Annotated in this window: 52 protein-coding genes and 10 pseudogenes (1 of these 62 only partly in view); 26 read left to right on the top strand and 36 right to left on the bottom strand. The window is 57.6% G+C overall.

Going from position 1 to position 56094, the window contains the following annotated elements:
• From tnpC to ACSQ9D_RS30065, 10 genes are all read right to left on the bottom strand, one after another.
• On the bottom strand, window positions 1–1109 hold the 5' portion of the coding sequence (tnpC, locus tag ACSQ9D_RS30110) for an IS66 family transposase (protein WP_436282212.1). The gene continues 511 nt to the left of window position 1, outside the view; the window shows 1109 of its 1620 coding nt (coding positions 1–1109); it begins with the start codon at window positions 1107–1109; the stop codon falls past the left edge of the window.
• 75 nt (window positions 1110–1184) lie between these two features.
• Window positions 1185–1529, bottom strand: coding sequence for an IS66 family insertion sequence element accessory protein TnpB (tnpB, locus tag ACSQ9D_RS30105; RefSeq protein ID WP_003495066.1), 345 nt, complete (start codon window positions 1527–1529; stop codon window positions 1185–1187).
• Window positions 1526–1912, bottom strand: coding sequence for a transposase (locus ACSQ9D_RS30100; protein WP_436282213.1), 387 nt, complete (start codon window positions 1910–1912; stop codon window positions 1526–1528). Before ACSQ9D_RS30100 ends, tnpB begins: the two co-directional genes overlap by 4 nt.
• A 522-nt stretch (window positions 1913–2434) precedes the next feature.
• Entirely contained in the window at window positions 2435–3211 is a 777-nt protein-coding gene (locus ACSQ9D_RS30095; RefSeq protein ID WP_436285474.1) for a hypothetical protein, read from the bottom strand.
• Window positions 3212–3362: 151 nt separating this feature from the next.
• Window positions 3363–3647, bottom strand: a complete 285-nt coding sequence (locus ACSQ9D_RS30090) for a DUF1330 domain-containing protein (RefSeq protein ID WP_436285473.1) — start codon at window positions 3645–3647, stop codon at window positions 3363–3365.
• A gap of 62 nt (window positions 3648–3709) precedes the next feature.
• Window positions 3710–4258 carry a flavin reductase family protein gene (locus tag ACSQ9D_RS30085; RefSeq protein ID WP_436285472.1) on the bottom strand — a complete coding sequence of 183 codons (549 nt, stop codon included), beginning with the start codon at window positions 4256–4258 and terminating at the stop codon, window positions 3710–3712.
• A gap of 67 nt (window positions 4259–4325) precedes the next feature.
• The gene (locus ACSQ9D_RS30080; RefSeq protein WP_436285471.1) at window positions 4326–5075 is read right to left on the bottom strand and encodes an SDR family oxidoreductase; all 750 of its coding nucleotides are present in this window, start codon (window positions 5073–5075) and stop codon (window positions 4326–4328) included.
• 151 nt (window positions 5076–5226) lie between these two features.
• Window positions 5227–6117 carry a helix-turn-helix domain-containing protein gene (locus ACSQ9D_RS30075; protein WP_436285950.1) on the bottom strand — a complete coding sequence of 297 codons (891 nt, stop codon included), beginning with the start codon at window positions 6115–6117 and terminating at the stop codon, window positions 5227–5229.
• A 215-nt stretch (window positions 6118–6332) separates the two neighbouring features.
• Window positions 6333–6587 (bottom strand): Atu4866 domain-containing protein, encoded by a 255-nt coding sequence (locus tag ACSQ9D_RS30070; protein ID WP_436285470.1) that lies wholly within the window; start codon window positions 6585–6587, stop codon window positions 6333–6335.
• Window positions 6584–7150 (bottom strand): hypothetical protein, encoded by a 567-nt coding sequence (locus ACSQ9D_RS30065; protein WP_436285469.1) that lies wholly within the window; start codon window positions 7148–7150, stop codon window positions 6584–6586. Before ACSQ9D_RS30065 ends, ACSQ9D_RS30070 begins: the two co-directional genes overlap by 4 nt.
• Before the next feature lie 126 nt (window positions 7151–7276).
• Here ACSQ9D_RS30065 and ACSQ9D_RS30060 point away from each other — a divergent pair, with 126 nt between their 5' ends.
• Complete coding sequence (locus ACSQ9D_RS30060; RefSeq protein WP_436285468.1) at window positions 7277–8197, top strand: LysR family transcriptional regulator; 921 nt, start codon at window positions 7277–7279, stop codon at window positions 8195–8197.
• A gap of 176 nt (window positions 8198–8373) precedes the next feature.
• Window positions 8374–9309, top strand: coding sequence for a HEPN domain-containing protein (locus tag ACSQ9D_RS30055; protein ID WP_436285467.1), 936 nt, complete (start codon window positions 8374–8376; stop codon window positions 9307–9309).
• 227 nt (window positions 9310–9536) lie between these two features.
• Here ACSQ9D_RS30055 and ACSQ9D_RS30050 read toward each other — a convergent pair whose 3' ends face one another.
• The gene (locus tag ACSQ9D_RS30050) at window positions 9537–10556 is read right to left on the bottom strand and encodes a LacI family DNA-binding transcriptional regulator (protein WP_436285466.1); all 1020 of its coding nucleotides are present in this window, start codon (window positions 10554–10556) and stop codon (window positions 9537–9539) included.
• Window positions 10557–10726: 170 nt separating this feature from the next.
• Here ACSQ9D_RS30050 and ACSQ9D_RS30045 point away from each other — a divergent pair, with 170 nt between their 5' ends.
• From ACSQ9D_RS30045 to ACSQ9D_RS30010, 8 genes and pseudogenes are all read left to right on the top strand, one after another.
• Entirely contained in the window at window positions 10727–11986 is a 1260-nt protein-coding gene (locus ACSQ9D_RS30045) for an ABC transporter substrate-binding protein (protein WP_436285465.1), read from the top strand.
• A 68-nt stretch (window positions 11987–12054) separates the two neighbouring features.
• Entirely contained in the window at window positions 12055–12936 is an 882-nt protein-coding gene (locus ACSQ9D_RS30040; protein ID WP_436285464.1) for a carbohydrate ABC transporter permease, read from the top strand.
• Window positions 12929–13765 (top strand): carbohydrate ABC transporter permease, encoded by an 837-nt coding sequence (locus tag ACSQ9D_RS30035; protein ID WP_436285463.1) that lies wholly within the window; start codon window positions 12929–12931, stop codon window positions 13763–13765. The genes ACSQ9D_RS30040 and ACSQ9D_RS30035 overlap by 8 nt, the downstream gene beginning before the upstream one ends.
• Before the next feature lie 13 nt (window positions 13766–13778).
• Complete coding sequence (locus tag ACSQ9D_RS30030) at window positions 13779–14921, top strand: ABC transporter ATP-binding protein (protein WP_436285462.1); 1143 nt, start codon at window positions 13779–13781, stop codon at window positions 14919–14921.
• A 210-nt stretch (window positions 14922–15131) separates the two neighbouring features.
• Window positions 15132–16487: a NosD domain-containing protein gene (locus ACSQ9D_RS30025; protein ID WP_436285949.1), complete on the top strand. Its 1356-nt coding sequence runs from the start codon at window positions 15132–15134 to the stop codon at window positions 16485–16487.
• Window positions 16488–16601: 114 nt separating this feature from the next.
• Window positions 16602–18269, top strand: coding sequence for a glycoside hydrolase family 32 protein (locus ACSQ9D_RS30020; protein WP_436285461.1), 1668 nt, complete (start codon window positions 16602–16604; stop codon window positions 18267–18269).
• Window positions 18266–18449, top strand: a pseudogene (locus ACSQ9D_RS30015) (PfkB family carbohydrate kinase); the annotation flags it as partial. The gene ACSQ9D_RS30020 and the pseudogene ACSQ9D_RS30015, both read left to right, overlap by 4 nt.
• Window positions 18450–18546: 97 nt before the next feature.
• Window positions 18547–18756 carry a hypothetical protein gene (locus ACSQ9D_RS30010; RefSeq protein WP_436285460.1) on the top strand — a complete coding sequence of 70 codons (210 nt, stop codon included), beginning with the start codon at window positions 18547–18549 and terminating at the stop codon, window positions 18754–18756.
• Window positions 18757–19175: 419 nt separating this feature from the next.
• On the opposite strand, the gene ACSQ9D_RS30005 is transcribed toward ACSQ9D_RS30010, so the two are convergent.
• The 7 genes from ACSQ9D_RS30005 to ACSQ9D_RS29975 all read right to left on the bottom strand — a co-directional run bounded on the left by ACSQ9D_RS30005 (window position 19176) and on the right by ACSQ9D_RS29975 (window position 26298).
• Window positions 19176–20069: a sugar phosphate isomerase/epimerase family protein gene (locus ACSQ9D_RS30005; protein WP_436285459.1), complete on the bottom strand. Its 894-nt coding sequence runs from the start codon at window positions 20067–20069 to the stop codon at window positions 19176–19178.
• A 99-nt stretch (window positions 20070–20168) separates the two neighbouring features.
• Entirely contained in the window at window positions 20169–20816 is a 648-nt protein-coding gene (locus ACSQ9D_RS30000; RefSeq protein ID WP_436285458.1) for a nucleoside triphosphate hydrolase, read from the bottom strand.
• Window positions 20817–20853: 37 nt separating this feature from the next.
• On the bottom strand, window positions 20854–21714 hold the full coding sequence (locus ACSQ9D_RS29995) for a sugar phosphate isomerase/epimerase family protein (RefSeq protein ID WP_436285457.1): 861 nt from the start codon (window positions 21712–21714) through the stop codon (window positions 20854–20856).
• Window positions 21715–21717: 3 nt separating this feature from the next.
• Window positions 21718–22713, bottom strand: a complete 996-nt coding sequence (locus ACSQ9D_RS29990) for an ABC transporter permease (protein ID WP_436285456.1) — start codon at window positions 22711–22713, stop codon at window positions 21718–21720.
• On the bottom strand, window positions 22710–23726 hold the full coding sequence (locus ACSQ9D_RS29985) for an ABC transporter permease (protein WP_436285455.1): 1017 nt from the start codon (window positions 23724–23726) through the stop codon (window positions 22710–22712). Before ACSQ9D_RS29985 ends, ACSQ9D_RS29990 begins: the two co-directional genes overlap by 4 nt.
• Window positions 23719–25209 (bottom strand): sugar ABC transporter ATP-binding protein, encoded by a 1491-nt coding sequence (locus tag ACSQ9D_RS29980; protein WP_436285454.1) that lies wholly within the window; start codon window positions 25207–25209, stop codon window positions 23719–23721. Before ACSQ9D_RS29980 ends, ACSQ9D_RS29985 begins: the two co-directional genes overlap by 8 nt.
• Before the next feature lie 114 nt (window positions 25210–25323).
• Window positions 25324–26298, bottom strand: a complete 975-nt coding sequence (locus tag ACSQ9D_RS29975; RefSeq protein ID WP_436285453.1) for an autoinducer 2 ABC transporter substrate-binding protein — start codon at window positions 26296–26298, stop codon at window positions 25324–25326.
• 246 nt (window positions 26299–26544) lie between these two features.
• Between ACSQ9D_RS29975 and ACSQ9D_RS29970 the strand changes: the two genes are divergently transcribed.
• A complete protein-coding gene (locus tag ACSQ9D_RS29970; protein WP_436285452.1) occupies window positions 26545–27624 on the top strand; it encodes a LacI family DNA-binding transcriptional regulator in 1080 nt (359 codons plus the stop codon).
• Window positions 27625–28187: 563 nt separating this feature from the next.
• Here ACSQ9D_RS29970 and ACSQ9D_RS29965 read toward each other — a convergent pair.
• Window positions 28188–28583, bottom strand: a pseudogene (locus tag ACSQ9D_RS29965) (integrase core domain-containing protein); the annotation flags it as partial.
• Between the two features lie 331 nt (window positions 28584–28914).
• Here ACSQ9D_RS29965 and ACSQ9D_RS29960 point away from each other — a divergent pair.
• The gene (locus ACSQ9D_RS29960; RefSeq protein ID WP_436285451.1) at window positions 28915–29856 is read left to right on the top strand and encodes an alpha/beta fold hydrolase; all 942 of its coding nucleotides are present in this window, start codon (window positions 28915–28917) and stop codon (window positions 29854–29856) included.
• Between the two features lie 21 nt (window positions 29857–29877).
• Here the strand turns inward: ACSQ9D_RS29960 and ACSQ9D_RS29955 are convergent, their stop codons facing one another.
• Window positions 29878–30336 (bottom strand): MarR family winged helix-turn-helix transcriptional regulator, encoded by a 459-nt coding sequence (locus tag ACSQ9D_RS29955; protein ID WP_436285450.1) that lies wholly within the window; start codon window positions 30334–30336, stop codon window positions 29878–29880.
• Between the two features lie 200 nt (window positions 30337–30536).
• Between ACSQ9D_RS29955 and ACSQ9D_RS29950 the strand changes: the two genes are divergently transcribed.
• Window positions 30537–30977 carry a VOC family protein gene (locus ACSQ9D_RS29950; protein WP_436285449.1) on the top strand — a complete coding sequence of 147 codons (441 nt, stop codon included), beginning with the start codon at window positions 30537–30539 and terminating at the stop codon, window positions 30975–30977.
• 115 nt (window positions 30978–31092) lie between these two features.
• Window positions 31093–32298 (top strand): NADH:flavin oxidoreductase/NADH oxidase family protein, encoded by a 1206-nt coding sequence (locus ACSQ9D_RS29945; RefSeq protein WP_436285448.1) that lies wholly within the window; start codon window positions 31093–31095, stop codon window positions 32296–32298.
• On the opposite strand, the pseudogene ACSQ9D_RS29940 reads toward ACSQ9D_RS29945, so the two are convergent.
• From ACSQ9D_RS29940 to ACSQ9D_RS29925, 4 genes and pseudogenes are all read right to left on the bottom strand, one after another.
• Window positions 32288–32470: pseudogene (locus tag ACSQ9D_RS29940) on the bottom strand (glycerol-3-phosphate acyltransferase); the annotation flags it as partial. The gene ACSQ9D_RS29945 and the pseudogene ACSQ9D_RS29940 sit on opposite strands and share 11 nt — an antisense overlap.
• A 132-nt stretch (window positions 32471–32602) precedes the next feature.
• Window positions 32603–32707 (bottom strand): annotated as a pseudogene (locus ACSQ9D_RS29935) (NUDIX hydrolase); the annotation flags it as partial.
• A gap of 365 nt (window positions 32708–33072) precedes the next feature.
• A complete protein-coding gene (locus ACSQ9D_RS29930) occupies window positions 33073–33747 on the bottom strand; it encodes a hypothetical protein (RefSeq protein WP_436285447.1) in 675 nt (224 codons plus the stop codon).
• A 714-nt stretch (window positions 33748–34461) separates the two neighbouring features.
• The gene (locus ACSQ9D_RS29925) at window positions 34462–35034 is read right to left on the bottom strand and encodes a TetR/AcrR family transcriptional regulator (RefSeq protein WP_436285446.1); all 573 of its coding nucleotides are present in this window, start codon (window positions 35032–35034) and stop codon (window positions 34462–34464) included.
• A 107-nt stretch (window positions 35035–35141) separates the two neighbouring features.
• On the opposite strand from ACSQ9D_RS29925, the gene ACSQ9D_RS29920 reads away from it, so the two are divergent.
• From ACSQ9D_RS29920 to ACSQ9D_RS29880, 9 genes and pseudogenes are all read left to right on the top strand, one after another.
• The gene (locus ACSQ9D_RS29920; protein WP_436285445.1) at window positions 35142–35828 is read left to right on the top strand and encodes a glutathione S-transferase family protein; all 687 of its coding nucleotides are present in this window, start codon (window positions 35142–35144) and stop codon (window positions 35826–35828) included.
• 91 nt (window positions 35829–35919) lie between these two features.
• Window positions 35920–36891 carry an alpha/beta fold hydrolase gene (locus ACSQ9D_RS29915; RefSeq protein ID WP_436285948.1) on the top strand — a complete coding sequence of 324 codons (972 nt, stop codon included), beginning with the start codon at window positions 35920–35922 and terminating at the stop codon, window positions 36889–36891.
• A 10-nt stretch (window positions 36892–36901) separates the two neighbouring features.
• Window positions 36902–37162: pseudogene (locus ACSQ9D_RS29910) on the top strand (helix-turn-helix domain-containing protein); the annotation flags it as partial.
• A 417-nt stretch (window positions 37163–37579) separates the two neighbouring features.
• Entirely contained in the window at window positions 37580–38377 is a 798-nt protein-coding gene (locus tag ACSQ9D_RS29905; RefSeq protein WP_436285444.1) for a DJ-1/PfpI family protein, read from the top strand.
• Window positions 38378–38547: 170 nt separating this feature from the next.
• On the top strand, window positions 38548–39303 hold the full coding sequence (locus ACSQ9D_RS29900) for an alpha/beta hydrolase (RefSeq protein ID WP_436285443.1): 756 nt from the start codon (window positions 38548–38550) through the stop codon (window positions 39301–39303).
• Window positions 39304–39438: 135 nt separating this feature from the next.
• A complete protein-coding gene (locus tag ACSQ9D_RS29895) occupies window positions 39439–40413 on the top strand; it encodes an alpha/beta fold hydrolase (RefSeq protein WP_436285442.1) in 975 nt (324 codons plus the stop codon).
• Between the two features lie 145 nt (window positions 40414–40558).
• Window positions 40559–40867, top strand: a complete 309-nt coding sequence (locus ACSQ9D_RS29890) for a putative quinol monooxygenase (RefSeq protein WP_436285441.1) — start codon at window positions 40559–40561, stop codon at window positions 40865–40867.
• A 126-nt stretch (window positions 40868–40993) separates the two neighbouring features.
• Entirely contained in the window at window positions 40994–41866 is an 873-nt protein-coding gene (locus tag ACSQ9D_RS29885; protein WP_436285440.1) for an alpha/beta fold hydrolase, read from the top strand.
• Window positions 41867–42101: 235 nt separating this feature from the next.
• A complete protein-coding gene (locus ACSQ9D_RS29880) occupies window positions 42102–42677 on the top strand; it encodes a cupin domain-containing protein (RefSeq protein ID WP_436285439.1) in 576 nt (191 codons plus the stop codon).
• Window positions 42678–42774: 97 nt separating this feature from the next.
• On the opposite strand, the gene ACSQ9D_RS29875 is transcribed toward ACSQ9D_RS29880, so the two are convergent.
• The 3 genes and pseudogenes from ACSQ9D_RS29875 to ACSQ9D_RS29865 form a co-directional block, all read right to left on the bottom strand.
• Window positions 42775–45663 (bottom strand): ATP-binding protein, encoded by a 2889-nt coding sequence (locus tag ACSQ9D_RS29875; protein WP_436285438.1) that lies wholly within the window; start codon window positions 45661–45663, stop codon window positions 42775–42777.
• A 420-nt stretch (window positions 45664–46083) separates the two neighbouring features.
• Window positions 46084–46518: a hypothetical protein gene (locus tag ACSQ9D_RS29870; protein WP_436285437.1), complete on the bottom strand. Its 435-nt coding sequence runs from the start codon at window positions 46516–46518 to the stop codon at window positions 46084–46086.
• Between the two features lie 52 nt (window positions 46519–46570).
• Window positions 46571–46909: pseudogene (locus ACSQ9D_RS29865) on the bottom strand (type III polyketide synthase); the annotation flags it as partial.
• Between the two features lie 84 nt (window positions 46910–46993).
• Between ACSQ9D_RS29865 and ACSQ9D_RS29860 the strand changes: the two are divergent.
• A complete protein-coding gene (locus ACSQ9D_RS29860) occupies window positions 46994–47362 on the top strand; it encodes a hypothetical protein (RefSeq protein WP_436285436.1) in 369 nt (122 codons plus the stop codon).
• Between the two features lie 806 nt (window positions 47363–48168).
• On the opposite strand, the gene ACSQ9D_RS29855 is transcribed toward ACSQ9D_RS29860, so the two are convergent.
• The 6 genes and pseudogenes from ACSQ9D_RS29855 to ACSQ9D_RS29830 form a co-directional block, all read right to left on the bottom strand.
• Window positions 48169–48561 carry a COG4315 family predicted lipoprotein gene (locus ACSQ9D_RS29855; RefSeq protein WP_436285435.1) on the bottom strand — a complete coding sequence of 131 codons (393 nt, stop codon included), beginning with the start codon at window positions 48559–48561 and terminating at the stop codon, window positions 48169–48171.
• A 483-nt stretch (window positions 48562–49044) separates the two neighbouring features.
• Window positions 49045–49317, bottom strand: a pseudogene (locus ACSQ9D_RS29850) (ABC transporter substrate-binding protein); the annotation flags it as partial.
• The gene (locus ACSQ9D_RS29845; protein WP_436285434.1) at window positions 49209–49604 is read right to left on the bottom strand and encodes a hypothetical protein; all 396 of its coding nucleotides are present in this window, start codon (window positions 49602–49604) and stop codon (window positions 49209–49211) included. The pseudogene ACSQ9D_RS29850 and the gene ACSQ9D_RS29845, both read right to left, overlap by 109 nt.
• A gap of 163 nt (window positions 49605–49767) precedes the next feature.
• A complete protein-coding gene (locus ACSQ9D_RS29840) occupies window positions 49768–50025 on the bottom strand; it encodes a GlsB/YeaQ/YmgE family stress response membrane protein (RefSeq protein WP_436285433.1) in 258 nt (85 codons plus the stop codon).
• Between the two features lie 370 nt (window positions 50026–50395).
• The gene (locus tag ACSQ9D_RS29835; protein ID WP_436285432.1) at window positions 50396–50659 is read right to left on the bottom strand and encodes a hypothetical protein; all 264 of its coding nucleotides are present in this window, start codon (window positions 50657–50659) and stop codon (window positions 50396–50398) included.
• Window positions 50660–51376: 717 nt separating this feature from the next.
• Window positions 51377–51532, bottom strand: a pseudogene (locus ACSQ9D_RS29830) (non-homologous end-joining DNA ligase); the annotation flags it as partial.
• 223 nt (window positions 51533–51755) lie between these two features.
• Here ACSQ9D_RS29830 and ACSQ9D_RS29825 point away from each other — a divergent pair.
• A pseudogene (locus ACSQ9D_RS29825) lies at window positions 51756–51911 on the top strand (IS110 family transposase); the annotation flags it as partial.
• On the opposite strand, the gene ACSQ9D_RS29820 reads toward ACSQ9D_RS29825, so the two are convergent.
• The 3 genes and pseudogenes from ACSQ9D_RS29820 to ACSQ9D_RS29810 form a co-directional block, all read right to left on the bottom strand.
• Window positions 51847–52188 (bottom strand): hypothetical protein, encoded by a 342-nt coding sequence (locus tag ACSQ9D_RS29820; RefSeq protein WP_436285978.1) that lies wholly within the window; start codon window positions 52186–52188, stop codon window positions 51847–51849. The pseudogene ACSQ9D_RS29825 and the gene ACSQ9D_RS29820 overlap by 65 nt on opposite strands.
• 1574 nt (window positions 52189–53762) lie before the next feature.
• Window positions 53763–54167: a response regulator gene (locus ACSQ9D_RS29815; RefSeq protein ID WP_436285431.1), complete on the bottom strand. Its 405-nt coding sequence runs from the start codon at window positions 54165–54167 to the stop codon at window positions 53763–53765.
• A gap of 218 nt (window positions 54168–54385) precedes the next feature.
• Window positions 54386–54580 (bottom strand): annotated as a pseudogene (locus ACSQ9D_RS29810) (low affinity iron permease family protein); the annotation flags it as partial.
• A 531-nt stretch (window positions 54581–55111) separates the two neighbouring features.
• Here ACSQ9D_RS29810 and ACSQ9D_RS29805 point away from each other — a divergent pair.
• Window positions 55112–56047: an adenylate/guanylate cyclase domain-containing protein gene (locus ACSQ9D_RS29805; protein ID WP_436285430.1), complete on the top strand. Its 936-nt coding sequence runs from the start codon at window positions 55112–55114 to the stop codon at window positions 56045–56047.
• The last annotated feature ends 47 nt before the right edge of the window (window positions 56048–56094 follow it).

The following is a 56094-nucleotide window of genomic DNA, read 5'->3' as shown; positions in this document are numbered from 1 at the left end:
CCGCTGATGTGAAGGTCGTAAAACTTGCGACGAAGATGCGCCCAGCACCCTGCGAGTTGGATCGTTTCATTGCTGCCGGCCTTGGCACGTGTCTTGGCAAGATTGGTATAGGCCGAGTAGCCGTCTACTTGCAGGATACCGCTGAATCCGGCGAGATGACGCGCCACGCAATCAGCGCCCCTGCTGTCCTCAAAACGATAGGCCACCATCGGCGGGCTGGTTCCGCCATAGGGGCGATCATCGCGAGCATAAGCCCATAGCCAGGCCTTCGTCGTTTTCCCCGAACCAGGCGCAAGAGTGGGTAAGGTGGTTTCGTCGGCGAAGATCCTTTCGCCCTCCTTGACGCGTTCAAGGATGTAATCGGCGCATATCTGCAGCTCAAAGCCCAGATGCCCCATCCACTGGGCCATCAACGATCGGCTGATCTCGACACCGTCGCGTAGATAGATTGCCTCCTGCCGGTAAAGCGGAAGGCCGTCGGCGTATTTGGAGACGGCGATATAGGCGAGCAGCCGCTCCGTCGGCAGGCCGCTTTCGATGATGTGTGCCGATGCCAAAGCCTGGAGCACGCCATCGTTGCCCCGGAAGGCATATTTGGGGCGACGCGTCACGATGACCCTGAACTTCGGCGGCACGACATCCAGTCGTTCGGAGCGATCCTCACCGATCAGGACCTTTTCCAGCCCCTCGCAGCCGGCCGGGATCTCTGGCTCGATCACTTCCTCTATGCGTTCGAGATGAGCGGCAAAACCCTTGCGCGGACGTGCTGCTCGTTTCGGCTTGTCTTTGGCCGCGTGATCAAGCTCGCTCTGGATTGCCGAAAGACCGGTCTCAACTTCCTCGAAGGCAAAGGACACCTGTTCGTCGTTGATGCCAAGACGCAGTCGTTCTGAACGGGTGCCATGTTGGGTGCGCTGCAGAACCTTCAGGATCGATGTGAGGTTGGCAATCCGCTCGTTGGCGCTCTTCTCCACCGCCTCCAGCCGGGCGATCTCAGCTTCAGCGGCCTTCAGTCGGGCTTCTTTCGCAGCCTGCTCGCGCGCCATCGCGAGGACCATCGCTTTCAGTGCGTCAACGTCGTCCGGCAGGTCGTGAGGGGGCAAATCCATGGCAATAAGTAGAGCACAAAAACAGCCGTTTTCCCAACCATTACAGCGGCATGATTCATCTTGCCGCAGGCGCTGTCAGCCCGTCAACAAGGGTCGCCTGACCTTGGTCGGGCGGATCTTTTTCCAATCCATTCCGGCCAGCAATGCCATGAGCTGAGAATGGTCCAGACGTATCCGTGCCGCCGATATGCCCGGCCAGCAGAAGCCTTGATCTTCCAGGGTTTTCGAATAGAGGCAGACACCACTGCCATCCCACCACACAATACGAATACGATCGGCCCGTTTCGACCGGAAGACGTAAAGCGCGCCATTGAAGGGATCGAGACCGCCATCCCGCACCAGCGCCATCAACGAGGCGGCCCCCTTGCGGAAGTCGACCGGCTGGCACGACACATAGACCACCACACCCGAAGCGATCATGCCTTGCGAACCGCCCGCAGAACCTTCACCAGGTGATCGGGGTCAAAATCGCCGCCGACGCGCACCACCATATCTGCAATGACAATATCCACCGAGCCGCTGCTTACCGTTTCAACGCGCGCGAACTTGATCTGCTTGCCCGTTCCCTCCGTCAGGGGCGCAACAACTCCCGATGCCAGTGCCTTGCGACGCCACCCATAAAGCTGCGAGGGATCCAAGCCTTCAGACCGGGCAACCGCCGAGACATTGGCCCCAGGCTGCAGCGTCGCGGCGACGATCCGCGCCTTTTCGTCATCCGACCAGTCCCGCGGCTTGCGTCGTCTTCGCACGGGCTCCGCGGTCAAAACCTCAAACGTTCGAGGGTGATTCACACTGTCGCTCATAGAATTCTCCGCATGACTCATGCAGAAAATCGCCCATCAGCAGCCCGAATGATACGTGGGGTGGCCTACGCGCTTACGCAACATCGAAGCAATCCAAGACATCAAAGTCGCTCTGTCGGACACGGTCTCCGAAGTCGATCAGGCAGCTCTCTGGATCACATTGGCGCGACGTCCAGAATAAGCTTTTGATATCGGGATACGCACTGTGAAGCCTGCGCGCCCACAAGGCCGTTTTCAGATAGGTCGACTTTGGTATCTCTGTCAAATTCGTGCGGGCGATACCCCAGGCTTTGAGGTCCGGGGACGCGGCTGCCTCCCGGCTTGTCGCCGCATAAAGCGATGGGACACAGGTGCCGGTCACGTCTGCGAATGGCGCAAATCTGGTCGGTTGCCCGAGGCACGGATTGAACTGACCCGGACGAGACACAGTTGCATGCGTCCGATGAAGTACTGATCCAGCGCTGATCGTCGCGATATTGACGGTCGCGAATGCAGCCGGTGGAGGCGGAACACTGTTCCCCCTCACCCAATACCGTCCTGATGTTCCTTCTTGGCCGCAGCCACCAGGGCGTCCGCATTATCGAGGAGATCGATAGGTACGGCATCTTCCAGCCAGCCGTTCGAAGACACGAACCACAACGCCTTCTGCCACGCTGTCATGGATTGAGGAAGCGCCGCCAGAACCTGCTTTATGGTTGAGTGCGGTCGGCCGTCCTGGAACTGAAACGCCGGGAAAAACTCAGAGCCTCGATGCTGAACGGAAATGATTTCGCCATTCTTCTTCCAGCGCGCTGCTGTTGCGTAACTGTTCTTTGCGCTGGAGCCAGACTGCTTTCCAACATCGATACTACTTAGTTGAGGCACCGCCTGGACAAAGCGATCACGTAACGCAAGATTGTCTGCCGCAAGCACGCCGCGCGCATCTGCGAGTTCGTCCGGCAAAAGCACTTCCGCTAGCTTGCCTATCGCTGCTTCCAGTCGATTCTCTTCGACCGAACCGCTTACCCGGACCAGTGCGTCAGCGAAAGTTTTCACCGACTCCTTGCCGGCCGCGGATAAATTCCGGTGGAGACGCAGAATGACGGAGTCGCCGAATGCGATTTCGGCCACTGCATTGGCGAACCGCCGTAGCTCGTGCTCAGTTCCTCCGACCCTCAAAGTCTTGCCTTTCCGAAAAGAACCGAGGGCCTCAAAAATCGCAGCCGATAGTTTCGCTTGGACGGCGCTTGAATCGTTGCTGGGGATCACCGGTGAAGCCACGCCATCTATCAGTATGGCGTGGTCGAAGAGTGGCTGCATTTTGAGCCTTGTGATTTTAGTGATAGGTTTTCCATATCACTTATGTCACGCCGCGTTGATATCAAGTGGTCGGCCAGGATGGAAGCCCACGGTCATGGCAAAGCTGCCGCACGCGATCGTGAAGGCCGCTGCCGTTCTCTTGCGGATGCAGTTACACGCCGCACAAGGCAACGATCCGCGAACCTGCAGCAGCCTGACGCTGGTGCGCGAGTGGCGCATATTCGGGGGATGCAAAGAGACCACGGATGGCATCCATGTCCGGAAATTCGATGATCAGCATGTTAGTTGATTGCCATTCTTCGAGCTCGAGTGGGGCGTCATCGAGAGCGATGAGGCGGCCGCCAGCTTTTGCCACCAAGGGCAGAGCCTTCGAGCGATAGTCTGCGATGGCTTCAGGGTCGTGAATGTCGAGGTCGACAACGAGATAGGCGGACATGACTGTCTCCATCTAATGAGTTTGAAGTTTAGAGGCGTGTCTTGCGGATGTGGTGACGCGGCTTATGGCAAGTGCCGCCACTTCACCATGCGCTCCCGAAGATCAAGCGTGCCGCCATCCACGGTGAAGCTGCCGTCACCGCGATGATGAAGGGTCCGTTGTTCCTTGCGGGTTTCGTCGATCCAGATCCGCTTCGCCTTGAAGACGAAAAGATTGTAGCGGTCGACGAGGCTCGGATCGACAACGCGGCATTCGATATTGGCGAGGCAGTCCACTAGCAGCGGCGCTGCGATATCCGTTGCCGGACAAGTCCTCAAGCCGAACCGCTCGAACTTATCCACTGTGCCACCGGAGCAGTTTCCGATATCCACCACGGTTTCGGCAAGATCGACAGCTGGAATCGCAATCACGCATTCGCCGGTCTTCTTCAGCGCCTGATAGCTGTGATCCCAAGGACCGATGACGCAACCGATCAGCGGCGGTGCATGCTGGATCATCATGTGAAAACCCATCGTCATCACATTGGGCGTCCGGTCGAGGCTCGTCGTCACAAGAACGATCGGGCCGGGTTCGAGCAGCCGATAGGCTTGAGAAGGGGAAATCTCCTTCACTGTGCTCTCCTTCGTGAGTTGCTTCCCCGCACACATGCAGGGAAGCCAAAAGATGTTTGGTGTGGAGTTACCAGCCCTGCTCGACCGGCAGAACGAAAAGTTCGGCGACGTCCACGTGGGCGGGCGCCTGTGCTGCGTAAACGATCGTGTCGGCGATGTCCGCGCCCTGGAGGAACGTCATCTGCTTGGCGAGATCGTCCATCTGCTGACGATAGCCGGGGTCGCTGATGTGATCGTAAAGTTCGGTTGCAACGGCACCTGGCTGGATGCACGTCACCCGAATGTTGTGCTTCTGGCCGACTTCCATGCGCAGACCGTCGGAGAACGCGGTTACCGCGTGCTTGGTGGCGCAATAGATCGACAGGCCCTTAAAGACCTTGCGGCCAGCGATCGACGACATGTTGAAGATATGGCCCGAATGCTGCTTGATCATCTGCGGCAAAACGGCAGCCGTGGTGTTCAGGAGGCCCTTCACATTGACATCGACCATCCGGTGCCATTCGTCGATCTTGAATTGATCAAGATCCGAAAGCGGCATCAGTCCGGCATTGTTGACGAGAATGTCGATCGCACCATAGGCCCCGACCAGCTGTTTGACGCCGGCTTCGACTGCGGCCGGATCAACCACGTCCATTTCGATCACGAGGGCTTCACCACCCTTCGAGGCGATCTTGCTCCTCAGATCTTCAAGCATGTCGGTGCGACGGGCAGCGATGCCGACCTTTGCGCCGGCCTCGGCAAGCTTCAAAGCGGTAGCGGCGCCGATGCCACTCGATGCACCTGTGACCAGCGCAATCTTTCCGTTGATATTCGTCATAGCTTATCTCCTAGTCTTGGCGCCCTTCCGGCTGAAAGGACGGTCGTGTTCGACAAGGAGAAACATAAAGGGGAGGGCTTGATCCCTCTCTCGGGACCTTGCGAGACCTGTCGGGATCTTGCTTTAAATCAACGAGAACTGGGCTGAAATCCTAGCTGCGGCGATAATCACTAGGCGAGACGCCTGCCTCCCGGCGGAAAATCTGAGCAAAATGGCTTGGACTCGAATATCCAACCGACATGCCGACCTCGATAATGCTGGTGTCGGTCTCCTGCAGAAGTTGCTGGGCCCTGGCTATGCGTTGGCGAATGAAGTGGCGCGATGGAGAGAGGCCGGTTGCCTTCTTGAAGAGACGGCTGAAATGGAACTCGCTCATGCCGGCCATTTGCGCCAAACGTGCGAGATTAAGAGGCTCCTCCAGGTGCGCCTCCATGAACGCAATGGTCCGCCGTAGCTTTGCGCCGGGAAGCGCATTCGATGGCCGCGTCTCTGCGTCATGTCTCGCGTATTGCCGGATAAGATGAACGGTGAGCGCTTGTGCCAATCCCTGAACGAAGAGGCGGCTTCCCTGCCCTTCTGCCGTCAGTTCAGCATGGATCAACTCGAGTATGTTAGAAAGCTGTTGATCGCGGCCGCCCGAAATGTCGCGCAAGCGCATCGCGCTGGCAGCCTTGCCGAGAATCTCTTCGGCCACCCGATCAAACAGCTGAACGGAGAGATAGAGATGCATTACCTGGAATGGCTCGTCTCCCTCGGCACGCCAGCGCATCTCATACGGAGTAGGCGACCGCGTCAGGAAAAAGTCCCCAACCTTAACGGTGTTAGCCTCCCACTCCCCACCCAGATCCCGTTCTTCCACACATGCCTGCCCGGATATCACCCAAACAATCAGGGGCTCGGCGACCGCCGGAACAAGAAAAGGCTGCTGCACCTTCAAACGGGAAAACACCTGCACGAATATATCCGTCCAGGCTGGTCCATCCCCACTGACGAGTGTTCTGCCGGCAATGTATGTTTCCAGCCCGGCCGGCGACGTTCGGATCGGGACTGACGATGTTTTTCCTCTCGACGATCAACTGCCATTGTGGCTCCAGGTGTGGCGACTTCCGTCCTCGAATAAGGGTATTCATCGTGCCGACCGACAAGGGTCGGTATAATCAATGGTCTGGACGCAATCGGAGATACGTCACGCGCAAAAGGCGGTGTCGCGTCAGATACCGCCTTCAGATCAGGGTAGATGGTGACTGCGTCTTTTGCCTACCCCCTGCGGTACAGAACCATCCCGGCATGGTGCAGAACGTCATCGACAAAATCGCCGTCGGCGGTAAAACCGGTATCGTCCCAATACTTGATGTGATTTCCGGACACTGCGTACCGCCCTTGATAGGCGCTTTCGCGTGAGCCGCGCGCCTCATCGTAACGTCCGTTTGGGAGCAACTCGTGCCGGATCCGGCCGTCCGCGGTCTCCCACATGCCAACATATGGGTGGTATGACGTGGCAACGGCGGTCATTGCGCGGTCCCCGCCTTGCCCAGGAACTGCTGGATGCTTTCGGGCTTAACGATCCATGCATAATTCAGCTCATGATGGATTTTCCATTTTCCGCCGGTGCATTCCCAGCCGAGCTGCGAGCGACCGTCGAACGCGATGACCTTGCCGTCAAGACGGTCGATACGACCGACGAAACCAAGCGTCGTTGAAGCGACGGTGTCGCCGACAATCGCATCGTGGCCACCGGTCAGGCCATGGTGAACCGATCGTGCGGCGTTTTGCAGCGCCTCCCAGTTTGCGCCATAGCGGGCCGAATCGCGAAAGAGCTGGGCGTCGCCGGGTGCGAAATTGTCGTAGAAAACGCCATTTGTGTCTCTCAAGTCGTAGTACCTGCTCAGCTTTTGAGAGAATACGAAACTGGGGTCGCCCTCATGACGCTCCCAGCCTTTCATGATCCAGTCTGCATGCAGTGCCAAGGGAGCATCGGCGCCCTTTCGGGGACATGAGTTATCCTGTGCAGCAACAGGTCCGGCGCAGGCGCCAATAGCGATAGCAGCGGCGAGTATGATTTTGACGTGTGTCATGGGGGCTACCTTCCTTTTGTCGTCGTGCCGCCAAGTCAGGTTCGTCGGCACGAGGAATAGGTAGACAAATTCGATTGTCGCTTGTATCTCCTGTTGGCTAACCTGATTGGTTAGTGAAATTCGACAATGACAATCGACCTGAACCTTCTGCCTGTCTTTCTCGCCGTCGCTGAAGAGGGGAATTTCAGGGCAGCCGCTGACCGCCTCGGCGTCACGCGTTCTGCCGTGAGCCAAGGATTTAGACGGCTGGAGGACATCTGCGGTATCGCGCTTGTCAGCCGCACTACGCGCAGCGTGCGTCTTACCGAGGCGGGCAACCGTTTTCGTGAAGCACTTTCCCAGCCAATGGCCGACGTAAAATCCGCATTCGATGAGGTGGCGGGTGACGTCAGGCCTCGCGGCTTGCTGCGGATTGCAGTCGCGTCGATTGCGGAACAGTTTCTCTCCGGCCCACTGATCGCTTCGTTTGCCGAGGCCCACCCGGGTGTTATGCTCGACGTAACGGTGACCGACGATATGTTCGACATCGTTGCCGCCGGCTTCGATGCGGGGGTGCGGCTGGGCGAAGTGATTGAGCAGGATATGGTGGCGGTCCCGCTGACGAGAGAAGAGAGAGGAGTGGTGGTTGCCTCGCCACAGTATTTCGAGCTCCACGGGACCCCGCGCCATCCACGGGAATTGGCGCATCATCGTTGCATCGGATGGCGCCCATCGCCTAGCGCAGCTCCCTACCGATGGGAATTCGAGCAGGACGGCATAGCCTTCGACGTGGCCGTCGAGCCGCAAATTACGACAAACGACCTGCGCCTGATGATCCGGACAGCGCTCGCCGGCGGCGGTATCACGTTTGCATTGGAAGAGACATTTCGTCCCTATATTGATCGCGGCGAGCTGATCACGGCACTCGACGATTACCTGCCACCCTTTCCCGGATTCTTTCTATACTTCCCGAACCGGCGGAACATGGCACCCAAGCTGCGCGCGCTCATTCACCATGTTCGCGAGTACAGACGGCCTGGAGCAGGCACCGCGCAAGGCGCCCGATGAGCCATGATGAGGGCGTCGTGCTTGCGGTATCCAGTTATAAAAATTGGCGCGTCGGAATGCTCGTGCATTGGCCTCAAGATTTCGAGTTGAGCGAGCGCTAACCCAGCTCTTGATTGTATTCGCGCTAGACTTCGCGTAAAAGCTTTAGGGTGTGCAATCACGATGGAACCGCTACGATGGATGCGATTCACACTGAAGGCTTCGACGCTGCTTTGACCCTGACTGATCACATTGAGCACCTGCCGGACAGGAAGCGGCGCGAGCTGGCGCGCATCATCGAGATCCTGTTTGCTGAGGTCGAACGCTTCCAGTCGACAAAGCTCTCCGAGAAGAAAGGCGCCGGCCGGATCCTGAAGGTCATCCTTTACGGATCGTTTGCCCGGGGTGACTGGGTCGAGGATCGCCTCAGCGGCTACCGCTCTGATTACGACCTGTTGATCGTCGCCAACACCAAGGCCTTTGCCGACGAGCATGACCTCTGGCAAGGCATCGACGAGCAGCTGTTGAAAGAGCAGATCGGCCATCGCATCGAAACCCCGGTCGTCCCGATCATCCACACGCTGGCGGATGTCAACGATCAGCTCGCCCGCGGTCGGCCCTTCTTCGTCGATATCGCCAGAGACGGCATCGTTTTGTACGAACAGCCTGGTCATCCCCTGGCAGAGCCGAAGCCGCTGACGGCGGAGGAGGAGCAGCGTGAGGCGAAGATTTACTTCGAACAGTGGTACAAGCTGTCTGCAGAAGCATCAAAATTCGCTGAATTCGGCATATCAAATGGCATGTGGCGCGACGGAGCATTCATGCTGCATCAAGCCACCGAACGCGCCTATCATTGCGCCCTGCTGACGCTCACCCTCTATAGCCCCAAATCACATCGAATTAAGGTGTTGCGCTCTCAGGCCGAGGGCGTAGACGGCCGACTAATCGCCGCGTGGCCGCGCGACAGCCGGTTTTCTCGCCGGTGTTTCGAATTGCTATCACGGGCTTATGTCGAGGCACGATATTCGTCGAAATACGCAATCACCACCGAGGAACTCGCTTGGCTTGCTGAGCGCGTTAAGGCCCTGCAGGATCTCGTAGAAGCTATTTGTCGCGAACGGCTTTCCTTGTAGGGCTTTGGGAGAAGGTCCGCCTTGAATGGGACAGAACGCGGAGTCCCGAATTCACCTTTCGCGGCATAATGCTCGCCAAGCAGTTTAGTGGTTCGCTTTTATCAGCCTGAAGACGTACCAAGTGCCACCAAATCCCCATAACCACCGCTTTCCCTTTGCCGCTTACGCGCTGAGAAATCAGGCCGAATTGCTCGCTCGACCAGACGTTCTCGGTTCTGGAAATCAGATTATAAGGAGCACACGGATGTTCGCTCGACCAGTTTACAGGGCATAACGCGACTGCTCGGACGAGCCTTGCTTCCCGCCACCACGCTATTCAACAATTCCGCCCCTTCCAGACCTAAATCGTAATAAGGCAAAGCCGCAGTGGTCAGTTCCGGCTTCAGCGCCAGGGAAACCGTCCGGAAATCGTCAAAGCCGACAATACTGACATCCTCGGGGATGCGGAGACCCAATGCCATTGCCGCGATGTAGATTTGGATCGTCATTTCGTCATTGCCGCTCATGATTGCAGTCGGTCGATCCTTTTGTTGGAGCATCTCTGTCGCAGCGGCAAAAACGTAGTTCTTCTCCGCTCCAACCGGTCCTTCCATGCCCAGACGGATACTCAGGTCGCTCTCTGCAAGGCCAAAGTCTCCAGCGGTTTTACGGAAGGCATCGAGGCGCAGTTGCGCACCCAACAAGATGGGATTGAGCCGGATGTAGCCGATCTTTCGATGACCCCTGTCAAGCAGATAGCGGGTAAGGTCTTGCGCGCCCTGGTAGTCATCAGGCTCGATAGACGGTAGCAGTTCGTTCGTCTGAGGCCTGCAGTTGATCATTACCGTCGGAATCCGGACATCGCCTGCCTCAGGATCCACGGTGCGACGGTACATTGTCACATAAAGAACGCCGTCAATCCGATGGGACTGGAACATTTTCCAAACTTCAGCCTCTCTCTCGGAAGAGCCGCCAGTATTTGCCATGAGGATGGTCTTCCCGTTCGCATTTGCCCAATCCTGTATTCCTCGCACAATGTCGACCGAATAAGGTGTGGTAGACACATAATCTGTGATGATGCCGAAGGTGTTGGAACGGCTCGAACGTATGAGGCGCGCCGCCATGTTTGGAATATAGCCGAGGTCCCGGATAGCCTTCTCCACTCTCTCCCGGGTCTCCTCAGTCACATAAGGTTCACCGTTGATAACCCGTGAAACTGTTTTGTTGGAAACCCCGGCCGCTTTCGCGACGCTGATAATGCTGACCATGTCCCGCCAATCTCCTTGCTGGGCACCGTTCTAAACCAGTTATATGACAACGTCGACATATTTTTCTGACAACGTCGACAATACGCGTTGACAACGTCGTCATAAGGCGACTATGTTCCTGCCAAGCAAGGGCGCCAACGCAAGCGCCCTGGCAAGCAAGGGAGGAATCGATGAAGAAACTGGTTGGTGCTAGCGCGCTTGCGCTTGTTTTCATGGCGGCCTTTGCCAGAGCCGAAACCATCAATATCCTGGTGGAAGGCGGCGGCGAGATGCTGCAGAAAGCAGTCGCGGAGAAGTTTACTGCCGAAACCGACATCAAGGTGAACTTTACCGTCGTTCCCGATCAGGGTGTCTTTGATAAGTTCTCGGCCGAAATCGCCTCCGGCTCTTCAGCTTTCGACGTCGTGACGATCGACGTCGTGTGGAATGCGAAGTTCGCAAGCCATGTCGACGACCTCTCGCCTCTTTTCACAGATGCGGTTCGTGCGGACCTGCCGCCTTCCTTGCTTGCCGACGCGAAAGTCGGTGACAAACTGATCGGCATGCCTGCCTGGGCCAATGCGGAGATCGTGTTCTATCGCAAGGATCTCTTCGACAAGCCGGAAGAAAAGGAGGCCTTTCAGGCAAAATATGGCTATCCCCTCGCTCCTCCCAAGACCTGGCAGCAATGGCGTGACATCGCGAAATTCTTCACGCGTGATACCGATGGTGATGGCAAGACCGACTTCTGGGGCACCGACACGATCGGCACCTTCTCGGAGGAATGGATGGCGCATGTGCTGCAAGCGGGCTCACCCGGCGTGATCCTCGACAAGGAAGGCAAGGTCATCATCGACAATGAGGCGCACAAGAAAGCACTCGAGTTCTACATCGCACCACATTGCACCGATCATTCCGTCCCGGAAAACGTGAACGAAATCGGCTGGGGTGAGGCGCAGAACCTGTTCTATCAGGGCAAGACGGCCATGATGAAGTTCTGGGCGCATGCCCACAAGATGACGCCAGCGGATTCCAAGGTCAGCGGCAAGGTCGGCGTCGTACCGATGCTGACCGGTGACGCTGGAATCGCAGCTATTCCCGGCCCCTGGTACAACGTTGTCCCCTCGACCTCCCAGCACAAGGACGCGGCGAAGAAATTCATTGCTTTCGCCATCGCCAACAATGCGCTGGGCATCGAAGCGCCACTCGGCCTTGCCGCGACGAATTCCGCCTATCGCAGCTATTCCGGCAAACCAGGTTATGAGCACTTTACCCCGCTTCTTGAGACGCTGAGCGCGCCTGCGACGCAAGGCCGGCCGATCAACGAGAAATATCAGGAAATCGTCGACGAAGGTGTCCTGCCCGCCGTCCAAGAGGCGCTGACCTGCAAGGCGGATGTCGGAGAAGTGCTGAAGGAAGCCAAGGGCACGATTGAGGACATCCTCAACTAATCCGACACTTTCCTCAACATCGCGGGTGGATGAGATACCGCCCGCATTATCAGCTCTCGGAGACGGACATGTCGGGTGAAGACCGATTTGTGCTCTACATGCTTGCGCCCGCGGTTGCGATCCTCGGCTTGCTGGTCGCTTACCCGGTGGGGCTCCTGATATTCGACTCCTTTTTCAAGGTCGACACGATCACGCCCCACATACGCGAATGGGTCGGGCTGCAGAACTATGTCGACGCGTTGACGTCGAAACGAGTCGCGGAGAGCGCTCTGAGGACCCTTCAATATTCGGTCTTCGCGTTGTTCTTCGAATTCACCTTCGGTTTCTGTGCCGCGCTGCTGTTTTCGGCCATGGCTGGGGGGTCGCGGTGGCACCGTACGATCTTCGCTCTGCCGTTGATGGTTCCGCCCATCGTCGCGGGCCTGCTGTGGCGGTTCCTGCTGGTCGGCAATATCGGCATCCTGAACTACGGCCTGGTCCGCCTTGGGCTCATCAGCGATCCCAATGCGATCGCATGGCTGTCCAGTGAAGATATCGTCATTTATTCTGTTTCCTTTGCCGACATCTGGCTGACCACCTCTTTCGTCGCCCTTGTGTCGTATGCCGGATTGACGAACATCCCAAGGGATCTGCTGGAAGCCGCAAGGATCGACGGGGCGAACACGGTCAAGCGGTTCTGGCACGTCACCCTGCCGCTAATGCGGCCGGTGATCGCCGTCGTCGTGATCGTGCGCGGCGTGGATGCAGCCAAGACTTTCGACCTCATCTGGATACAGACCCAAGGTGGTCCCCGCCACGCCTCGGAAGTGTTCTCGATGAACATCTACCAGCGCATGGTTCGTTTCGGCGATCTCGGCGAGGCGTCCGCATCCGGCGCCCTGTTCCTCATTGTCATGATGCTTTTCGCCGCCGTTGCCTATTGGAAGATTTGGAGGCCGGCCCATGCATAAAGCGCGCCGTCTCAATATCAGCAGTGTCCTAGTCAACGCCGCGGCCCTTGTACTCGTGCTGTCCTACGCGCTGCCGTACATATATCTGCTCATGACCTCCATCAAGCCGGCGGCCGATGTCCAGCAGATCCCGCCGAGCTTCTTTCCCGCCGTTCTATCGTTCGAGAATTTTCGCGAAGTCCTGCAATCGTCGACCCTGCCGAGAGCTTTCGTCAACTCTCTCACTGTGGCGGTGCTGACGACTGCGCTTTCGCTGGCGGTGGCCGTTCCCGCCGCCTATGTCGCCACACAGTACCGACGCCGGATCACGACGCTTTTCCTGCTCTTCGCACTGGTCACGCGCATGGTGCCGTCGGTGTCCCTGGGTGTGCCACTGTTCCAGCTTCTAAAGTCTCTGGGCCTGCTTGATACGATTCCGGGCCTGGTTCTCGCCCACACCTCGGCCGCCGTGCCGCTGGCGCTGTTGCTCATGTCCGCCTTCTTCGAAGGCATGCCGAAGGAACTCGAAGAAGCAGCACGCATGGATGGCTGCACACGTTTCCAGGCCTTTCGAAAGATCATCCTTCCGGTCATGACGGGTGGGATAGCGGTGACCGCACTCTTTACCTTCATCACAAGCTGGAACGAGTTCCTCTACGCGCTGCTGTTGACGTCGGAGGCGACCAAAACGGCGCCGATCGTCATCGCCGAATACAATTCGGTCTATGGGCTTGCCTGGGGGGCGATGACAGCTGCGGCCGTCCTCTACTCGCTGCCGGTCATCATCGTAACGCTCGCACTTCAAAAACAAATCGTCGGCGGCCTGACTTTCGGCGCTGTAAAGGGATGAGGGAGGCAAAGGCATGGCCGGCATAGAACTGCGCAATATCAACAAGGTCTATGGAAACAACTTTCACGCTCTGCACGATCTGAGCTTCGACATCAGGGATGGCGAGTTCATGGTTTTCGTCGGTCCTTCAGGATGTGGAAAGTCGACGGCGCTCAGGATGATCGCTGGTCTGGAGAGCATTACTAGCGGTGAACTCAGGATCGGTGACAAGTTAGTCAACGATGTCGATCCCAAGGATCGCGACATCGCCATGGTCTTCCAGTCCTATGCGCTCTACCCGCACAAGACAGTGCGGGAGAACATTGCCTTTCCCATGCTCATGGCAGGCCTGCCGAAGACCGAGATTGCCAGCCGCGTAGACGAAGCCGCACGCATCCTCGAACTGACGACTTTGCTCGACCGCAGGCCAGCACTCCTTTCAGGAGGCCAGCGTCAGCGTGTCGCCATGGGACGAGCAATCGTCCGCAAACCAGCGGCCTTCCTGATGGATGAACCGTTGTCGAACCTCGATGCCAAGCTGCGCGTGCAGATGCGCGCCGAGATCGCCAGCCTCCAAAGAAAACTGAATGTCACTACGATTTACGTGACCCACGACCAGGTCGAGGCGATGACGATGGGTGACCGCGTAGCTGTCATGAAAGGCGGCGTGCTGCAGCAAGTCGACACACCGCAAAACCTATACAATCGCCCTGACAATGTCTTTGTCGCGGCCTTTATCGGATCGCCCTCGATGAACTTGTACGAGGCCGTTCTGAATGGAAGGACGCTGACCCTAGGCAGCAACAGTTTCGAAATCCCTGACCGGGTTTTCGAATACCGCCCCTCGCTCAACGGTGCGTCTAACCTTCAGGTCATTGTCGGCATCCGGCCCGAGCACATGAACGACGCCGCAATCCGGCCTTCTTCGGCCGAGATCTCGGCCCCGGTCACTCTTGTTGAGGCGCTAGGGTCTGAATCCATGGTTCATCTGAATATCGACGCACCCTGGGTGGATGCTGGCGACCCGGACGCCGTCGCCGACATCGGCGACGAAAAAGCTGCTGTAGCCCGTTTTTCTCCGAAGAGCACAGTACGCGCAGGTGACATCGCGCGCATCGCTGTCGATGCCGAAGAACTTCACTTCTTTGAACCGGACACCCGCACCAGCATCTGGTGATGGGAGCCAGGAGAAAACAAGTATGACTAGCCCATCTATCGCCACCAGATGCCTGCAACTCTTTCTGATCTCCCGCTAGGATCCTGCTCCAAACTCAAACAGAGAGCTGGTTGAACGCATTTTCCCCAGGTGGCTCGCGAGCAACAAGCCAATCAAGCACATCAGTCTACTCTCGCTGTGGAATAAGAAATGTCCGAGGAGACATTAACAATGGTTAGCGAAAACTATTACGACGTAACAAAGTATCCCGTAGGGAACCCCTATGAGGATATTGGAGCGGTCATCAATAGCATCGTTGCGGATATTAAAAGCAGGCAACCGGTTTCCGATCTAAATGATGGCGGAAAACCTGGAGCAGTTATCCATATACCGCCAGGCGATTATCGTCTTGTCACTCAAGTCGTTATAGACGTGAGCTATCTGAAAATTGTGGGCTCTGGACATGGTTTTACGTCTTCGAGCATCCGTTTCAACACACCCGCAAACGAGCTGGCACACTGGCACGAAGTGTGGCCGGGCGGAAGTCGCATACTTGCGGACATTTCTCCAGAGGCCGCCGACGGTGAGGCTGCTGGAGCCGCGTTTTATGTTAAGCGCACCGGAAATCCTCGTATGAGCTCTGTGGAGTTTGCTGACTTTTGCATCGATGGCCTGCACTTCATTGACGATGGTTCGGGACAAAATGATGCAGAAAATACATACAAGAATGGCAAAACGGGAATCTATGTAGGCAGCGCCAATGACTCATTCCGAATAACCGGGATGGGTCTTATCTATCTGGAGCATGGAGTTACTGTTCATGATGCAGATGCGCTGGCGATAGATAACAATTTCATTGCAGAGTGCGGCAACTGTATCGAATTGAAAGGTATGGGGCAGGCCTCAAGAATAGCAAATAATTTTGTCGGCGCCGGATATAGGGGACATTCCATTTACGCTGAAAATTATGGGGGCATTCTAGTATCCTCAAACAACGTATTTCCTCGAGGAGCTAGCAGTGTCTATTTTTCGGGCGTGGTGCGTTCCTCGATCACAGGAAATAGATTCCATTCCTTCTATCCCGGTATGTTGGTTTTTGCTGCTAACTGTTGCGAGAACTTGGTTTCCTCAAATCACTTTTTGCGAGATCGCGAGCCATGGGCGCCCATGCAGAAGTACGATAACGGCTTGGATGATCTGTTCGGACTTTTGCAAATTGATGGCAGCAACAATTCGGTAATCGCGAACCACATTACAGAAACAATAGATACTCAATATATCAAGCCTCTCGCCGTAAAGCCTGTGATAATTAATGTGGTTTCCGGTAGCGGCAATTACATAGCCAATAATCACATTGTGGCCACAACCGAAATATCGCAAATCAACGATGCACCAAACAGTGCCTGTTTTTCAACACAAGTGGGCGCATTGCTTTCAACTAACAATTTGAAGGCACTCGAAGTAACAGCAGTACTGGTGCAAAAGGGGTCGGTACGGAATACAGTCCTAGATTCAGGCAATGACGAACAGGTTGAGATGGACAGAACAATGAATGCATTTAGGGGCACTCCAGTTCCTGGGCAATAGTCGGCAAAGTTTCAATATAGACCGAGCGTAGCTAGACCGTCTGTCGAAAATTCAGTGACTATTCGGAGTTGTGTTCATGACGAACCAAATGGAAAACGGGAAAGTGGCCCGTTGATGAAGCAAAACCTATTCCTACCCTCGGGGTACCGCTTGGAATTTTGGGCCTCGGGCGACGGCTTTTTTCGTATCAACATTGATGGGAAAACGGTTTGGCAGGTTCCGTCATTTGCCATCCATCCGGAGTTCTTCAAGTATCACCACAGGGAAGCTTGCGAGGTCACCATTGTCAGCAATGCGCCGGACGCTGTTCTTTGGGCCTATGGGTATCAGCCTCAAACCGTGAACGAGACCGGTATAACAGTGTTCGAGTTTTCGGAGAAAGGGATCCTTCAACGCACCGGTGCGGAAATTGAAGATTGGCTTCGGTCCGATCCGGATCGTCCCGCGCTTCATTTCTCGCCAATCCGGCATTGGATGAACGACCCCGTAGGTCTCTGCAAGCTCGGCGAGCTATGGCACCTTTTTTATCAATTCCATCCCAGCGGCAGTGATTGGGGACCGATGCACTGGGGACATGCGACCAGCCGCGATCTGGTCAATTGGCTTCACATGCCGGTATTTCTGCATCCAGAACAGAACCTGTGGCGCCTCGGCGCCACAGGAGGCGCATTCTCCGGCAACGCCTTTCGGGATCGAGATGGAAGCTTGATGTTCTTTTACACCGAGCGCCTGCCCGCCTATGACCTTTTCAAAGGTTATCGGGAAATTCAGAAAATAGCGCGCCCAGATCGGCGGATGACCAAGGCGGAAGGCATTGTGACGGTGTTGGAGCAGCGTCCCGACGGGGTCGAGCACGACTTCCGCGATCCAAAGGTTTGGTGGGACGACGCAGCCAACGCCTATCGCATGATACTCGGCGCATCGATCGAGGGCGATCCCGCGGTCTTGTTGTTCGGCTCCGGCGATGGCCTCGATTGGCAATATCTCAGGCCGCTATACCGTGCGCCGGTTAACTTCCGCCAAGAAGGCGCACGTGCGGTCGAATGCCCGGATTTTCTTCGGCTGGGGGATAAGTGGGTTCTGGTGATGGGCTTTGTGGGCCATGTCGAGCCGCGAACACGGCGCCACAATCTTCTTTACGCGCTGATCGGTGAGTTGAACGAGGACCATTTCGTTCCCGACACGCCGGAACTGCAATTGCTGGATTTCGGGACTGACTATTACGCGATGCAGAGTTTCCAGGCAGACGGACGTCAGATCGCGTTTGCCTGGCTTTTCAACTGGGAATACCGCAAGCCCGAGGGTTCATCCTATTCCGGCGAGATGTCCCTGCCGCGCGTTTTAAGCCTGAGCGAAGATAAGAAGAAGCTGCTCATGCTGCCAGTGATTGAAGTCGACGAGCGCTATGCCGCCGACCCTGTCATTGAGAACCAAAGTGGCCAATACTCGCTGCCGAAAGCTCCCATTGAAATTCGGCTTGCCGGGCCGCTCGAAGGCAGCAAGCTTGTCGCGACGAAAGGTGGCGAGATTGCTTTCGAGGTGAGCGTCGCCGACGGCATCCTTTCGGTTCGCCTCGCCCAGGACGACGGCTCAATCCACTATGTGGCGAAGCTCGGCGAGGCGAGAGACCTTCGTCTGTTTCATGACTTCGGAATCGTCGAGATCTTCGCCGACGGCGGAGCGGTTTGTGGAACGCGCCGCGGCTACGTGAATATCGACCCCGATCGCCTGGAAATCTCAACCACTGCATCAACGCAGGTGCTTGAAAGGTATTCGAAATGATTCTCTGCTGCGGCGAAGCGATGATTGACATGATTCCGGCGTCGACAATCGACGGAGGCAGGGCCTTCGTTCCTCATGCCGGCGGCCGCCGTCTTCAACACTGCAATTGCTTTGGGACGACTGGGCATACGAACCGGCATGTTGACCGGTCTGTTGAATGATCTGTTCGGAGAGCAACTTATCTCAGCGGAAAGCCAAGTCGACACGTCGCATGTGATCGTATTTGGCCGACCAACGAATTCAGATGTTTCCTCTCGAGCAAACCAGGAGAGGTCAGATGAAGACAATGACATGCCGCGAACTCGGCGGCGCATGCGATGAGAAGCTCTCTGCACAAACATGGGACGAAATGGTTAAGAAGATGACAAGCCATGTTATGGACAAGCATCCTGACGTGGCGGAGAAAATGAAAAAAATGCACGAAGAAGACCCCGAAAAACGAGGCAAAGAAATGAAACAAAAATGGGATGTAGCCCCAGAAGGTTGAACGCGCTGATGGGACGGCGCGAAACTTGGGGTCTGGCCTTTCCGCGCGGGTGCTTTAACTCCAAAGTTGCCCGTAAGGCGCGATGGCTCGCAAAGTCGCCGGAACGCTGGTGACAGTCATCCAAGCGTTTGCACCCCGGCTTTGACGCTGCCGCCTTCGCTGTTCAGGACGACGATCGCCTTATCGGAGGCCGTAGCAATCCTTCGGAATAGCGCGTCTCGACGATCGTGACTCCGCCGGGCGAGCCAATCGAAGAATCACTCTTGCTACAGGAGGCCCAATGGAGCCCCATCGTAAGGCCTCCCGAAGATGCCCGACCGTTTCCTTAGATGCCAGGAAGCTTTGGAAGCGGGAGTGGCCCGACAGTGAGCAGGCCACTCTGGACGCGACGGGGTTTGACCGCGCGAGGCAACTTTCTCCTACGGCAGTCGACTCCGCTCGGCCTGACGCTGCGCCTCTTGAGCAGACTTCAATTGAGCGCGCGTATACATGAGCGCGTGGGATGCCAGATCATATCCGTCCTCCCACAGATTGCGCCAAATTCCGAGGATGCCTTCCAACGGCTGGCCGACGACGCGCGAGGAGAAACTCTCGAACGTGATAGGCCCGGTGTAGCCGGATGCGACGATGGCGCGGAAGACGCCGGCCAGATCAATCGTTCCGGAGCCCATGTAACCGCGGTGGGAGTCGCCTGTGTGGAAGTAACCGAGGTAGCTACCGGTATCTTTGATGGCTGAGGGAACGTCGGACTCTTCGATATTCATATGGTAGACATCGAGATGAACCTTCACGTTGTCGGCCCCGATCCGCTTGCATAGTTCGACGCCCTGAGACGCCGTGTTCAGCACGTTGGATTCGTAGCGGTTAACGACTTCGAGGCCGAGGACGATGTTGCTCTTCGCAGCCGTTTCGGCGACCTGACCAAGAATTTCGACGGACATCGCTACACCGGCCGCCGTCGTGGGGATGCTGTTCTTCTGGAAGGCCGAATGGAGAATGCCGCAGACATGCGTCGCACCAAGGTCGCGGGCGACTGACAGGGCCTGCTCAAGCTTGGCCTTGCCGCGCTTTGCCTTCTCGATATCGCCGCTCGAGATGTCGGTGTCGGCGTCCAGACCCAGCGAGAAATTGATCCCGATCCCGTGTTTCTCAAGGGCGCGGCGAGTGAAATCGATGTCGATTGAACTTGGATCAAGTGCGGGAGCCTCAATGAAGTCATAACCTACCTCGGCCGTCTTCGCGATCGCGCGTTCGCATTCTTCGTGGCTCCAGCCTTTTTCCCAGACCAAAGCGTGTACACCTAGCTTGTTCATCTCGTGCTCCTATCGTTGTGGCTCATTTGAATCCGACCGGGACACACCGGGTCAGGATGAAAGCGGCGAACCGAAGCGCCTCCGGTCCGTCTTGGCGAGTTAGTTGTTGTCGATGCGACGGTCGGGCTCGGCGCTGCCCGATATGATGGCAAGGCCGTTCGGCAAATCGTTCTCTTCGACCTTGCGATTGATTTCTTTGGGATCGAGCCCGAATGCCCGCCAGCGATCCTGGAGCCGTTGCCTCAGATTGTCTTCGGTAACGTCAACGAACACGGTGAAGTCGAAAATTTTCTTGAGCTTGTCCCACGGGGCCTGGCGGGCAAGAAGGTAGTTTCCTTCGCAGACGATGATGTCTGTCGATTGGGGGATCAGACTTCCCCCTGCCCGCGCAATTTCGATCATACGATCGAACACGGGGACAGCAATGACGTCGTCCTCGTTCGCTTTGAGCCGCTCGAGCATGTGGCGGAACCCGTGTGCGTCGAAGGTATCGATGGCTCCTTTGTACGGTCGCCGGCCCATCTGTTCCAACACAGCATCATCGTAGTGATAGCCATCCATAGGGAACAGAGCCGCCCTTACAGCGTGTTCTGTCTTGAGGCTCTGCACGACCCTTTCAGCGAGAGTGGATTTGCCTGATCCAGGCGCTCCTGCCATGGCGATCAATATTCTCTTGCCGCCGTTTTCCGACAGCCGTTGAACAGCGACCTTTGCGATCTCACCGGCGTTTACATCAATCTTGCTCAAGGAGTTCCTCACAACTATCGGCCTGACAGACTGAGACTTATGCACCGAGGTCATGCAGTCCGTATTGCGCGGCCTTGCCGCGCAGGAACGACAGACCAATGCCCATGACTTCCTCTTCATCGCGGGCAACCGGACGCCACGTGGATATGTCACCTGCCATCTCGGGCGGCATGCTGACAAAGCTCTCGAGGGTCAGAGCGCCCCTGAAGCCGATCGCCGAAAGGGCAACGAAGATCGAATCCCAGGGGACGTTTCCAGCGCCTGGGGTCCCGCGATCGCTCTCCGACAAATGCATGTACTTGAGGTGGTCGCGAGCAACGAGAATGCCGTTGGCAGCACCCTTTTCCTCGATGTTCATATGGAATGTGTCCAGATGAACGAACATATTGTCCATTCCAATACGCTCGACCATCGCCACCGCTTGCTCTGCGGAATTGACGAGATGGCTTTCGTAGCGGTTTACGGCTTCGACGCCGAGTTGGATGCCTCTGGATTTAGCCCGTCTCGCCGCAGCCGCCAGCGCACGTGTTATGTTATCGTACTCGGCCTGGGTTGGCGGCGAACCGGTTCGCTCGTTAGTGCCGCCGTATGTAACACCGGTAAGGGCTTCAGCCCCCATTTCGGCGGCCTTGTCGATTGCTATCTCGAGGTGTTGGATAGCTGCATCAGGTCGCCTCGATGCCCACGCTTCCTCGGGAAGCACGAGTGAGCATACTGCCCTAAGTCTGTTCCTACCCAAAAGCTCGCGAGTGTGGCCGGCATCGACGGAGGGTGCATCGCCCAATGGAATTTCAATGAAATCCAGGTTGCGCTTGGTTGCACCGGCGATGGCCTGTTCGGCACCATCGCGATCCCAGTTCATTGTCCACATGCTCGCATGAATTCCGAAACCCTGCACGGTTCATCCCTTTTTTCTGCGTGAGGCCATGTAGGCCGAAACAATGGTTCTCGCTGCCATGACGACGATCATCAGAACACCCCATAGCGCCGTCGCGAGATGTTGATTGGCTCCCATCAGGTTGAGACCTGACGACAAAAGCTGAAGCACGATGAGTGCGACGAAGACCGGTAAAACTCGTCCGAAACCACCAAAGGGATTGATGCCACCCAGGAACGCAGCCAGCACGGTGATCAGGAGATAAGACTCACCGTGTCCGACGCGTACCGAATTGAAGCGAGCGAGCATGATCACGCCCGCGACCGCGCACATCAGGCCCGACAACGTATACACGAGGACCAGGATGCGACGGGTGTTGATGCCGGAGTAATGGGCTGCTTCGATGTTGGAACCGAGCATCAGGAGGCCAAAGCCAAGCTTGAAGCGCGTCAGCAGGAGCTGCCATAGACCAACGCAGACGATGAAGATCAGCAGCGGTATCGGAAAGCCGAAAATCTGTCCGTGACCGATCGGAGCGATGAAGCTCGGGAAGCCGGATACGTCGCCTCCACGTGTCAGAAACTCGCCCAGCCCGCGCAAAAAGATCATCATCGACAGCGTCACAAGGATCGGATGGGCGCGTGTGTAGGCGATGGCAGCACCTGTCATCAGCCCGGCAGCGCCACCGGTGGCAAGCGCGGCAAGGACCCCGAGCAGAAAGGCAGACGGAGGCGCATCGACGCCGCCGTACATTTGCATGACCCACGCTGCGGCGAGGCCTGACAGATTAGCGGTGAACGTAACTGAAAGATTGATGCCCCCAGTCAGAAGCGGAAGCAGCATCGCGAGCGTGAGCAGTCCCAGTTCCGGAAGCTGGAAAGCGACCGAGCCGAACGTTGCAGCAGAGATGAAATTGTTTGCCGCGAGACCGAAGATGACTATCACGGCGAGGAACGCGACGACCGGGCCCGTCATGTCGGCCCCGAAAGTGGCGTTGAACTTCTGAGCGATGGCCTTCATGGGTGCATGCCCCTCCTGCTGGCGCTGCCCTTCGCAAGGAACGGCAGAAGCTTGTCGATCCGTGCGGACGAGAGCGTGATGGCAATGAGAATGATCGCGCCGACGATCATCTTGAATGCGAAGGGCGAGACACCCATGAGGTTCAGCCCGTTCTGAGTAATCGAAACCATCAGGACACCGAGAACACACCCGATAACGGAGCCCTTGCCGCCGCCTAGCCGCGCGCCGCCGAGAACCGTGGCCGCCAGGACGTCAAGTTCCCGACCATAAAGCGCGTTTGGAACGACTTCTTCGGCGTAGTGGGCCTGCATCAGCCCGGCGATGCCGGCCATGAGACCCATCCAGCCGAAGGAGATGTAGTGCATGGCTCCGATGTTGATACCGAAGCGGCGTGCTCCTTCCGGGTTGTCGCCAAACGCGTAGAGCTGTCGGCCGATGGTCGTGCGGGAAATCATGAACCAGGTCGCGAGGCAGCAGAGGATCATGACGACGACAGGCAGTGTAAGCTCGATCCAGGAGCCGTCAGCCATCTCTCGTTCGAAAAACACCACGCGGGTCGTCAGCCATTCAGGCAGGTCGTAGATCGACACGCCCTTGGTGAAGAACATCAGGAGCCCGAAGAAGATGTTGAAGGTCGAGATTGTCGCGACAATCGAAATGATGTGCAGCCGGTAGACCAGAGCTGCGTTGATCAGACCCAAGCCAATGCCGATGGCTCCGGCGATAATGAACCCTTCGGCCCAGTTGCCCCCGCCCAACGCGCCGAGCGCGAGAGCCGTGACGTACTGGACGACCGATGCGGCCACGGCGAAGGAGATGTCGATCCCCCCTGAAATCAGGACGACAAGCAGCCCGACCGCGAAGATGATGTTGACGGCCGAGACGTTCAGCACATCAAACGCGTTCGAGATCGTCAAAAAACGATCGGTCCCAAAAGACAGTCCGATGCAAAGAACGATCATGACCGCCAGAAGCGTGAATTCGGTTGTGTGTCCAAGGATCAGTCTACGCATAGACGGCAGACTCCAGTTCGGCGAGCGACACGCTACGCGGGTCGTAGGTCGCGTGGATTTTGCCTTCCACCATGTGAATGATGCGGTCGGCGTTGAAGTAGACTTCCGGCGGTTCGTCAGAGATCAGGATGATCGCCAGGCCCTGGGCCGCCAGTTTGCGCACGATCTCGAAGATGCCAGCCCGGGCTCCGACATCGACGCCAACGGTTGGGGCGTCGAGGATGAGAATCTTCGGACCAATGGCCAACCATTTGGCGATCGCAACGCGCTGTTGGTTGCCGCCAGAGAGTGTCCGAATGGGATCTTCCGGTCTGCCAATTTTGACGCCGAGCGCCGAAATCCAGTGGTCGACAACGCTTGCTTTCTTGGTTGGCGAGATCATCCCACCCGACAGAAGCTTATCGAGGGATGCCATCACCACGTTGTCGGCGATGGACTGCGGCTGGTTAAGGCCGAGCGACAGCCGGTCTTCCGAAAGATAGGCAACGCCTGCGCGAATTGCGTCTCGATTGGAGCCGAAACTGACGCGCTCACCCTCGATCGTGATCTCGCCCGCTTGTGGACGGTGCATTCCGAAGAGAGTAAGCGCCAACTCCGTACGGCCCGCACCAAGGAGGCCGGTAATTCCAAGCGTTTCGCCGCGTCTGAGATCGAATGTAATATTCTCGAACTCTCTGGCTCGCGTGAGCCCGCGCACGGAGAGTACGACGCGCTCGTGATCATGATCGGTGGCGACCACTGCGTTGTCGAAGTTTCGGCCCGTCATGAGTTCGGTAACGCGCGACTGGGTCATACCTTCGACCGGGAATACGCCGACCAGTGCACCATCGCGAAGGACGGTCATCCGATCGGAAATCTCGAGCACTTCCGCAAGACGATGCGAGACGAATACGACAGCGACACCCGAAGCTGACAGGTTGCGGACGATGTCGATCAGGTAGTCAGTCTCGGATTGCGTCAGCGACGCAGTCGGCTCATCCATGAAGACAAGACGAGCTTCACCCACGAGCGCGCGTGCAATGGCGACGATCTGACGTTGCGAGATCGGCAACTCCTTCAGCGGCCGATGGAGATCGATACTGACGCCGAGCCGGGCAAGCGCCTTTTCGGCGGCGTTGTCTATCGCCCGCTTGTCCACCAGGCCGTACTTTCCGTTGACCGCGTACTGAAAGCCGATGTTTTCTGCGACCGTCATCTCTGAGAAGAGCGCGAGGTCCTGCCAGATGACTTGAATGCCCAGTGACTGCGCAAGGGTCGGTGTCATCGCCGTAATTGGCTGACCGTCGAAGAAGAACTCTGCGCCATCCTGCGGTTTATAGACACCAGTGATGACTTTGATCAGCGTGCTCTTGCCGCATCCGTTTTCTCCCGCAAGGCAATGCACCTCTCCAGGATTAACTTCGAACGAAACCCCTTTCAGAGCCCGCACACCACCAAACGTTACTTTGATATTCTTGAGTGAAAGGAGCGGTTCAGCGCTCATAGCTTTTCCCCCTGATCAGCCGCCTGATTTGGCGGACGGCGCAGACTGCTAAGTCTCTACGGGGGGTCGCGCGGAGCGAACGCCTCGCGACCCCAGGCGTAGGCTTGGGGAGGATCAGAGGCCCATGCCGACCAGCTTGTCGATGCTTTCCTTATTGATGGCCAAAAGCTGGTCGACAATGATCGTATTGCCTTCGGGATTGATCTTCCCGAGGCCCTCGATCTCATCGCCGGCCTTGACGCTCTCACCCTTTGAGATGCGATCCGCGAGGGTCACAAAGACCTCGCCAGCCTGCTTGGGGTTCCACATGAACCCGCCGGTGATCGCGCCCGACTTGATGAGCTTTGCGCCCTGCCCCGGGGAGAACGGCCCGATCACGAAGACCTTTCCATCCTTGCGACGTTCTTCCACAGCGCGGCCAGCACCAATAGGACCCTGAGAACCGAATGCCAGGAAGCCCGTCAGATCGGCGTTGGCGGCCATCAGGTCGAGAGCGGTTGAGCGGCTCTTGTCGACGTCTTCAGCTACGCCGTAGCGGTCACCGACAAGCTTCATGTCGGGATAGTTTGCCTTGATGTAGGCGATGGCTGCGTCTGCCCAGGCATTGTGCAGCGGAACGGTGAGCGATCCGACAAACACCGCATAGGAACCCTTGCCACCCATCTTATCCGCAAGGAGCTTGGCGTGCGCTTCACCGAAGCCCTTGGCGGACGCAAGCTCGAAGTCCCAATCGGCACCAACCTGCTTGGGCGATTCATGCGTGATGACCTTGATGCCGGCTTCCTGAGCCTTCTTGAGGACGGGCTCCAGGACCTTGGCGTCGTTCGGAACAACTCCGATGTAATCGACCTTCTGTGCGATAAGGTCTTCGATAGCACGAACCTGGAGAGCCGGATCGGCGCTGGTCGGACCGACCATGAAGCCTTCGACACCGAGCTTGGTGCTCTGCTCCTTAATGCCAGCTTCCATGGCATTGAACCACGGGATACCGCCGATCTTGACGACGACGCCGATCTTAGGCCCTGCAAATGCAGTGGATGCAAGAAGCGTCAGCGAGAGGCCGAGCGTGACTGCGAGCATTCTCTTCATGGGATTTCTCTCCTCCAAACACAGCCGGCAAGAGAGAATCGCCACACGAGCCCCATGCTTGTGTGCTGAGCGTTTTTGGCTCCCATTTCGGAACCCCTCCCTTACCGCTTTCCTCTAAGCGACCACCTCTGCACAATCGTTCTTGCTTTCTTGCACAATCGATGGTGCAATAACCATAACACCAAAAGGACTTTCGTCAATAGCCCAGTTGTTCTAGACAGAAGGAGCCGTTGAGGAGATTTGCGGATGTCAGAAAAAGAGCAAAAGAAAGCAACGATTTACGATCTGTCGGTGGTGTCGGGCGCGTCCGCCTCAACGGTCAGCGCAGTCCTGAACGGGACCTGGCGCAAGCGACGTATCTCGGAAGAAACGGCCGAGAAAATAATAGAGTTGGCAAAAGCGCATCGCTATACGGCAAACCTGCAAGCCCGAGCCTTGAGAAGCTCGCGATCTGGACTAACGGGGCTACTCTTGCCGGTCTACGACAACCGGTTCTTTTCTTCGATGGCTCAGACGTTCGAGGCGAAGGCGCGACAGCGCGGGCTTGTCCCCATGGTCGTCTCAGGACGACGCGATCCGGAGGAGGAACGACGCACGGTCGAGTCGTTGATCGCCTACTCTATTGACTCGCTCTTCGTCGCAGGCGCGACCGATCCCGACGGCGTCCATCAAATCTGTGTACGGGCGGGTTTACCGCATGTGAACATCGACTTGCCGGGCAAGTACGCACCTTCGGTAATTGCGGACAACCGCCAAGGCGCAGAGGCACTGACTTCTGCGATCATACGGCACGCCGAGAGTATGGAGCCGCTTGGCCCCGAGGATGTGTATCTTTTTGGCGGGCGCGATGATCACGCAAGCCGCGAACGCATTGCGGGGTTTCATGCAGTCAAGCAATCAATCTTTGGCGTGGCCACTACCGGCGATGTCGAGATTACCGGCTATTCGCCCGGCATGACCGCGCTTGCCTTCGAGCGCTTCTTCGACCGGCACGGGAGGCTGCCCCGCTGCTTCTTCATCAATTCGTCCATCAATTTTGAGGGCTTGCTGCGCTTCATGGCGCACCACGATGGCGAGGCGTTCGGCGATATTGTCGTAGGGTGTTTCGACTACGATCCTTTCGGATCGTTTCTGCCGTTTCCCGTCTATATGATTAGGCCGAATATCTCGGAGATGCTCGAACGGGGCTTCGAACTGCTGGAAGACGAAAACGCCAAGCCGCAGATCGTGATGATCGAGCCGCAACTGGTGCCTCCGCGCACCGCGCTGGAAGGCCCTCTCGATGCGTTGAAGGACCCGGCACCCCCAACGGAACGAGCAGTTTGAGGTGAGCCCGAACTCAGATGTGGGCAGCCCTTTGAAGAGATGCCTGCTTCCTCCAAACCGTGCAGCGCCCGCGCTGGGAACACGAACGATGTGTCGTCTGTGAAACTAGATAACGTGGCGCGCTCAGTGGACGGACTCCTCATCTATCCAATTCTGTATTCCAGACTGGACCAGTCGAAAACTCTGCGGCGGAACAACTTTCCGACCGTCTCGCTCATTCATACTGAGGCTGATGACATCGATGCCGTTGGTATCGATGAGCGTCGAGGCGCGTTCGTCGCCACGAAGCACCTCATCGAACGAGGACACCGAAGGATCGGATCGCTAGGACCGTCTTTCGCCAGCACGATAGGCAATTTCGGGAAATTGCAAGGGTATAACGAAGCTATCCAAGCCGCAGGGCTCACTTGCGATCCCGAACTCGTTTCCACCCCGTTGGGCCATTCGATTGAGGCCGGCGTTGACCTTGCCCCATTGAAATAATCCATTTTGAAGTAAGCTCTGGCCCATTGTGAAGTGCTAATTTTGGGCCAGCAGGAGCTGGAATTTTCCGGGGTTAAGGCTCAGTTCGGCGGGGGTGCCGATGAGCCGTTCATGAGCGAAATCGGCACCTTGTTGCCGATGGCGCTATGTGGCCGGAACTCGTTGTAGTCTCTACGCCAATCCTCCATCTTCGTCCGCGCGTCGTCAAGGCTCATGAACCAGTGCGCGTTCAAGCACTCGGCGCGGAACTTGCCGTTGAAGCTTTCGATATAGCTGTTGTCCGTCGGCTTGCCGGGACGGGAGAAGTCGAGCACGACACCCTTGTGGTAGGCCCACAGATCAAGGTCACGGGTGAATTCACTGCCATTATCGACACGAATGGACGCCGGATAACCGACCTGCCGGCACACCCGCTCCACGTCTTCGCCGCGGTAGCTGAAGCGTGCGTCGACCGCCGGAGAGAAGCGAGAGAACGTGAACGAGATAGGCATTCAAACCCGCCGCCCGGCGACCAGAGCCGCGGAACGATAAATCGAGCGTTCATTGGATTGCTCCTTCGTTGACGAGAGCGGGTGCGATTGCACCGTGCTTGCGATCCAAAATCGTGCCTTTCGGTATCCCTTATGCTTTTCAAGGCGGCTAAAATGTAACGAAGCGTCGCCACCCGCGCGTTCGGATACAAAGCAATACAAAATCGTCCGCTGCGGAGGTTCGCTCCAAGTTGACCTAATGTTGCATATGCATCATATAGCACCCATTCGAAATCGGCTTGGCGTTCATCGCGCCCAAACAAGAAGGAGTCTTGAGATGTTGAAACGCTCTATACCACTCTTTTTCTCAGTCGCACTGAGCGCCCCTGCTGCCGTCGGAGCCGGCGCTGCTCCCGAGAATACCCGTACCGAGATTGGTTACATAGACGTTGCCCCGGACATCACGCTTCGTCGCATGGTCGCCCATAGCGCAAACCAGAAGGGCATCGTTCTCTTTCTGCATGGGTTTCCAGAGACTTTGCTCGTCTGGAAGGATATCGCCACCGAGCTGGCAAAGGACTACGAAGTCCACACCATCGACTGGCCGGGCTATGGGCTGTCTTCTCGTCCCGCACCGATCAAGTTCTCATATTCGCCAAGAGACTACGCAGATATCTTGGCCGCCTACATCAAGGCTGCCCGCATCGATCGCTCAAAGCTGACAATCTACGCGACCGATATCGGATCGCTTCCCGCGCTTCTGGCTGCCATCGAGGAACCGGATATAGCCAAAAACATAGTCGTCGGAGACTTCGCCCCGTTCAACAGGCCTGAGTACATGTACGAGAGCCTCCAGAACCTCAAGAGCGAGCCGGCAGCATCGAAAACCCGTATGTACATGAACGAAACAAGCGCGGAGATTCTGGCGAACGTCTATCGTCGCGGCTTGCCGCATGAAAAACAGTTCGATCTTCCGGCCGAGGTCCTCAAGGACATGACGGAGGGATGGGGACACGGCGGCATCACGTCCGCCGACGCATTCTACCACTACTATTCGCACTTCACCCGAGACCAGGACTACCTAGAGGCTCACCTTGCCGAACTCAAAACACCTGTGAAGGTCGTCTGGGGTGAGAATGACCTGTACATCAAGAAAGCCATGGGCGAGGAATTCTCGCGACGAACCGGCGCTCCTCTGAATGTTCTGCCAGGCATCGGCCATTATCCGCACCTCCAGACGCCGCAGGATACCGTGGCCGAAATCCGCGCCGCGAATTAGCGCGCACTCACAGGAGCTGTTTCATGCCGGTTCGTCCTCCCTCGAAAGATTTTCGGCTACGTCGATGAGTGCTTTTGCGCCAGCGCTGCCAACGAGCCTGCTGGCTTTACGCTGCGCCTCGCGCCAGGCAGGAGCGGCCTCGCTGAGAAGTCTTTCCCCGGCGGCGGAAATGACGACCGGGCGACTGCGACCGCCCTCCGTCGGAAGCTCCTCGATCCAGCCTTCCTTGAGTAGCGGTGCGAGGCTGCGGGTCAATGTCGTTCGGTCCTGGAAATTTGCGCGGCCGATTTCGGCACGGCTGGCACCACCCAGTTTTGCAATCACGATGAGCATCGAGAACTGGGATGCGTTCAGGCCATGGCTACGCAATTCCTGGTCATAGATATTTGTGATCACCCGGGAGATGCGTCTGGCCCTCGTCATCAGGCATCCGGATACGACTTCGCCAACGATATCGGACTTGGGATCAATTCGATCCATCCTTCAACCTCCACAACTTTCCAAAGGTCCGAGTCAAATAGTGTGTATGCAACATCCAGTCAAATCCTGGGCATAGCACCGAGACCCTTCAAGGCAGGCAAACGGTCCGGCACTTCTGGTTTAGAGCGCCGCCGACGCCTTGGAGCCATAGGCCGCCCGAAAAGGCGGCCATCAAACCAAGTATGAAAGGAAGAATTGAAATGAACGACACTACCATCAGTAAATCGGCCGCCGAAACGCAGAGTGTTCGCGGCTTGCCCAGCCATTCGACGGTGGGAACGAATGACCTGGACGCCGCTTCGGCGTTCTACGACAAACTGCTTTCCGTGTTCGGCATCGGGCGCGTTCTCGTCCAGCCTGGTCGTGCCGTTTACTACGGACGCAAGACCCTTGAGTTCGGCGTCATCAAGCCGTTTGACGGCCAACCAGCTACTGTGGGCAATGGTGGCATGGTGGCGTTCGAGGCCCGCTCCCGCGCACAGGTCAAGGAAGTCCACGCGGCGGCCTTGGCCCTCGGCGGCCAGGACGAAGGTGCTCCCGGTCCGCGAGGCGAGAATGGCGCAGACCCTTACTGTGCCTATTTCCGCGATACTGAGGGCAGCAAGTTTCTGGTCTACCGTGCAGGTCCAGACGAAATTTGATGCTGAAGCCGCTGGGAGGGGTGACAGTTACGCCTCCCAGCCAAGAGTGGAGCACCGCGCTTAGGTTGCCGCGCAACCCGTTTTCGTCGATAAAAATGAATACCGGAGTATTGCCATGGAATCTCTAATGCAAACTCGTGGACCTCTGTTCGAACCGCTTGAGTTGCCTTGTGGTTTGAAGCTGAATAATCGAATTGCAAAATCAGCGATGTCGGACTCCTTAGGCGACGGAACCGGCCATCCGACCGCTGCGCAGATGAGGCTATATCAACGCTGGGCCGAAGGCGGGCTGGCCGTATCGATAATCGGCGAGGTGCAGCTTACGTCCGGCTACGCCGAGAACCCCGGCAACCTTGTATTGAACGAAGCGTCGGACCTCGAACGGTTTCGGAAACTTGCTCGATACGGCAGCGAGAACGGCACCAGGCTCTGGCTGCAGCTCGGCCACGCCGGAGCCCTTGCCTACGCACCAACCAGCAACCCCAAGGGCCCGACTGCGTTCAACCTGCAGGGGCTGCGTTGCGCGGAAATAACATCCGAAGAAATACGTCAACTGTCCTCGCAATTTGCCACGACAGCCCGGCTAGCCCAGAAAGCTGGCTTTGGAGGTGTGCAAATTCACGCAGCGCACGGATTTCTGCTTAGCCAGTTTCTTTCGCCACTGTTTAACAAGCGGACGGACGGGGACGGGGGCGCGATCGCCAATCGTATGCGGCTATTGCTGGAAGCCATTGACGCGACCCGCGCCGCTGTCGGACCGACTTTCCCGATTGCCGTGAAGCTGAATTCTTCGGACGAACTCGAAGGAGGCTTCGACGAGGAAGACGCGCTCAAGGTAGTGGAAGCACTGGACCGATCTTCGATCGACCTGATCGACATCAGCGGCGGAACCTACTTTCCCGGAGCGAAATCTGCCTCCGACAGGTCCGGACGCGGACCCTACTTCCTCGAATTCGCAAAACGCGCACGCGCTGTGACGACGAAGCCCCTTATGTTGACGGGTGGCTTCAAGACGCGCGCACAGGCCGAAGACGCTGTGGCAAGCGGTGCAATTGATATTGTCGGTCTCGCTCGTGCGCTCGTCCTGGAACCTTCGCTGCCAAATCTCTGGAAAGAAAATCAGAAACCCGAGCCGACCTTTCCAAGGTTTTCAGATGCCCCGGAGGGTGGGATTACTGCGTGGTACACAATGCGGCTGGCTGAGATCGGCGCTGACAAGGAAACACCAGCTTTCGGAGACCTCGAACAGTCAATCCAAGACTATGCGGCCCGCGACGAGTACCAAACGAAAGTGTGGTCGGCTCATTTCGGAGGCAGATGATCGCGGGCCACTTGCCGAGAGTGCGTAGCACATTCGTCGCTCCTATGGATTTGGAGCCGTGCTCGCGGATGTCGATGCCTCTGACCAGTTTTCCTGCCAGGTAGCCAGTCGGTGTAGAACCGAGGAGATAGGCAACCAGCAATCCAACGGAACTTCCTATCCAAAACATCATAGAACCTACGTTTCCCAGGAGGCCGCCGTCACGCTTGGTCGTGGATAGAAATGACCGTTCATGGAGCAAACCTGCCGATTTCCGGGCGAATTGGCAACTTCGATTTCGAGTTAGGAGAGGGGACGAGCCCGCTCATCGTGCTTGAGGCGATTGACGCCCGTGAGAAGTGAATTCCACCAGTAGGGATTTCAGTCCAACTTCTCGCACACGACGGGCTGCCTCGTCAGGGCTAACCCACGCCACGTCGGGCACCGTCGGCTTGTTGCCCATGACCTTTCCTCTCCGAGACATGCCATGTTCATGGGAGAGCTCGCCAGTCAAGCCTTCTCTAGCTAACCGCGAGGTTCTGCGGTGTCGACGAAACCATCCCACTTTCGGGTATCGCTGAGGCCGCTTGATCGCTTTAAACAAAGGAAAGCGTGGCGCGGATATTGATACCGATGGGAGGGCGCGGCGACCAGCGCTCTTCACGTTCAAACGCCGGCGTCGTCCACACTGCTCCTCCGGCCCTTCCGAGAACGACTACGTCATCCTGACGGAGGAAGATCTCGACGCCGTACCGACCAGCACGCTGGCCTTTCATTTGACGGACGAGACGCTGCTCAATCGGCGTCTCCGCCGGTTTTGGGGAAAAGCTGAGTGATATTCGATCCACCGGGTTCGGGCTCGACCTTGGGCGTCAGCTTCTTTCTCCGCAACTGGCGCTCGCCGGCATTTCGCAAAATCGCAGCGAATCCTTCGCGCTGCCGGTAGTAGTCAGGCTTGTCAGGCAGTCGAACGTCGAACTCCACAAGCAACCGCTCGATGAGATCCATCGCCTTCGCCCCCAGGACCGCATAGCCCTCTTCCCGTCGTTCGAAGAAGCTGTCGAAGCCAGGCCTCGAGAGGTCGAGAACGTCCAACGCGTTCGACAGGTTCGTGACGCGGTTAGATAACCACAAGATTTCTTCGAGAAGTTCTTCGCCAAGCACGCTCAGATCCTGGCCAGAAGGAAGGACCAAGGTTGGATCCGGAACGTGAAACGCGAACTCGCCATCATTTATCGGATTAAACTCGGGGGTATCGTGAACTGCAGCATAGGAAGCGCCGACAAAATCATCCAAAGCCAAAACCGTCAGCATTGCCGCACCCCGCGCGTCGCCTTTCGACTTGCGAAAACGCTCAGCACTCGCCCACCGGAATGCGTTCGGTATGATCGTGCCGGCAGCAAAACAACCAGCGCCGATCATTGCTCCCAACACCAAAATGCCTTGAGTTGTTTCGAAAAACTGCGTCAACACTCACCTCGTAGAGTTCGAAAAGCGGCTTTCATTGGGCAAGAGGGAATCACTACTTGAGCGAGATTAGGAATTGCTTTCCGGAAGATGAGATTGCGCCGGATGGGATTCAAGGGCGTGGAAATGACCTTGGGATCTAGCCCTCATCTCCACTGGTCGTGGACGCGCCTTCGTCGAGCAGCTTGCAGGTGGCCGTAGCGAGTACTTCGAAGGCCCGAGGGTGACGTCGCGCCAAGGATTGGGCCGAGCAATCCCGAACTGGGTTTCAGCATCGACCGAAAAGCAAAGCGTTTCAGATACTACTGCGATCATTGCGCGGGATTGGACTCGCGGTCGGAGTCCTTGTCGGATCATGTGAGGTCGGTGTTCACGAGAGCGGCCTAGCAGCCGGCGTCTAGTCGCGCGGAACGGGGTAAATTTCAGTTCTTGTTCGTGTTGGACTTTCCGGCGCTGAAAGGCGATATCGAAATCGAAGCCCCGCAGATCACCCATCGGCCCGATGCTGACGCTCGCAGCCGTCGCGCGCGGGACGAACAGGATCGGGCTGGTCGCCACCGGCTCGGCCACATTTCAATGAGCCCTATAACCTCGCCCGCCAGTTAAAGGCGCTGGAAATGACTCGGCGGACAGCTTAGCCGGTCGAACTTGCGCAAGAACCTATCGCGCGCGCTCAAGCAGTCCGCTAGCCCAGTTCCATCGGACGCCGTCAGTCAATTACGGGATGAGACCCGTCGTCCGATAGGCCCGGATCGTCCGGTCATAGATGGCGATGTCCTGGCAACCGCGCGCGACGAGCTGAGCCCCTTCGATGGCAGCAAAGATCGCCATCGCGTGTTCCCGCAGATCCTGCTCGCTCGCCGAAGGCCTTGCCCGTGAGAGCACCTTGGTAAGCCAGCCGACGTTCATCGCGGCGAACTTATCGACCTCGGTCCGGACCTCGGGGGGAAGGTCATCGAGTTCCGCGCTCATGATGCCGCACAGGCACATGCGATTGTCGTTGGCCAAGGCGGAGCGAAAGATCTCCGCGTATCTGTCCAGGCACCAAGTCGCGTCTTCGGACGTCGCCAGCAGCTCCGCCAGATAGGCCGCCCCATCCTCAGTGTAGCGATGAGCCAGGGCGGCCCCGAGATCGCCCTTGGTGGGAAAGTGGTAGTGCACGCTGGCGCTCTTGATACCCACCTCTTTTGCGAGCTCGCGAAAGCTGAGCGCATTGTAGCCGTGTGCCTGCACTGTCGCCCTGGCGGCCGCCATGACCGCTTCGTGCATATCAGTTTTCGTTCTAGCCATCGCCGCTCCATACCTATCACTCGATAGATAGATGTTGACGTCAAAAAAAGAAAGCGGTAATCGGCTAAATGTTATCTATCTATCGATAGACAGTTAAGGAGTTTCCAATGAAAATCTTCGATCGCCCCGGCTTTCCCAATCCGGCCCGCATCCGCATCGTGCTCGCCGAGAAAGGGCTCGAACAACAGGTCGAGTTCGTCTCCGTCGACCTCATTGCCGCCGAACACAAGCAACCCGCCTTCCTCCAGAAGAACCCTTCGGGCGTGCTGCCGGTCCTCCAGCTTGAGGACGGCACCTACATCAGTGAGGCGACCGCCATCACCGAATATCTCGACAATCTCGACGGCGATCCGCGGCTCACCGGCAAGACACCGAAGGAAAAGGCCGTCATCCACATGATGCAGAAGCGGGCCGAATCCGAGCTGCTCGACGCGGTCGGCAACTACTTCCATCATGCGACGCCGGGTCTGGGCGCCGAATTGCGGGTGTTCAAGAGCCCGGAATGGGCCGGCCGTCAGGACTGGGGCAATCGCCAACGCGACAAGGCGCTAGCCGGCATGAAATATTTCGATGCGGTGTTGCAGGACAATTCATTCGTCGCCGGCGATGCATTCTCGATGGCCGACATCACCGTGTTTGCCGGGCTGATGTTCGCGGACGCCGCCGGCATTGCCATCCCCGGCGACCATTCCGCGCTGGAGACCTGGCGCGCGAACGTCTCCGAGCTGCCGAGCGTCAAGAATCGCAGCGGCCAGATGTTCGTCACCGAAGATCTGCGACGCCTCGGCTTCTGATCCACCGCGTGACAGCGATTCGACCGCAGCCGCGCTCACCCACATTGCCAACCACGCCACCCACATGGCTCATTTCTCACGGAGTTTCCTCATTTCTACGATTACGACACCCGATAGCGCTTCCCGGCGCAACCTGCTGAAAGGGGCCGCCATGGCCGGCGTCGGACTGGCGGCTACCGTCGCCGGCGCGAGCCCGGCGGCTGCAAAAACACCGCCGTCAACCCGTGCCGGCAAGCCCACGGGCGACCGCCTCGTCACGAAAGACGGCACCAGCCTCTATTTCAAGGACTGGGGCACCGGGCCGGCCGTGGTGTTCAGCCATGGCTATCCGCTCTCGTCCGACGCGTGGGAGGACGAGATGTTCTTTCTGCTGCAGAACGGCTATCGCGTCATCGCCCATGACCGTCGGGGTTTTGGCCGCTCGAGCCAGCCATCCGGCGGCTACGACTACGACACCTTTGCCGACGACTTGGCGCAACTGGTCGAGGCTCTGGATCTGCGCGAGGTGGCCCTCATCGGTCACTCAATGGGCGGTGGCGAGGTCGCACGCTACGTCGCGCGCCATGGTCAGAGTCGCGTCGCCAAGATCGCCTTCGTCTCCTCGGTGACACCCTTTCTGCTTAAGACCGCGACCAATCCAAACGGTGCACCGAAGGAGCTGTTCGATACGTTCCGCGCAGCCGTGCAGGCAAACCGGTCGCAGTGGAATCTCGACGTCACCATGCCATACTACAGCTTCAATCGGCCGGGCGCGCACGTCTCGGAAGGCCTGCGGGAGAGCTACTGGCGGCAGGGGCAGGCAACCGGGTTTCTTGCCGCCTACCATGCGCTTGGTGCGTTCTCGGAAACCGATTTCCGCGATGACCTGAAGAAGATCACCGTTCCCGCACTGGTGGTCCATGGCAGCGACGATCAGATCGTGCCGCTGGAGATCTCTGCGAAGTTGACCGCCGGGCTCGTTCCGCATGCCAAGCTCATCGTCTACGGCGGCGGCTCCCATGGATTGCTGCACGTTGACAAGGACCGCTTGAACGCCGACCTGCTGGCGTTCCTTCGCGGCTGACGCTTGCCTCGTTTCGATTTCCGCGGTTGCGCAGGTCTGCAACCTGTCACGCGGATATTTCATTCGCGCCTTTCGGGAGACGACTGGCATGACGCCCTATCAATGGGTCCTTCGTGAGCGAATAGACCGCGCCCGCAACCTCCTGCGGAGCTCGGATACTCCGCTCGCCGAAGTTGCCATCGCCTGCGGCTTCGCGGACCAAAGCCATTTCACGCGCGTCTTTGCAGGTATAGTCGGCACCACGCCTGGCAATTGGCGGCGTAACGCCTGATCCAGACGATGCCCCCTTGGAAGATTCGTCGAACCGGAAGCTCTTGAACGGGTTCGAATCCGTATCCCCTGACGCATCAAGCTTTTTCATTAGCTTAGTGAGTCGCTACGGCAAAGGAAGGGCTTATCGAACACCGTCAATGAGGTTGACGCCGCATGCTGCGCTCGGATGAGATCACGGTACCGTCAGAGCCGGTAAAACCGCGCGGCATTATCATGGAACAAGGCGGCTCGCTTTCGGTATCGCGTCGTAACTCGAAAAAGCTTGTCGACAGGGAAGTTTGAAGCGAACAGGCAGCGCTCCACCCAACCGTAAAAGCACCTTACCGGATTTAACCATACCTAACCCCCGTCCAGAGCAGAAAAGTATAAGACTTACTCCATCGCTGCACTCGTATGGCAAGGCACGGAGGAAGTCATGAGTAAGGGAAAAGTCGTGGTTCTTGGGTCGAACGCGACCCGGATCGAGACAAAAGGCGGCAATTGGGGTGTCACAGGCCAGTATCTCAATGAGACGGTCGTGCCGGCCATGGCCCTGATCGAAGCCGGCTACGAGGTTGTCCTCGCGACGCCAAACGGCAATCCACCAACGATCGACCCGGCGTCGGACGCGGCCGCACATTTCGGCGGAGACGAGGCGGCCTATGCCCGCGCCAAGGACTACTACGCAAACGACCCGTCGATGAAGGCGCGCACCCTGCGCTCGGTACTCGATGAAGGACTGGACAGCTATGTCGGCCTGCATATTCCCGGCGGCCAGGCGCCGATCGTCGACCTGATGCAGGACCAGGAGATCGGCGAGATCCTGCGCCACTTCCACGAACATTCCAAGCCCACCGCGATGCTGTGCCATGGCCCGATCTCTGCCGTCGCGGCAATGCCCTATGCGCGCGAGTTCCGCGCGGCGCTGATCGCCGGCGATCCCGAAAAGGCGAAGGAGTGGGCCAAGGGCTGGCAATATGCCGGCTACAAGATGACGGTCTTCTCGGCGACCGAGGAGAAGGTCATCGAGGACACCATCTTGCACGCCAAGATCTATTTCGACATGCCGTTCGCGCTAAACCTTGCGGGCGGCATCGTGAGCACCACACCCGTCGACTTCGACCCTTATGTGATCGAGGATCGCGAATTGATCACCGGGCAGAATCCCCGTTCCGATCATCCGATTGCCGCGGCCCTGATCGCTGCATTGGATCGGAAGCGCGCTGTAGCGTGACACGGCAGTGGCGCCGTGGCCGCCCCGAAGCTCCTGGACGGCGATGGCTATCTCGCCGCGCTCATCAACTAGCGCTTCATAGCCAATGGCGTGTGGAGCACCGACGAGACAGTCGAAAAACTCCTCGCCGCGGCCGAATAGGCTCAACTCAGAGATTGATGGAGAGACTGATGAAACGGTCAATTTGGGGATTACTCGCTGCGATGATTGCTCTTGCTCCGGTCGCCTCCGCCGCCGCGGAGAAGCCAGTCTCGATCGTGCTTGTGCATGGAGCATTTGTGGACGCCTCCGGCTGGCAGTCTGTCTACAACATGCTGTCAGCGGACGGATATGAAGTCCTGGTTGTCCAGAATCCCACGATCACCTTGGATGGCGATGTCGCGGCGACCAAGAAGGTCATCGCCAGTGCCAAGCATCCGGTGGTGCTTGTCGGTCATTCGTATGGCGGGGCTGTAATCACCGAGGCCGGCGCCGACGCTAAGGTCAGGAGCCTTGTCTATATCGCTGCCTTTGCACTGGCGGCGGGAGAGTCGGTGTTTGATCTGGCGACAGCGCCGACGCCAGGCGAAGAAGGGGCTCCGCTGCTCCCGCCGGAAGACGGTTTCATCCTCGTCGATCCGGCGAAGTTTCCCGCCGCGTTTGCCGCCGATGTCGACATCTCGACGACGCGGTTTATGGCTGCAGCTCAGGTGCCTTGGGGACTCGGGGCCGTTCAGACCAAGATAACCAACCCAGCCTGGAAGCAGAAGCCGAGCTATTTCATGGTGACCGCGCTGGATCGCATGGTTCCACCCAGCGAACAGCGCTCCATGGCGGCGAGGGCTGGCGCGAAGGTCATCGAAATCCAGAGCAGCCATGCGGTGATGCTGTCGCATCCCAAGGATGTTGTCGACTTCATCACTAGCGCTGCGGCCGGGACAAAGTAGCTATGGCGCCCGGACTACTGCCGCCGTGGCGCGACGAGTGGAGCAAGACGGCCGTCTTGGATCACTGCGAGGAGATTTCCTCCTAAATATTGGAATCAGCTTCGCGCTCAGCCTCAACAAGTTATGGAGATGACAATGAACCGACTGATCATTTCCCTGGTGCTTGCTACCGTCAGCCTGGCGCAGGTTCCTCAGGCGTTCGCCGCTCCGGCTCAGAACTCAGCGGCCAGTCCCCAGACGCCAATCACCGTCTTCTATCGTTCGGCCAAGATCGATGGGGTCGACATGTTCTATCGTGAAGCCGGCCCCGCCGACAGCCCGGTCGTGCTGCTTCTGCACGGCTTCCCGACATCCTCGCACATGTTCCGCAACCTCATTCCGCTGCTGGCAGATCGCTATCACGTCATCGCACCCGACTATCCGGGCTTCGGTCAGAGTGATGCCCCCGATCACACCAAGTTCGCCTACACCTTCGGCCACTATGCAGACATGGTCGATACGCTGATGACCCAGCTCGGCGCCAAGAAATATGCGATGTATGTCATGGATTACGGCGCACCAGTCGGCTACCGGTTGGCTCTCAAGCACCCGGAACGGGTGAGCGGGTTGATCGTCCAGAACGGCAATGCCTATGAAGAAGGCCTGCGCGAATTCTGGGATCCGATCAAGGCCTACTGGGCCGACGATTCAAATGAAAAGCGCGAGGCGCTCTCCAATCTGGTGGTCCTCGAGACCACCAAGTTCCAGTACACGGACGGCGTCAAGGACCTCACCCGCATCAGCCCCGACAACTGGGTTCACGATCAGGCCTTGCTCGACCGGCCGGGCAACAAGGATATCCAGCTCGATCTCTTCCACGATTACGGCACGAACGTCCCGCTCTACCCGCAGTTCCAGGCCTTCTTCCGCGAACGCAAGCCGCCGACGCTGATCGTCTGGGGCAAAAATGACAAGATCTTCCCGGAGGACGGCGCACATCCTTACCTGCGTGATCTTCCAGACGCTGAAATGCGCCTCCTCGACACAGGCTATTTCGCTCTTGAAGACAAGCTGGATGAGATGGCGCCGCTCATCCACGACTTCCTCGATCGAAAAATCGTAAGGCGTTAATCGAGAGTCATTAGCCACGCCCCAGCGATCATTTCAGGCGGAGACTGCAACGCTTCCGCTCGCTTTGGACGCTGGCCAGTTGGGGCTCGGGTATCAGCTGCCACAGCCTTGATTGACTTATGTCGGAGATTGAAAGGCTTAGTCCATGTCATCGCACGTTAAGATCACAGCAATCCTTACCTCTCGGCCAGACAAGGCAGAGAAGTTGCAGGCACTGCTTGTCGGAATGGCGACGGATTGCCGAGCAGAGCCGGGCAATCTGCGATGGGATATTTGGCAGGACCAGTCTCGCCCCGACCGGTATGTTCTCGATGAACTTTATGTGGATGGCGCAGCCGTCGCAGCACACCGTGAGACCCACCACTATAAGAACTATCTAGCGCAAATCGGGGACTTAGCAGACCGCACCGCGTTGGTGCTTAGTCCGATCGAGGTCGGGCATGCGCGTGTTTAGCACAATATTTGCGAGATCGGGACGCGCCTTCCAGAGGCGTAACACGGCAAACGCATGCTTAATCTCACGCTCGATCCCAATACCTGAGAATGAGAATGCTAGCCGCTATGCTGTGGGGAACAATCGATGAGCTGGCACGGGGTGCGATATAAGAAGGTCAATCTCGGTGAGGTGGAGATGTTTTATCGCGAGGCAGGTGCTGAAGCAGCGCCTGTTCTGCTGCTGCTTCACGGCTTCCCGACGTCAAGCCACATGTACCGCGATCTCATTCCCCAACTCGCGGACAGACACAGGATAATAGCGCCGGACCTTCCAGGGTTTGGGTCAACAAAGGCACCCGCGCGTGGTGCATACGCCTACACGTTCGGCAATCTTTATAAGGCCGTTTTGGCGTTGGTGGACACGCTGAAGCTTGAACGGTTCGGACTGATGGTTTTCGATTATGGCGCGCCCATCGGCTTTCGTTTAGCGGCGGCATATCCGAACCGAATTTCCGCCATCATCACGCAAAACGGCAATGTCTACGAAGTGGGATTAAGGGAGGCCACCATACAGCCCATGCGGGCCTATTGGGAAAATCCCAGCCCAGCGAATCGCGACGCGCTGCGTTCGTTCCTCACTATAGACGCCACACGTTTTCAGTACACGCACGGCGTGCCCGAGGACAAACTCGAACTCGTCAGCCCGGATGCGGTCGCGCACGATCAGGCCATTCTCGACCGCGATCCGGAAGTGCAACTCGACCTGTTCGGCGACTACAAATCGAACATCGCATTGTATCCACGCTGGCAAGAATATCTGCACGCGACAAGGCCACCCGTTCTGGCCGTGTGGGGAAACGGAGATCCCTTCTTCGCCCCGGCTGGCGCACATGCCTTCCGCAACGATGTTCCCGACGCCGAGATTCATCTCTTCGATACGGGGCACTTTGCCCTGGAGACTGACGGGCCGGAAATCGCAGCGCTGATCAGGGATTTTCTAGGCCGTAAGGGCTGCTAGGAGTTCGAGCATGAGGCGCGCAAGTGAAGGACGATCAATGGATCAGTCTGGATCGAAAGATAAGACGTTGAGGATCTGCAAAGAGCTCTTTCATGATCCGTTCAATGACTTGGGCGAGGAAGAAGTAACCGCCTAAAATATCGCCTGAGTCGTATCGCGACTCTAGAAATACTGGACCTCTCTTCGCTACTATGTCGCACGACAGGACCATCGCCTATCCTCAAGGAGAACATCCATGTCCTTTCCTGCAATTCACCGCGTCGTCACCGGACATGATGCCGATGGCAAGTCTGTCGTCGCGATCAACGGCCCGCTGCCAACAGTCGTCGAACTGAATGCTATTCCCGGGATGATCTTCCATGAGGTCTGGGAGACGTGTGGCACACCGGCGCAAGTGGACAATGGTGCCGATCCGACCACGGGTGCGCTGATGCACCAGCCGCCGAAGCACGGCACCCGCGTCCGCTTCGTCGACATGCCGCCAGACGCCGAATACCTTGCCGATGGCACATCGCAGATGAAGGAGCTGTTCAACGAGGTCAATGACCCCGGCGGTTTGACTGTAAAGTCAGATTCGCCGCACCCGATGATGCACCGGAGCGAGGCCATTGACTATGGCATCGTTATCGAGGGTGAGATGACGCTGATGCTCGACGATTCCGAAGTGCTGCTCAAGCCCTACAGCGTCGTAATCCAGCGCGGCACCAACCACGCTTGGGCGAACCGCTCTGGCAAACTGTGCCGCATGGTGTTCATTCAGATAGACGGACAATATGAGCCGTCGATCGCTGCGGCGCTTGCGCATCGATAAGCCGACGCCGATGTTCTGCTTTTGCGCGGGCTCGGGGAAGTTTTTTAGCAGGGGAAAAGAAGGGCGATTGCTCGGAGGTCGGATCACGGCCGAGCTCTTAAGAGTGGCCTCGATTTCTCTGGAGAGTGCTGAGCGACGCGAGCATGTCGGCGGCGGCAGCAAGGTCGCGCGTCTCGAACCCCTCCGTGAATTCGCTGAAAATAGGCAATAGCATCTGATAAGCATCGTCGGCCCTCGACGGAGCGCACCAGAGCCGCGCGAGGTCGAGGGCCGTACGCAATCGCCAGGACGACGCGCCTATTGCCTGCGCAAGTGTCATTGACTTGTTGAGTTGCAACTCAGCCCTGTCCGGCTGGCCTTGGGCAAGCAGAATGGAGGCTTGGACTCGCAAGACCTCAGGCAGGCACCACAGGTCATTTTTGGCATCTGCTCGGTCAAGCGCGGCTCGGATCGTGGTCTCCGCGTCGCCAAGAAGCCCACCCCTGGCTTGGAAGTCTGCCAGAACGCTTAGGTAGAAGGGCAATCGCGCAAGGTGTCTCGTGGAGTGGAATTCCGCAATGGCCCGCTCGAGGTCGTCGATACCCTGGGCCGCATCGTCGCCTTGCGCACATGCTAGCGCCGCACGATAGAACATCGCGACTGGACGCCGGACGTCGAATCCGTGCCGCCTCGCTTGGTCATCAAGCATGGTGACATAACGACCACACTCGTCATAATGTCCTGCCCAATAGAATACCGGACAGACCCATGAGAGCGCATTGCTCAGCGAAAGGTGATGCTTGGTCTTGGACGCGTAGTCAACCGTTGCCCGCGCGGTGTCCAGAGCGGTGTCTGGTGAACCCGTCAACCATTGTGCGTGCGACAATAGATTCGTCACATCGACGATCCTATCGGAGAGGTATCGCACGTGCCGCCTTAAGAGTTGGGTATCACTGATGTCTTCCAGATTGAGCTGGTGACGACATTCGAAGCGTTGCCGGACGTCGTGGAGCTGGCCGATGAAGAGTTTGCCGATCCCGAGAGCTACTTCCGCCTCCAACACGGCGGAAGGGACCTCCGCGGCTGCAATCGAGGCGAAGGTCTCAAGCGTGCGGACCGCAGCATCGTTCTCGCCGCTGAAAAGTTCAAACACTCCGATCAACCGAAGGCAGCGAACACGGCAATCGGTGTCGCCAATCTGAACGGCGATGTCCAACGCCCGTTGCATGGCCTTTCTCGCCTGAGGCATGAGGCCCTGCGTGAACATAGTAGCGCCGCCAAGCCATACCTGAAGCTGCATCTCAAACACGCTCCCGGCGAGTCCCGCCGGGCCAAGTTCTGTAATCGCCTGCGAAACATGAACGCGGCATTCTTCGGTGAGCGACAGGTGATTCCAGAGTAGGAGACCGGAGACAGTCAGCCGGATACGCACTGACCGATTCGCTGTATCCTGAGCTGCCCAAGCGAGTGCGCCGCGCAAATCGTCGAGGATGCGTCCATAGGCGGCTTCCCATTCACGGGCCGGGCGTTCAGCCCACTCGGCGGTGGCCCGCTCGAGCACGGCACACACATGCTTCGCGTGGCGTTCGCGAATTACCTGATCATCGCCACTAATCCGCAGTTGTTCGAGACAATAAGCTCGCGTTGTCTCAAGGAGACGATACGCAACGCCGTCGGTGTCGACATCAATTGCAAGCAAAGACTTCGCCGCAAGCCGTGCTAGGGCGTCCGCCGTCTCGGCGGGAGCGACTTCCGACACTGCCGAAGCGCCTTCGATATCGAAAAGACCTGCGAAAACGGATACGGCGCGTAGCAGCGTGCTCTCACTCTCCATAAGCAGACCGTAGCTCCAGTCGAGCGTTTCAACCAGGGTACGATGCCGCTCCGGACCCGCCCGCCGCCCGACAAGGAGGCGGAATCGATCATCGAGCTGCTTCAACAGACCGCCCACTCCGAACACATCGATGCGTGTCGCGGCAAGTTCTATTGCAAGTGCCAGACCGTCAAGCCTCCGGCATATCTCGGCAGCGGCCGGCGCATCGATGTCACGCAGCTCAAACAGTTCGAAGCTGTCGGTTGCTCGGTCTACAAAGAGCTCAATGGCAGGGAATGACAGTGCTTCCGCTGCGCTCGGGCGAGATAAGCGCGCTGGCGCGCCGAGTCCCGATAGCCTTCGCACGCGTTCCCCTTTCACTCGAAGCGGTTCTCGGCTGGTGGCGAGGATTCTCACGCCGGCAACTTCAGCCAGGATGCGGTCTGTGCAGGACGCCGCGGCGTCAATGATGTGTTCGCAGCTGTCGAGCACGAGCAACATCTCACGGTCGCGCAAGGATTCACACAGGCTGGCAAGCGCGTCTGGAGAATGAACTGCCAGACCGATTGCTGTCGCTATGGCATTGGGGGTTAGGGCGGGGTCCTTCAGAAGCGCCAGATCAACCAGCCAGACGCCATCCTTAAACGCCTTAAGTTCGTGCTCGGCAACAGCGAGCGCTACGGTCGTCTTTCCGATACCGCCGGCGCCGACGACCGACACCAGACGCGATTCTCCGAGATCCCGTCGAATAGCATCAATCGTATCTGTCCTTCCAAAGATCGTCGACGTCGCAATCGGCAAATTGTGATTGCGTGGTGCGGGCGAGCGAAAGGGCGCCGCAAGGCCCGATGATCCATGTCTCTGGACGGGAGAAGTGAACTGATATCCGCGCCCAGTCACGGTCGCGATATATTTCGCGGCGCCGGGTCCGTCCCCAAGCGTTCGCCGCAACGCCGCCATGTTGACCTTTAGGTTACCTTCGTCAACGATGATGTTTGGCCAAGCGCGAGCCATTAACTCGCGTTTGCTTACAAGTTCGCCAGGCCGCTCGACTAATGCCGTCAGGATGTCCAGCGCGCGGCCTCCTATCCGAACGGGCGCCTCTCCTTGCAAGAGCAGCTGGCGTTCGGGAATTAGCATGAACGGCCCGAAGGAGTAAGACCGCGAAAACCGCTCGGCGAGGTCGCTTGTCATAATCCCTTTCCTTCGAAAGTTCTCTCTTGGTACGAAGTTATATCTTGAGTTGTATGGCTCATGAGGCCCCGCATGAGATCGATAAGATAAACCCGGTCGATCGACTAAGCAGAGCCACAGAGTACGCTACCAATAAGATGGCACGGCGAAGAAGCACTCATAATATCTTGACTACATGAAGCCAGAACGTCTCTTGGTAGATCTGAATTCGTGTTAAAGGCGATTCAACTGCAATATGGGCTGGACGATCAAATCGCTCAAGGCCGCCATACTTCAAACCCTCCACACTGGCGATGCCCGGTCATGGTCTTGCATTGCGGCACCTCGATTGATTGGATTTGTGCGCAGTGCGCGGCGGCACCGCGGCGGCAGAGAGTGGTAGTTCGCCCGTCCTCTCATGATAGGTCTCAGTTACAAAGTCTATGAAGGCAACGGCGAAAGCGATAATGCCTGCTCAAGCGACTCGAGAACTTTTGCACCGCCTGGATGACAGGCAAGTCGGTCGACGTCGGCAATATCGATTCCCGATTTTTGTAAAACCGTACGCATTGCCGGTAGAATGTTGGCCCGAACGAACGACGGAATTGCGCGGTCAAAGACCACGCCCAGGCCAGCCGGCTCCACGGTCCAACCCATAATGTCGATGGTGTCGGGCCACATGTGCTGGCTCCACATTTCTACGTCTCCAATACCAGTTTCGCCGGCGCGCACTACGCATGCTGCAGCTCCATCCCCGAACAGCGCCGTCGCAACGACGTTCGCTTTGGTCAGTTTGTCCGTGCGAAACGCAAGGGTACAGGTGTCGACGGCAACCATCAACACCACGCAACCTGGTGTCGATGCGGCAAGCAGCAAGAGCTAGTCCTGAAACACCGCCGGCGCAGCCCAATCCGAAAACCGGAACACGCTCAACGTCGTCGCGAAAGCCCATTTCCCTTGTCACTCTCGCTTCCAGGCTCGGTGTGGCTATCCCTGTCGTCGACACGGTGACGATGACGTCGATGTCCGCCGCCGAAAGGCCCGCGTCGCAAAGCGCTTTCTTTGCCGCTTTAACAAAAAGCTGGGATGCGCTCTCTATGTAGACCGCGTTTCGATCCGGCCAGTTGGAAGTCTGGAGGTACCACTCTATCGGCCTGACGCCGAACCTTCTGTCTATTCCCGCACTCTCGAAGACTTTGGATAGCCGTGAAAATTCTGGATAGCGCGGAGAAAAAACCGCTGTAGCGGCCTTCCTGGCGTTTGGCATGGATTTTCCTTTACAACCAGTCGGGTACGAGGCCTCGTCTGAGGAACTGCGGATTGATCGGAACGTCGGGCCAGGCTTATCGGCGTGGCGCGTTTGGCGCTGCCGCACCATGATGCTTCTGCAGCGTCAAACGAGACAAAAAGATGCACGGCTCAGAAAGCGTGCACGTCGATGCTAGTCAGGACAGATGTCGGCATAGGGCGCGCGCTCAGCGCGATCGAACTGCCACTCAGGATAAAAGCAGTCGTTATCGTCCTCAAAGCGATTGCCGAAGCGCCTGCCGGGATGATGATCATTAAAGCGGTCAGAGCGTCCATCAGCCAGGCGGTGATCGACACTGTTTCCAGCAAAGCGGCCACCGCGGGTTTCTCCGCCGCCGGCGAAGTTACCAATGGACATACCCTCGGATCTACCGTGGCCGCCTCCTTCATGCGCGACTGCGTCGCTTGTTGAAAGTGCTGGCGACAAGAACGCCGCAGCGACACAGATTGCTGCGATCAATTGTATCTTAGCCATCGAATTTTCCTTTGTTGGTCGACGCCCTCAAGGAGCGTCAAGACAATCGTAGGCCGACGGAGCCAATAAGGAATCATTCGCAGGTCTAGTCCGGCGATCCTATAGGAGATATGCGTCTGATGGCCGCGGCCCTTTCGCCAGTGCACAAGCCCCATGTACGTGTCGGCAACATGATGCCAAGCCATGCCGCTGACGAGCATGCAACGTTAAGTCACACCTCTTTTTGTTTTGGCGAGTGCACGTCCCTCCGGGCCGACCGTATCGTTTGGATAGCCCCGCGCCCGGTGCACGGACGTGTAATTTCGTGGAAACTGAAAAGATTGCCCTGTTAGTGTTTATAAGCCTTGCAGTGTCTCTGGGACGCATTTTTTCTGACGGGAGGCGGCGCGAACAGACTGAAGGGTATGTGGCGTAATGGCAGGCGCTACTTGTTCACGCAGCAGCGCTGAGGTGCGGCTGCTTCCCATGGCCCATGGAGTCGCATGGCGGCCCCTTTCGAGGGTCAGACAACTCAACTGGTGAGAACTTTGACCGCTACCAACCGTGCCAAGGCGACGCACAGTCCTTTGCGTCGCCTATTGGAAGTATAGCTCGGCGTCCGATCCTGCGCACGCGACCAACGACGTCACACGACTGACGACCACCCCGCGTTCAGGACTGCGGTCGATCGAGATCTGTCTTTGGGAAATTATTGAGGCAGGAAATGTCAGTTGACCTGGAAGCAGGTAGCCCTTGATGCAATGCTACGGCCGCGCCAGGTGCCACACCCCTTCGGCGCCGTCACCACGAACATCGCCGGGTTTGAAGTCAAAGAGGTATGTGTAAAGTGGAGAGCCGTTATATGCCCATTGCGTCAAGCCGCTCTCGCGTTTGACCAGGGACCAATGCCCCGAGGCCCTGGAGCCGGTAGGTGCCAAGAGTGGCGGCCAAGCTGCAGCGCAAAGTAGGTTGCATGCCGACTTGCCGGGCGCATCCTTGCCAAAGGTATACAGCGAACGGCCGTCGGCGTTCTCCAGGTGTCTTTCACTTCCTTGGACGACCGCAACCGTGGGCTTTGTAGGGGCCGCGTTCGCAGATGCAGACAGCCCCAATGCCAATCCAAACCCCAGTACGACTGAATTTGTGATCTTCAACATTTTCGACCTTTCTGCCGCTCAAAGCCTGGCGCGATTGAGTGGATCGATACCGGAGCTCGGGCAACTATATCAAAGTATAGAGACCAGCGCATGGTGGCCGGTGAACTGGATGTGTCGCTCCTGTAGCAAGCTCGCCGACGAAACGGTGAAGATTTCGGTGTTGAATGGCATGTACAACCGATAACTCTCTAGAGAATGCTGTTTCCATTGCCGGCAAGGCCGCTGCGCATGAAACCCAGTTGACACAGAGAGCGTTGCACTGCCCTCCTGACGCTTTCTGCCCCGCAGAACGGAGAGGTGTTTCACTCGGCATGCCTGACGGCCATGCTCGCTCCCATCCGGACGACAGTCTCCCGCAATTGAGCAAGGGGAGGCATCACGCCCCAGCCAGCAGGTGCTGGGGCGGAGATTGTGATCAGTCGAGATAAGCAATCGCAAAGCACGCTTGAAACTGATCGGCGCTCGATGATCACATGACGGACGTCACTGCGCTTTTATCTTGCTTACCTCTTCAGCGCTCATCTCGCCGACGGTTGTGACTTCTCCGTTGGCGATTTTCCAGAGGCGGAAAGGTCCCGTGATGTCGCCGTACTGGTCAAAGTCAACTGGTCCGATGACACCTTCGTATTTCACCGACTTGCCGTCCTTCATGAGCTGCAGGGCTTTCTCAAACTCTGCTTTGCCCGCGTGGATCGGTACTCCGCCTTCGGCGACCACTTCCGGCAATGCCGCCTTGATTGCTGCCGGATCGGACTTAGTTCCTTCGCGGTTCCTATCGCAAGGGCTGGATCACGATCGACTGCATTCTCCAATCTTGCGATCTCCTTCTGCATCCAGCCCGCATCTAGTGCATCGGCGACCGACTTCGCACGAGAGACGGATCTGCCGCCTGAATTGCGCATAAGCTGCGCCACAAAGCGGGGCCGCCCAGCGATCCTCTCTTCCTCGACGAGTTGCCAACCTTCCTTGCGTAGCTGATCATTGAAGTGCTGAACCAGTCGAAGGGCCTCATTGCGGTCTGGTCGGACTACAGGATGCACCATCTCCGGGCACGTCGGCGCGCCAGGTCACCACGCTGATCAGGTTGAGTGCTTTTTCGGTCGCTTTGGCCCATGGGGTTCTGCCACCCGTTGAACTCCGCCTAGTCACCACGTATGGTGACCACCATCAGCAAGCCAAGGAGCCTCCATCATGTAGCGCTGGGTTCTAGGCTGTACGTCTGACCATTCTAGCGAGAGCGATAAGAATGCAGGCACCGACGAAGCCTGCAATCAGATATCCGAGCCATCCGCCGAGCACGACGCCGAAGAGAGAAAGGATGAGGTTCGCGACGATCGCGCCGACGATCCCGAGAAGGATGTTCATCAACACTCCCATGTTGCTCTTCATGAACATTTCGGCGAGCCAGCCGGCGACACCGCCGATGATGATGGCAGCGATCCAGCCAATTTCTGCGTTTTCCATATGGGTGTCCCCTGAATGTGGTTGTGGTGGCCGCTCAGCGGACGGCGCCGAACGACCAAACCGGTAACCCCTATTCCGCTGATTGGTTCCACAAGCACAGCCTTGCCTAGGCTCACGTCTGCCTCGGAACCCGTCTTGCCTGTAACGTGGGAGTGAGTTCGAAGAAATCGAGAGGGAGATTGCTGATATGCAGGCGCGACTTCTCTCCTACTTGCTCTGCGGGAAGACTTGATCGGGTCGGCACCTTGCGACGTACGCGATTTCCGTGCATTGGCTCGCCAGGACCGGCGTTGATGGTACAGACACGCGACGGCTAGGCGAATCCTTTGCTTTCGCGGGTTGCCTACGGGCGTCAACTCGCTTCCGAGCTTCAGGCCTGCCGCAGCACAAGGTCGAGGTTTTGGCCCAGACCAGGCTTTGTTCCCCGCAATGTCAAAACAATGTCGCGATTTCTTCGGGTGATGGTCAGCCGCGCGGGGGGGTTGGGACGAACACTTTCCGCCGTTTCGGTAAATGCGAGCAAAAGCGTTTCCCCCATGCGAGAGCCCGCAAGGTCTGCAATGGTCCCCAGGCTCTCACGAAACGAACCGGTATAGCGCCCACTGCCCGGATTATACTGGATATCGATACGCATCGATGTGCTAAATATAACTGCGGTCGAGCAGCGCCCGTCAAGGACAACGCTCCCTGCCTTGCTGGTACCATTGAACTTACATGTCAGCGAGTGGCCTGAGCCATTGACACGCTTTAAGCTACCTTTCCCTGTAAACCGCCCGTCAAAGGAATGGAGAAAGGCTGTTTCGCGGCCAACGGCCCCGGTAAGTGGCTGCGCCCCGATCGGCGTCGCGGCCAAAGCCAAGACCGCCGCACACGTGCGGAGCATTGTGGCACGGTAAGGCATCGTATTCCTCCAAGGTTCGTCATATGGGCGTGTTCAGATTGGCGTCGTCTTGTCGATGCCACCTTTAGGATCGGCCTAAATTCGCTTCCATGATAACAATGGCTTTAGCAAAATGGCCGCGGCGTGGATGGTAGAAGTTATAACTTCAGGCGGCCTTGAACGTTCCAACATCATCTCCGGGAATCGCTGTCGGCTATGCAGGAAGTGGTGATGGGATCAGAACTCCCCTGAAGGGAAACGCTGAAGGTATAGGAGGTATTCGGTAGGGTCATCGCTCTCCTGTACGGACTCCCAGAAAGCGAGTTCGATGCTGCGTTCCTCGTCCTCACACGTCGCGCGCGAAGATCACCTGCTGCGGCTGCGGCGGGCGCGGCGAGCCAGGAGGAAGCTCAGTCCGCATTCCTTGCCGCGGCCCTTGATGCAAAGGTCGCATTCGAGCTGGCATGAGGTTCACTCGACCTCATAAACCGCCGCATTATCCTGCACCTCGCGCAGCCCCTTATACGAAGCGTGACGCAACTTGCCGTCGTGCGTCCAGGCGCGATATTCGATCTCGGCTACTAGCGTCGGCTGCACCATGGCGGATTCGTCGGGTGTTGCGGGCGGGTTTTTTTCTGGCGGAACGAGTGGTTAATGGAAAAATCTGGTGAACGGGAACGAGTGAAGAAGAGCTGAATCTGGACAAACGAGTGATCACATTGGAATATATGACGCGCGTTCAAACGAGCCTTAGCGACGAATACCTGTATCTGGACGAACGAGGGAAATCAGCGGGTCAAAGGAGGTGACATGAAAGATGCCGCGCCCGCTGAGAGAACGGATCACTGAGATGCAGGCTGCCTCTTATGATTACCATATCGGCGTGGACTACCACAAATCCTATAGCCACCTGGTGGTGCAGGACAGCAGCGGCAAGACGCTCAGATCCGGCCGGGTGAAGAACGATCGCCAGTCGCTCGGTGGGTTTCTCGAACGCTACCGCGAGGCGGGATGCAGCGGGCCTTGCGTGATTGCCTGGCGGTGCGGCTCCGTGCGGCGCGGACAAGGGCGGTTGCGTGTGTCGCCGTCGCCCGTCGCCGGCCGTCGCCCTTGTCGTCGAGGTCGGCGGCTGGGAGCTGATAGACCTTGTGCATCCATGTGGCGTGTCGCCATTTCTTGCGGCGGGCCATCTCGAGGAGACCGCTCGGCGATAGGCTGAAATGCTCCATGAGGGTGCAGGCGGACATGGTAATCCAGCGGATCGACTGAGGCGGTGGGGTCAAGAGGTCATCGGGCATAGCGCGCAACGGGATTGATGACGCCAGGTGCGGAATCGTGCGCGCTTTCGAATGGCGAGCAGTGCGCCTTGCCTCCTCTCGCCGATGGGATTGTCGCTTGAAAGTGGCCCATCATAGATGCAATTGTGGTTCCCTTCATAGGTCCACTCTGCCCGTACCGAATGGGCCACTTTAGGGGCGCACATGACATTGAAGAGGAGAAGGGAAGGTCCGTCTGCAGACGGCGCGCCTACTCTCCCACGGACACCCCCCAGCTCTATCCGTACACATACCCGGCACGGCTGCAGTCACCACCATAGCATGGCCGTGCAAGGACAGATCGCATTATACGCCAATTGGAATTCGCAAACGATAGCGGCGAACGTGTGGGCATCCGTCGCATCTCACTAATCGAAATTTGTAAGCGGCGTCTCGCAACGGTCTCGATACCCACTTTGTCCCCTCAGGGCCCGACAGCAAACGTTAGCCTCGGCCGCTTTGAGCCAGAAAGACATGGTCCGGTTGCTGCGGCTCATCCTGCGAGGCTTTTTGTCCAGCACTTCCATATCGCCTCTGTTGAATGATCTGGCAGTGTGAATGGCGAGTCTGCAAGATGCACATCTTCAACCACGAAAGTCAGAGGGGAGAATGCCCTCTACCCAATAGCCAACCCGATGCCGAAAGTTGTTGGCCTGGTCTGTCGTTTCTCGCAAAGCCACATGGCTGTATTGCCCCTCGTAAGCGATCTGATCAATCGCCCAGAGCCCAGTCAGTAGACCGACGAAGAATAGCAGGCCGCGCATATCGACACATTATCCGATGGCGATTTAGAAAACCCTAATATTGCGTGATTTCGCCGCCACACGCATCGGCCCCGGATTTTTACGGCGGAGGTCGCTTGAGAGACGATATCTGCTCTTGCCGAAACGGAGGAGCAGAAAAATGTCTCTTCTCACGCTTAGACGACGATGGCATCGAATGCGTCACCAGCGTAGTTCGCAAATGGTGTGATCAGCATGGCGTTGAGTTGGATAGCCAGCGCGGTCACACGAAGCGATGTCTACAGCAATCCAACTTGTAACCGCAGGCGAGAAGTCGCCGGAGATTGTGGCCGACGCACTCAGCCGTCATCTGAGAGTGCAGCAGTACAAAGCGCCGATCTAAGAACTCTCAACTGATTGCCGGGAAGGAGTTCGATGACCTTCTGGTGCGTCAGATTGATCAGTACATCTAGGATCTCGGTTTCCGTGAACCCCTGGGCAACCAATGGCTGTCCGATGTCGTATAAATTGAGGATTGCCTGTCCCCTTGGAAGGAGGGCCATTAAGGCGGTTTGAGTTTCTTGGTACCTCTTGTTTGCACACGTTTCTCGATCGGTTGGTACGTTCATCACACCACCTTTCGAGCCGTCTGTAAAAAAAGCCCCCGCTGTCGCGGTTGCGAGGGCCAGCCGAGAGTTTGGGCCTTGAGGGGTTTCAATTCTCAAAGCCAAGATCAACGCTCGACCCTGAAATTTGTTCCCGCATCGATCAGGGCTCAAAATCCCTAGCGTCGCTGAGATGCATCGAATGGCGGCCTTATCAGCGTTTGCGGCAGGGGCCGTTCGGATAATGCTCCAGCAGGACCCCAAGCACGGTCGCTGCGGAGAATGGCTTCTGAATGAAACTTGCATTGTCCGGCAGGTCGCCCTCCTTCGGCAGCCGCGCCCCGGAGGCGACGACGACCGCGATGCCCGGCCAGCGTTCGGCCACCTTCCTGGCCAGTTCGAATCCATCCAGATCCCCTCCCGTGTGCACATCCGTGAAGAGAAGCTGGAGCGAACTGTAGTTGATCAGGAATTCAAGCGCATCGTCGGCCGACGACGCCTCGACGACATAGTATCCCGCCTCGGAGATGATGTCCGCGGTGTCCATGCGGATCAGGGGTTCGTCGTCCACGACAAGGGCGATTGGTTCGGAGATTTCGTCGAATTGCTTGTTGCTCATGCCGGGTAACCTTGGCGCTGCGCCGTTGTTCCACGCAGCGGGAAGGCAGTCGACTTCATCCGGCGACGTAATCGAAAAGAACTTCGACGCTCTCGCTGCGCTCGAGACGCCTGGCAGGTTCACCGCGCTACTGGAGGCCTACCGCCCCCACGCCGGCAACTACTGGATCGGTGCGGAGCAACAAGAGGCGGAGGATTCGAGCAGATGGTGCGCGACAGTCAGACGGACGCCTGACTCCCAGCCTTCTCGTCAGCCACTTCTTCGACGCATTTGGCCTTCTCGGCCAGCGTCTTGCTCATCTCTCGGAGCTGCTGCTCGTCAAGCTTCTCGATGCCGACGAACTTGTTCTGCGCCTGCGAGGTCAGGATCAGTTCGTCGAGCTTGGCCTGCAGGGCCTTGCCGTCCCGGTTCGACGTCCCGGAGACGGGCGTCAATCTTTCTTGCGCACAGGAACATCACCTCGATTCAAATCAACGACTTGCTTGAGGTCGGCTACGCGGAACTTTTCCGTCTGCACCGTATTACTTCCCAACGCAAAGAGGATGGTCCGTATGGCGACCGATCCAACCTTCTGAGCGGCGTCACCTGATCCGGGTTCGAGGCATCGCGAAGGAGGAAAGGCAATGGGTCCAGCTTTAGCAACTGCGGGCACAATCGGATCGACGTCATGAGGGAGCACTCACGAGCGCAGGACCTCGGCAGGAGCATGGACTGCTATGATCGCGGTCATCCTTGGCGTTGCCGCCTTCTCTTGGTCCCAGGCGGAGGGACGCTTTGGCCCCTACCGTAATTCCCGGGCGGAAGATGTCCTCAAGCCGGCGGAAGCGAGCAACAGCAAAATCGCGTCAGCCAGCTTGGGTGACGTTGCTTTCGCCGGGCCGCATCTGCGCGTAAAATGGGCACTTATGACAAAACCTCCGCTGTCACCAGATCGGACTGTTCGAATGGAAGCACCACCGCTTGAACGAAAGCTTGCAGCCATTCTCGCGGCCGATGTCGAGGGCTACTCGCGGCTGATGAATGTTGACGAGGAGCTGACGCTGGCGACTTTGACGTCGCATCGCACGATCGTAGACAGTCTCATTGAAAAGGCGCACGGCCAGATTTTTGGCACGGCCGGCGACAGCGTGCTGGCTGAGTTCCCGTCCGTCGTGCATGCCTTCCATGCGGCCGTTGCGATCCAGCAGGCGATGTGGCGCGCCAACGAAGAACTTCCCCTCGACCATCGAATGAACTTTCGCATCGGGATAAACGTGGGCGATGTGTTGGTCAAAAACGGAGATATCTTCGGCGATGGCGTCAACATTGCCGCCCGGTTGGAAGGGCTCGCCGATGTCGGTGGCATCTGTGTGACGCGGGGCGTACGAGATCATCTCCGCGATCGTGTCGATGCAACCTTCGAAGACCTGGGAGAGCAAAATATTAAAAACATCCCGCGTCCCCTACGGGTGTTCCGCGTCCTATTCGACCAGCAGGGAGAACCCGCAATCGATTTGGCGGCCCCCATTGTCGAAGACAGAACGCGGTCTTCTGTCGAGCAGTCCTTATCACAGGACAGCGACGACGAGGGTCATCGTGTCGAAGTCGCCTTCTGGGAGTCGGTACAGGAGAGCAACGACCCGGCTGAGTATACTCTCTACCTGGAGCGCTTTCCGGAGGGGCAATTCGTCGAACTGGCCACCGCACGGCTCGAGAGCGGTGGAACGAGTGGAGACGATCCTGCAATCGAGCTCGCCTTCTGGGAGACGGTGCGGGAGACCGGTAATGCGGATATGTTCGAAGCGTATTTGGTGAAGTACCCCAACGGGCAGTTCAGCGACCTCGCGAACATCATGATAGCCAACCTTCTGAAAGCCAGGAGCGCACCTTCGGTCGATTGAACGGCGCATGCCGGAGATCGATATCAAGGCGCAGGCGCTTTCCGACG

This window comes from Rhizobium sp. LjRoot258, from assembly GCF_964254185.1.
Classification (GTDB): domain Bacteria; phylum Pseudomonadota; class Alphaproteobacteria; order Rhizobiales; family Rhizobiaceae; genus Rhizobium.
Note: the sequence above shows the minus strand (reverse complement) of the source record. Positions and strands in the feature narration are given on the sequence as shown.

What these genes read in the sequence shown, in the direction of transcription:
- ACSQ9D_RS29900 (WP_436285443.1), top strand. Translation starts at nt 38,548, where the DNA reads ATGAAACGGTCAATTTGGGGATTACTCGCTGCGATGATTGCTCTTGCT.
- ACSQ9D_RS30065 (WP_436285469.1), bottom strand. Translation starts at nt 7,150, where the DNA reads ATGACACACGTCAAAATCATACTCGCCGCTGCTATCGCTATTGGCGCC.
- ACSQ9D_RS29980 (WP_436285454.1), bottom strand. Translation starts at nt 25,209, where the DNA reads ATGAGCGCTGAACCGCTCCTTTCACTCAAGAATATCAAAGTAACGTTT.
- ACSQ9D_RS29925 (WP_436285446.1), bottom strand. Translation starts at nt 35,034, where the DNA reads ATGGCTAGAACGAAAACTGATATGCACGAAGCGGTCATGGCGGCCGCC.
- ACSQ9D_RS29905 (WP_436285444.1), top strand. Translation starts at nt 37,580, where the DNA reads ATGAGTAAGGGAAAAGTCGTGGTTCTTGGGTCGAACGCGACCCGGATC.
- ACSQ9D_RS29955 (WP_436285450.1), bottom strand. Translation starts at nt 30,336, where the DNA reads ATGGATCGAATTGATCCCAAGTCCGATATCGTTGGCGAAGTCGTATCC.
- ACSQ9D_RS30055 (WP_436285467.1), top strand. Translation starts at nt 8,374, where the DNA reads ATGGATGCGATTCACACTGAAGGCTTCGACGCTGCTTTGACCCTGACT.
- ACSQ9D_RS30060 (WP_436285468.1), top strand. Translation starts at nt 7,277, where the DNA reads ATGACAATCGACCTGAACCTTCTGCCTGTCTTTCTCGCCGTCGCTGAA.
- ACSQ9D_RS29815 (WP_436285431.1), bottom strand. Translation starts at nt 54,167, where the DNA reads ATGAGCAACAAGCAATTCGACGAAATCTCCGAACCAATCGCCCTTGTC.
- ACSQ9D_RS30070 (WP_436285470.1), bottom strand. Translation starts at nt 6,587, where the DNA reads ATGACCGCCGTTGCCACGTCATACCACCCATATGTTGGCATGTGGGAG.
- ACSQ9D_RS29890 (WP_436285441.1), top strand. Translation starts at nt 40,559, where the DNA reads ATGTCATCGCACGTTAAGATCACAGCAATCCTTACCTCTCGGCCAGAC.
- ACSQ9D_RS29960 (WP_436285451.1), top strand. Translation starts at nt 28,915, where the DNA reads ATGTTGAAACGCTCTATACCACTCTTTTTCTCAGTCGCACTGAGCGCC.
- ACSQ9D_RS29920 (WP_436285445.1), top strand. Translation starts at nt 35,142, where the DNA reads ATGAAAATCTTCGATCGCCCCGGCTTTCCCAATCCGGCCCGCATCCGC.
- ACSQ9D_RS30100 (WP_436282213.1), bottom strand. Translation starts at nt 1,912, where the DNA reads ATGAGCGACAGTGTGAATCACCCTCGAACGTTTGAGGTTTTGACCGCG.
- ACSQ9D_RS30090 (WP_436285473.1), bottom strand. Translation starts at nt 3,647, where the DNA reads ATGTCCGCCTATCTCGTTGTCGACCTCGACATTCACGACCCTGAAGCC.
- ACSQ9D_RS30025 (WP_436285949.1), top strand. Translation starts at nt 15,132, where the DNA reads ATGGTTAGCGAAAACTATTACGACGTAACAAAGTATCCCGTAGGGAAC.
- ACSQ9D_RS29985 (WP_436285455.1), bottom strand. Translation starts at nt 23,726, where the DNA reads ATGCGTAGACTGATCCTTGGACACACAACCGAATTCACGCTTCTGGCG.
- ACSQ9D_RS29885 (WP_436285440.1), top strand. Translation starts at nt 40,994, where the DNA reads ATGAGCTGGCACGGGGTGCGATATAAGAAGGTCAATCTCGGTGAGGTG.
- ACSQ9D_RS29975 (WP_436285453.1), bottom strand. Translation starts at nt 26,298, where the DNA reads ATGAAGAGAATGCTCGCAGTCACGCTCGGCCTCTCGCTGACGCTTCTT.
- ACSQ9D_RS29895 (WP_436285442.1), top strand. Translation starts at nt 39,439, where the DNA reads ATGAACCGACTGATCATTTCCCTGGTGCTTGCTACCGTCAGCCTGGCG.
- ACSQ9D_RS29835 (WP_436285432.1), bottom strand. Translation starts at nt 50,659, where the DNA reads ATGCGTATCGATATCCAGTATAATCCGGGCAGTGGGCGCTATACCGGT.
- ACSQ9D_RS29855 (WP_436285435.1), bottom strand. Translation starts at nt 48,561, where the DNA reads ATGTTGAAGATCACAAATTCAGTCGTACTGGGGTTTGGATTGGCATTG.
- ACSQ9D_RS29840 (WP_436285433.1), bottom strand. Translation starts at nt 50,025, where the DNA reads ATGGAAAACGCAGAAATTGGCTGGATCGCTGCCATCATCATCGGCGGT.
- ACSQ9D_RS29945 (WP_436285448.1), top strand. Translation starts at nt 31,093, where the DNA reads ATGGAATCTCTAATGCAAACTCGTGGACCTCTGTTCGAACCGCTTGAG.
- ACSQ9D_RS29970 (WP_436285452.1), top strand. Translation starts at nt 26,545, where the DNA reads ATGTCAGAAAAAGAGCAAAAGAAAGCAACGATTTACGATCTGTCGGTG.
- ACSQ9D_RS30020 (WP_436285461.1), top strand. Translation starts at nt 16,602, where the DNA reads ATGAAGCAAAACCTATTCCTACCCTCGGGGTACCGCTTGGAATTTTGG.
- ACSQ9D_RS30080 (WP_436285471.1), bottom strand. Translation starts at nt 5,075, where the DNA reads ATGACGAATATCAACGGAAAGATTGCGCTGGTCACAGGTGCATCGAGT.
- ACSQ9D_RS30045 (WP_436285465.1), top strand. Translation starts at nt 10,727, where the DNA reads ATGAAGAAACTGGTTGGTGCTAGCGCGCTTGCGCTTGTTTTCATGGCG.
- ACSQ9D_RS29950 (WP_436285449.1), top strand. Translation starts at nt 30,537, where the DNA reads ATGAACGACACTACCATCAGTAAATCGGCCGCCGAAACGCAGAGTGTT.
- ACSQ9D_RS30050 (WP_436285466.1), bottom strand. Translation starts at nt 10,556, where the DNA reads ATGGTCAGCATTATCAGCGTCGCGAAAGCGGCCGGGGTTTCCAACAAA.
- ACSQ9D_RS29990 (WP_436285456.1), bottom strand. Translation starts at nt 22,713, where the DNA reads ATGAAGGCCATCGCTCAGAAGTTCAACGCCACTTTCGGGGCCGACATG.
- ACSQ9D_RS29875 (WP_436285438.1), bottom strand. Translation starts at nt 45,663, where the DNA reads ATGACAAGCGACCTCGCCGAGCGGTTTTCGCGGTCTTACTCCTTCGGG.
- ACSQ9D_RS30095 (WP_436285474.1), bottom strand. Translation starts at nt 3,211, where the DNA reads ATGCAGCCACTCTTCGACCACGCCATACTGATAGATGGCGTGGCTTCA.
- tnpB (WP_003495066.1), bottom strand. Translation starts at nt 1,529, where the DNA reads ATGATCGCTTCGGGTGTGGTGGTCTATGTGTCGTGCCAGCCGGTCGAC.
- ACSQ9D_RS30010 (WP_436285460.1), top strand. Translation starts at nt 18,547, where the DNA reads ATGAAGACAATGACATGCCGCGAACTCGGCGGCGCATGCGATGAGAAG.
- ACSQ9D_RS30005 (WP_436285459.1), bottom strand. Translation starts at nt 20,069, where the DNA reads ATGAACAAGCTAGGTGTACACGCTTTGGTCTGGGAAAAAGGCTGGAGC.
- ACSQ9D_RS29845 (WP_436285434.1), bottom strand. Translation starts at nt 49,604, where the DNA reads ATGGTGCATCCTGTAGTCCGACCAGACCGCAATGAGGCCCTTCGACTG.
- ACSQ9D_RS29880 (WP_436285439.1), top strand. Translation starts at nt 42,102, where the DNA reads ATGTCCTTTCCTGCAATTCACCGCGTCGTCACCGGACATGATGCCGAT.
- ACSQ9D_RS29805 (WP_436285430.1), top strand. Translation starts at nt 55,112, where the DNA reads ATGGAAGCACCACCGCTTGAACGAAAGCTTGCAGCCATTCTCGCGGCC.
- ACSQ9D_RS30035 (WP_436285463.1), top strand. Translation starts at nt 12,929, where the DNA reads ATGCATAAAGCGCGCCGTCTCAATATCAGCAGTGTCCTAGTCAACGCC.
- ACSQ9D_RS30030 (WP_436285462.1), top strand. Translation starts at nt 13,779, where the DNA reads ATGGCCGGCATAGAACTGCGCAATATCAACAAGGTCTATGGAAACAAC.
- ACSQ9D_RS30040 (WP_436285464.1), top strand. Translation starts at nt 12,055, where the DNA reads ATGTCGGGTGAAGACCGATTTGTGCTCTACATGCTTGCGCCCGCGGTT.